The following is a 41804-nucleotide window of genomic DNA, read 5'->3' as shown; positions in this document are numbered from 1 at the left end:
CCCTTTGGTATCTTCCTGCGCACCAGTCGGTTCTGGTTTTCGTTGCTGCCACGCTCAAAGGAGCAGTATGGGTGGCAGTAGAACACGGTCACTCTCTTTTCGGACTCATCTGCTGCCGACTGCTGCATTCCCTCCCAGTCAGCGAACTCCGAGCCATTGTCCACGGTTATGGTCTTGAACACCTGCCCGAATCGCTCTCCCCATTCCGCTTCTAACTGATCCAGTCGCTTGCAGACCTGCTCAGTCGTGTGCTCATATAAAAGGTATATGAGTTCGTTCCTGGTCTTTCTCTCTGTCAGTACCAGAAGGCTGTGTTTACTTTCCCCTCTCTTGCCTACCACTGTGTCCATCTCCCAGTGTCCGAATTCCTCTCTGGTGTCGATGTCCTCTGGCCGCTTCTCTATGCTTGTACCTGCGTTGGCTCTCGCCTGCCTGCGGACTTTCTTATTCTTCTTTTTCCGTCTGCCTTTTACTGGGAGTTCCTTATTTGTGATTGTGAGGAATATCCCCTTGTCGATGTAACTGTAAAGGGTCGGCTTGCTAATCTCTGTTTCAAACTCCAACCCCTTGGCTTTAATTTCTCCGAGGACTGCTCCGGGCGAGTATCCGTCCTCTGCTATCTTTGTTTCTATGTACTCTGCCAGTCTGTGGTCTTTGCCTATCTTAAGGTCTGGACCCTTATCTCGCAGGTTCTGTTGATACTTATCCTCTGCGATGTCTGGGGAGTACCGTTCTTCCTCTGTCAGATCTGAATTGGTATGTGTGTATGTTCCTCTCTTTATCTCACGGTATATGGTGCTGACATGGACTCCTATCTGGTCAGCGATTTCCTGTTTGCCGTGTCCTGCTTTCAGCAGTGCTTCTAATTTCAGCCTGTCGGCTCTGGATAACTGTTTAAATCTGCGCATGGCAGCACCTCCTTGTCTCTTTCTACTATTATCGGTGTTAAAGTTATAAATTTCAATAACAAAACACTTATAAATAAGGATAAGATACCAACAAAGAAGTGGTGCTTTTATGGTTATATTTTTGTTGAATTTATGGGTTATAAAAGACTTGAATACCTCCGCAACCCAAGGTAATATACAGACAACCTAAAGGAAAGGAGGTGCATCCGATGAATTTGGATGATTTGGTTTCTAAAATAAATAAGCTGAGTAAAGTTGTTCGAGCCCTTACTCAGCTTGCATTGGAAATCGGAACGCTCGTAGCGGTTATCCGATTCATCATCTTATGATGATGGCTTGGGGGAGGGGTCCACCTCTCTCCCTTGCTTCTCAAAATATACCACACGATTGGAGGTCTTGTCAATGAAACGGTTATGTGTTTCAGTTTCGGTTCTGGCTTTTCGGATAGCGGAGTTGCTTATCGTGGTTTCTGGTCTGCTTCTCCTGCTTTCCAGAATGTAGCCGGTCCGTCCGGGGCAGTGCATCTGCTCCGGCTCTAACCCACCGATGTCTGGTCCCAAGTCCAGAAGGCGGAAGCGTGAGGGGAGCAAAGGACAATGCCATGTCTGAGTGATGTCTGACAAGTTTGCCTGGTTTTTAATGTGAAAGCCTTAAAGGTAGGAGGAGTTATTGGTTTTTACCGATTGCCTATCGCAACTCGTTGATTTTGTTTCCTGCGTTGCAGAGAAAGGGTTAGGTGATGTGTAGCCGAGCACGAGGTCTTATCTGGTGTACCGTAACACTGGACGCTCTCTCCAGTCGGGCGAGACCGATGGGCGACATGGCTTATTGTTCCTTTTTGAAAAACGGCGATAAATTTCCGGCGGTAAAACTCCGGCGATAAAATCTGAAAGGATCTGATAAAATGATTTATATTGATAAGTGCCGCACCGACTTCGGTGTTACCGTGGACGAGTGGGCGGTTGATGATAGATGTCGGTTCTCTGATTCCGGCAAGGTCGGCATAGGGACTGGTGTTCGTGTGCTCGATATTACTGACAAGTTTGGCGATGTTCTGGTTCGCCTTGTGATTTCGGATTCCTGCTCTGACAATGTCAGCAGGTTCTCCTGCAGGGAGGTGTTGTCTCATGAATAAAGAACTGCTTGAGCCGATCATGCGTGCTCACGGAGATAAAAACAAGGACTTGGCTGCGGCCATTGGTATGTCCGTTCCGAACTTCTCCACCATCTGGAATGGTCGTGGCGAGTTTGCTCTGAAGTATATCCGTCTCATTGCCCGGAGATATTCTCTTACCCCGGAGCAGGTCTATAAAATCTTTATCTTTCCGCAGGGGTAATCATTGCCCCTGCTTTTTCTTTGGCTTTCAAATCTGCCCCATTTAGGCAATAAAAAAGACCCAGTGGGTGTTTGTTCCACTGGGTTGCTTTTCGTCTTATTCTGGCTGTCACGGTGCGCCACGCTCTGGGTTCTGCGTTGCGGTGTTCCCGACATTTATGTCGGTCACATCGTCCGGGTGCTTACCCCCTTTAGAACCCCCTCTGCGGCACATCATACCTCCACTCTTTTTATAAGTCAATCGCCAATTACAGAAGTTCATTGACCTTCTTCTGCACGGCTGCGTAGTCGTATCCGGCTGCCTTCAGCTTCTGCTTTCTGGTTTCGCCGTTGCCCCACTTGCCTGCGATCACTTCCTTGGCTACCTCAGTAACGCTTTTCTGCGGTTTTACTCCAAGCTGTGCATTGACCTCTTTCTGGACTGTATCGTAGTCATATCCTGCTGCCTTGATGCGGTTCTTTCTGTCATCGCCATTTCCCCACTGTCCTGCAATGACTTCCTTGGCGATTTCTGCCACGCTCTTTTTCGGTGCGGAGGTTGCTCCTGCAAGGCGGTTCACTTCTGCCTGCACCGTTGCGTAGTCATATCCGGCAGCAGCCAGTCTATTCTTGCGGTCATCTCCGTTTCCCCAGTCTCCTGCGAGCACTTCCTTTGCCACCTCAGTGACGGATTTCTTCTCGCCCTGGTTCTCTTTGATTTCCTCTCCGTAGTAGTAATCCATATCTACCTTGCCATCGATGCCGCTTACTGTTCCGGAACTGGTGTACTGGTGGAATGCGCAGTCATAGTCCGGAGATCCTGTGTAATCTGCGAGCCAGTACACATACTTGGAGAGCACTTCGTCCGAATACATATTTCTGTGGTAGTCGATGTTGGAATAAACACCTGCCTTGTATCCATGGCTTTCCACATACTCGCAGAATGCCTTTGTAAATGCGATGCACTCATTCTTTCCGAGGGTTACTCCCTTTGCCTTGGCTTTCTTTACAGTGTCGTACTCAAAATCGTAGAATACAATCACATCTTTTCCGAGACCTGCCTGCTCCATCTGCTTGATGCAGAATGCCGCCTCCTGCGCTGCCTGCTCTGCGTTGATCGCATAACTGAAATGATATACTCCCTTGATTTCGATGCCGTTCTTTCTGCAGCCTTCCACATACTGGCGGAACTTTGCGTCTACCGTCTGTGCGTATCCTTCACGAAGGATTGCGAACTTGATGCCGTCTGCTGCTACTCTGGCAAAGTCTACATTGCCCTGCCAATATGAAATGTCCATACCTTTGATTGTCATATCTGTTTCCTCACTTTCTGTAATAAAATAGGGCAGCCTACTGGCCGCCCCGCTGCGTATGTTTCCTGTTACTGTTCCTCGGCATCATCCGAAGCACCGATGTTGGCGGAGTCGGTCAAGCCTTCCCCGATGATGTAAGCCACCACGGACGCTCCTGCCATGATGAGTGCAGTTACCTGCGTTGCCGTGTTGTCTGTTCCGCCTGTGGCGAGGATCATCATTGAGACGAATGATGCCACTGCCGTCCACAGTTTTCTGCTTGTGAGTTTTCTTACCCAGTCGATTTTCTTCATTGCTTTGTCCTCCTGTTATACAATTTGTTTTAGTGCCTGTTCGTTCAGAAAGTCCTTCTGTTCATGTTTGACCTTCTGAGCGTAGTCGAGTGCTGCGTGCATATCCCCATTGCAGTGTGCGTCTGGGATTCTCTGCACCGCTCTGGCTGTCGCTTCTCCGAGTGCCAGGGAAGCATTGACGCAGTTGATGATGCAGAGTTCATTCTTCTCTCGGATCTGCTCTCTGGCATCTACTTCCTTCTGCCGTTCTTCCCGCTCTGCTTTTTCCTTGTCGGCACGCTTCTGTATGCTCTGCTCGATGAGCCAGAAAAAGAAGCCAGTCAGTGCCGATGGGATACTCGCTGCCACGATGATTGCTGTCACATCCATGCGCTGCACCTCCTCTCTAAAAAGACCGCCTTGTCCAGACGGTCCTTAATTCTGATTTGATTTCTCACACCACTTGCATGGGTACTGCGTCATCGGTATGTGGTAATTTGTGCAGTGGGCACAGGTGCCGCTTTCCTTGCAGTCGAGGTCACATTCTTTCATGTGCTTATGGCAGTACCTGCTCCCATGTGCGTGGGTACATTGGAAGTTATTTTGCCTTGGTTTCTGCCTTGTACTTCTCGCCTGTGATTTCCTCGTACTCTGCTTCATCAATAGTTCCCTTCTCCACTCTGACCGCGATCTGTTCCTTTGTCAGCCTGCCTGCGGCATAAAGTCTTTTCAGACTGTCGATTAATACTCTCATTATAACAATCCCTCCTCGATAAGCTGTGCGGTGTAATCATCAATCGCCTTGTCGGTATTGATCTGCTTAATGGATTCCAACATCTGGTATTCCGATACAGTGATTTCCCTGCTATCGCACTCCCAGTCGGTGTAGGCTTCCATGCCCTCGGTTGCTTCGTGCTGCACTTTCTTGATGTTCTTTCTCTGGATGTAGATGCCGTCAGCCACAAGCTGCAGCTCCTGCGGCTCCTCGGAGCATCTTTCCTTGGTCCATTCCTTCATGGTTCTGCCTCCTTTTGATTTTTGATATTATTTTCTTAAGCCGGCCCACATGGATATAAGGTTTTATCCTGCTCTGGTAACAGTCGTATGTGTCCGTGCAGGTAAACCATCCCATGTACGACAGCATGGCTTCGATGTGTCTGTGAAAGTATCCACGGTTTGCTTCCTTTGACCTCTCCATCTTCTTTGCCAACCGTGTTGCGGATAGCATGATGTTCTTTCTGATCAGCGTCTTGTTTCTGTAAAATATAAAACCCATGAAGTCCAGTGCCCTACCTATCTTCCGCTTGCCCTTCTCGTAGTAGAATTTGCATACCTGGTAGTTGTGCTTCAGCTTTAATCTGAAACGCTGACCGAGCATCTTCCTTATCTCCACGATGGCTCTCTGGAGGACTTTCTTGCTGCTTGCGAATATGACGATATCGTCCATGTACCTTTGCAGCTTTGGCAGACCGAGCACCTCTGTGATCAGTCGGTCGAGTGGTTCTAAGAGGTAATTTGCCAACCACTGGCTGATGTAAAACCCGAGAGGGATTCCTTTATTAAATCCCTGTAGGCATAATCCGATGATGTATAAAAACCAGTCATCCTTGATTCGGATTGCCAGTTCCCTCATCAGAATTTTCAGCCGGATACTATCATAAAAGTGCCGGATATCCATCTTTGCGAAGCACCGTGTTCCCTTCGGGTCATGCAAAAGCCACCGCTCTATCTGTCTCTTTCCGTAGTGTGCTCCACGCTTTGGGAACGAACCGCAGGAGTATGGATAGGCTGTGGCTGTGATGATCGGCTCTAATACCAGAACGATGATGTGGTGCAGCCATTGTTCATGGATTTCCGGCATATAAATTTTTCGTCTTTTCCCATGTTCGAAGATGATCTTCGGGGTTCTTTTCTTTGGTTTGTATGCCAGTTCCGGGTGTGGGACGTCCACTCCCTCCGGCTTTGTGTTTAGGATCATGTCGTATATTTTCTGCACCTCATCATCGAGGTGTGCGTCTATGTACTGGATCTCTTTTCTCTTGGTTTTTCCTTTGCGTAATTTCTTATATGCTTTCCGAATGACATCATCCTTCAGCATTTGTTGATACAGATATTTGTACTCTTTGTGACCGTGTTTCGGTTCATTACGCAGATGGATTTCTGTGTGTGTTTTTCGCATTCTGCTGAGTACTCCTATAAGATATTTTTTTCTTCTATCTCCTACGCACGGCAGGTGCGACCGCTTTACCGTGCGTCCTGTGTCGGACTCATTTCCACTCATCTTCCCAGTAATGGTGAGTAAACCTTGTTTCAAAGGTCAGCGGTGTAGGAAGCAGGACTGCTTTGGGTTGTTATTCCGTTTAAGATAGAATAAGGCGGCCCCGATGTTCCAGTTGGCATTCCCGGCAGTGTTGTTCACATTCAAGTAGCGCAAACCATCATTCGTACCGTTGTTGCAATTACCGAACCGAAGGGCGACCGCCCGAGGTGACGCAGTCCTGCGCCCCTGTTATTCTTCCTTACGCTATTAAAATCCGATTTTGTTCCACTGGGGGAATTCTGCTGACGCAGACCCCCAGACCCCCTATCACGGTGTCTTGCTTACGCTGCGACCCCGACAGGTGGTAAAAGAAGGACGGCGGCCCCGAGGTACCAGTTGGCATCCCCGGCAGGGTTGTCCACACCCAAGCAGCGCAAACCATCAGGCGTACCGTCGGAGCAACTACCGAACCGACGGGCGACCGCCACAATCTCGACATTCTGCCATAATCCGTCACAGCCGCCAGTGGATGTGCTTCCCTTGCACGGATGAACCGGAACTGCTCCGAAGCCGGGAACGGTCTGGTACTTATGCGGATAGAAAATACCGTATTTCTGTGTGCTTCCATCACTCTCGAACATCTTCGGAAGGCTGATGCCTGTATCCTGGTATTTTGCTCCGGTCACATCGTAGGTGTAGTTCTTGCTGACCTTGTATCTGCCATTCACGAGCAATGTGTACGGGTCACGCATCCACTGCTGATATGTTCCAAGGACGATGGAGTGGAAGATCTTGTTGAGTGACTTCGCATCCTTTGTTCCGTAGAACTGTCCGCCACCTACGACTGCGTTCTGCTTCACTCCGTTGGTCGGCGCAAGGCTCGCATCGTATCCGCTTGAATTTCCATAGCCGTATGCTTCCTGTGAGTTCGTGCTCTTTGCGAACATGATCAGAAGGTCAGTGATTGTCTGAACAATTCCGCCACCGAGGAATGCTGCACGGCTTGAGAAGTTTGCGATTGCGGTATGCTCTTTGTCCGTGGTGTTATTGTAGCAAGGCTGCAATCCTGCCAGAGACACCATCTTTGGTGTGGAGGTATCTGCTCCGAGGATTGAACCGTAAAACATCGGAATCCATACACCCTCCAGTACATTGTTGCTCGGGTCTTTAAATCCGACAGGCTCGAATCCGTCTCTTTCCCTCATGGAGAATTTAACGACACGGTCATTGCCGAGCATATACTCCTGCTTGTAAATCTTGGCAAGCCACGAGAACGCTCCGCCGTTGTAGCTTGTGTTGGAAACATCCGAAGCAGTGCCGTCCTCTTTCTTGGTGTAGTCGTTCTCATCCAGTCTGTAGTCCGGTGTTCCGTCTGCCCTTACCATCCACGGCTTATTTGCCACGATGATCGGGAAGTCTGCCCAACTGTTGAGTGTCATTGTTCCGGTGTCCTTGTTGAGTGAAATCGGAGTGAAGTCTTTGTTCTGTCCGATGTATTCGATTCGTGCTGTCGGACTTAAAACATCCATGTGCTCAATAAAGCCATAGATTCCGTCTGCGGATAAAATCGCATAGCACTTGTCGAGGGTTTCCTTGTCTGCGATGTATGTCTTTCCCATTATTCCTCTACCTCCTCGTAGTATAAAAGTCCTTTATCCACACCAAGCACATACTTATCCCCAGTGGTCTGGTCGTAAAGGTACATACTGTTTGGTGTTACGATAGTTACATCTGTTGCGTTGGCGACCTCGGTTAAGAAGTCCATGGTAATCGTGGACGGGAGGAGGTCGTTGTAAGCGGGCATATAATCCCACTGGTTTGCGACTCCGACTGCCAGTGCGTAGAGGATTTCCCCCTCGTCCGGGTCCTGTGCATAAATGCCGACCTCTTTCACGTAATAGCCATTCTTAAGGTTTCCGGTGTCCTGCTTGTTTGTGATGATAAATTTCACATATACATTGGACTGGTTCTGGGTCGTCACTGTAATCAGTGCGAACTCCTGCTTCTTGGATTTGAGAGCAGTTCTGTTTGTGAGTGCTTCGCCATCTGAATATGATCCGTCTCCGGTTGCGGCCTTGGTCAGTTTGATTGTGCATCTTCCTGCCTGTGCCTTGGCGAGCAGGGCGATTCCTTTGGCTGTCAGCACTGCTTCTTTGAATACTCCTGCCATCGTTGTTCCTCCTTTATGTTGTTATTTTGGAATGTGATGCCATTCCCACTGCCATCCTCGGCACAGTGCCGTGTACGCTTGCCTGTGTTCGCTGTGCTCCGTTTAGAATTGTGGTCTTGGTGTTTCTTACCACTATCGCTGCAAAACCGCTCACACCGCCAGACAGCGTGCCTGTGCGTGGGTTGACATTATTCCCGATAGTCTCATGCGGGGAACTTACTGCACCTGCTGCAGCGTTCCCTTCCATGCCGATATCTCCGGTGCGTCCTTCCGGGTGGTTTGTTACCGTTCTGGACGGTGCGGAGGTTACGGCTGATGCAGCCGTCTCCTGCATGGTGTAATCGTTTGTGGTCTGGTGGTGGTTCAGCACCTGTTCTTTCGGACTGCTGACCACCCCGGATGCCACTGTCTCATGCATCTCCATTTCTCGCTCCACCAGTATCCTGCGGATATGGGAGCGGGTGTTCTTTACTCTCTGAATGATGGAGAGGAAGTAATTTGCCATTTCCTCTGTCATTCTGGCATTGGTTATGATGTCGAATGTTCCGGGGGTGTATGGACCCTCGGTGTAATCGAACCATTCCTCTGTCCTGCCTTCCCCGAATACAATCTCTATCAGTTCTGATACCGCACTCGGAGTTCCTGCCTTGGTGTGCCACAGGAGCGTCCTCTTTATGATGTTGCGTTTGGTTTCCAGATTCATGCTCTCCTGGTAGTATGGTGTCCTTAATTCCACCGCCAGTACATCCAGTATCCGCTCCGGCAGTTCATCAATGACTGCCATAGTTCTGGTATGCGCTGCCAGCCGGAGCATCCTCTGGTGTTCCTGCTGCACTGCGTAGGATATGCAGCGCACCTCAGTGCTCTGTGCTATCTTCCATGGCAGGAGGTCTGTGATCTGTCCGTCATATAAACTAATCATTCTCAACACCTCCGTATGTCACGGTCTGCGTTCCTATCCTTGCGACACTGGTATCCGGCACGGTCGTAAATACCGGAGAGGTTATCTCCGCCCTCTTTGCTCCGGCTGCCACGATCCGTTTCATGAGTTCTGAAGGGTTGATATCTCTGCCGATGGTTCTGGTCTGCCATTCGATGTAGTCAGCCACCGCCTGTGCCACCTCCGCCTGTATAGTTCCTGCCTTGGACTGGTCACTCAAATTTACATAGTATGTGAATGCAATGTTGAATTTGACCGTCTCCGGTGCGAGCACGGTTACCTTGTCGGTAAGCGGGCGGATGTTTTCATCCTGCAGGTATGCTGCCACTCCGTCTATGACAGTCTTTGTCGGGAGTTCTCCGTTCGTCATAATGAAACGGATTTCTACCTCTACCGGGTTCGGACTGGTTACCTTTACATCTCCGATGGTCTGGCTGTAGGTCTTTGTCCAGTATTTGTATGCATCGTCCGGTCCTGCGACACTGTATCCGCTTGGTGCGAGGAATATCCTCTCTGCAAGGCTCTCGTCTGATTCGAGGTCTGCTCCACCGCTTGTCTTGGTCGTGTTGCTTACGCTCTCCACATACGGTATCAAATCAACCAGTACATTGACCTGCCCCGGCAGCAGTTCATTTCCGTCCACTCCGTTCTCGGTGCAGAGTGCTCTCACATCTACATAGGTTTCCCCTGCGGGGATTTCCTCGTATCCTACTGTGGCGAAGTAGTTGAGGTTGCCGTCCGTGACCTTTGTTCCTTCCGGTATGCCTACGGTTGCAGGCCGCTTCTCTGAAAGAGTGAACCTCAGTGTTGTTTCCGCAGGGGCCGGCTGCTTTCTGGTTACTCCCCTGCCTGCTCCGAGGTTGTCGAGGAATTCGCCGTAGGAGTATTTGATTAAGTCCTGCTTTCCGGCTCTGTCTATGTACTGTTCGTCCTGGTATAATTCCAGTGCGATGGCATATAGCATGATGCGGTTCGGATCTGAAGGAGAGAGTGTTATCTCCTGTCCTGTGATGCGCTTCCATTCGCTCTCAAAGTTTGCCACCATTCTTGTTTTCATTGCTTCCAGTGTGTCATTGTCAATGAACGACACCTCTGGGAGGTCTTTTACGCTTTGGATTGTGTCAGACATTTGTTATTACCACCTCCGCCTGCAACTGCCCATCCTCATTGAATGAGAAGTTGATATCTTTTACTGTTGCCCTTGGCTCGTACCGGTCCGTCTTGTCGATGATCTCCACTGCGAACTGGCTCTTTGCCACATCTATCGGCATCCCTACGAAGTCCGTGTTCAGACCGAATTCCCGGTCAAGTGGGCACGTTCCCTCTGCCGTCTGGTATAAGCATTCCAGACATCTTTTAATATCTGCGATGTCCCCGCTTGCGTAGTCAAAGGCTACGGTTATGTGTTTTAAGTCTATTGTCATTCCGCTGCCCTCCCTACAGATATTCTTCCAATGAAAGATTGACATCCATCTTCTGGATTTCCCCAGTACCCATAACAACAAGGTTTGACTGGGTAGCCTGTGTGATCTTCCACCTGTTCGACCCTACGGCATGGTTTCCGATGACCAGTTTCTCCACTCTTCCCTGTTGCACTGCTTTTGTGATTTCGTGGAATGTTTTCCATGGCTTCACTCCATGCTGTGCGTTCAGTACGACCTTGAATTGTACGGTCATCAGTTCTGGGTTGAGGAATTCTGACTGCGGCTTTTTCCCGATGCGCTCATGCTTCGCCCAGTTTGCTGATATGGTTCTCTGGTAGTCTGTGAAGTTGAGGATTCTGCTGTCGCTCGTTTCAAAGACGATCAGTTTTCCAAAGTTTCCTATTCTTCCCATCCCATCAACCTCCCAGTGCCTTTACTCTTTTTTCCAATGCGTCCAACTGTGCCTGCAGGGACGGCTTTCCTTTTGTCTTGGCTGTGTCATCCTGCAGGTTGGATATCCCGGTCTTGTTATCATCAATGTCCGAGAACGCATCGTTTATCTGTTCCAGTGTCACATACGGCTTGTCCTCGTATCCGTACCCTTCGAATTCTATCTTCGGGGCACGCAGGATTATTGTCTGCTTCTTTTCTGAATAGGACATGACTGCTTCATTCACATTGTTGCTCATCTCCTGCCGGAAGATGCCTGCGCCACCCTCATGTGGTGTGTTCGCTGAATTATACACCGGTCCGAGTATGACCCCGGACACCGTGCCGTTGGAAAAGCAAGCCACGACCACGAGGTCGTCTACCTTTGGTATGTTGTACTGCAGGGCGAGGAATGGAAGCTCGCTTGTCACGGAGTCGTCTCTGTCCTCATACACCACTCTGGCTTTCCCTGCTGTGTAATTGATTGAGGATATCTTCCCCAGTCTGATTGTCGCTGCTGCCATGCTCTCCACCTCCTTAGTTTGGGTTTATCCATGACCCCGGCACTCCTGCCTTGGTCGTTAGATTCAGCATACCCTGTGAAATGTTGAATATCGTATATGTTCCAGGTCGTCTTGTACCTGTCGGGTGTCCTCCAGTTACCTTGCCTGCCAGTGCTTCGGCTGCGGTGTAGTAACCCTTTTTCGTAGTGGTCAGTGTGTACTTTCCGCCCTTTACTGGTGTCTGCGTTCCTGTGGACTTCGTTGCCGTGGTAGTCGCTGTGGAGGACTTTGTCTCCGTCTTTGACTTCTTTGCCACAGCCTTGGTCGATGATTTGGCATCCGTGAAGCGATCCGCCACTCTCCGAAGGTCGAGTTTCTGCTTACATCCGCTTCCGATATCCCATGTGACCTTTTCCACATAGTACTTGCCGTCCAATTTTCCGAAGCCTTTTATGGTCACGCAGGAGGTCGCTATGATCTTCCTGTTGGCTCTGGTCATTGTTACCGACATGGTTGTGTCGCCCTTGTTGGCTTCATTGATTTTTGCCAGTGTAATGCGCTCTGCTTCCGATGCGTTGCTCGCTGCATCCGTGACCTTCAGTATCCTGTTTCCGCCACCGACCTCGACCTTTATCGTCTGGTTCTTATCATTGTTGGTGTACTCATATTTCGCCCCGGTGTAGGTTCTGCACAATTTTGTGTTCCATGACCAGTTCGGTTCTATGTTCTGTTCCGTCAGCGTTGCCACTGATTTCTTTTTCTCATAGGTGGCTTCGTTAAACACCACGATTTTGTTTTTATATATCTTCATGGCGAAGCCGTAGAGTTTTACCAACTCGTTATAGAATGAGCAGTCATCCTTCTCGCTCTGCTCCACCTTTTCTATTGGTATCCTTGGTGCTTCATAGTACAGTTTGATGCCCGCCCGCTTTGCGACTTCCTGTCCGATATTCTCCAAGGTTGTTTTCTCATATGTTTTTGTTCTCTGTGTTTCCTTGAAGCTGCTGTCTGCCGGAAGTGCCAACGCTTCCAGTTTCAGCTTGACTGGTGTTCCAGAAAAACTGAAATCATCAATCACAAAAGACCCGCAGCTTAATTTCTGCGTATCTCCCTCTTTGCTCCAGTTTTTCATAATAATCGTGGCCGCCATAGTGTCTCCCTTGCTTGGAAACCATGACTTGATCCACTTCCTGTCTCTGTCATTGATGTTGAGGGAGAGGCTGTCGCTCTCTCCCGATGCAACATCTGTGTAACTGAATGACTGGAGGTACTCTGCGAGTTTGGTATCGATCCGCTTTCCGTTATATGAAACGGAGGCGGTTGCTTTCCTTGGGTCCATGCTTAATCCCTCCATATTGGCAGATCTTCATCTACCTCGTCTGTCAGTTCCGGTGTGGCGAGAGCGACCCCGCCTGGGAATACCAGGTATTCCAGTAGCAGGCGGTTGTTCTCCATGAGGTATCCTGCATACTTCTCGTCTCCGTAGACCTGGTATGCTATCTTATCCCATGTGTCGCCCTGCACCGTTTCGTATGTGCCTGTCATTCTCTCGCCTCCTTAGAACCTCTTTCTGTCGTTGTCACGCTGCCACTGCTCCATCATTTCATTGAATTCCGCCTGTGACATACGCTCTGCTTCCACCAGATCATCCTTCGTAGGTGCTGCGCCGTTGAAGTTATATACTGGTGCGTAGTTTATTGGTGCTCCGTTTGCTGTTGCAGGTTGCGGTTCGTTTCCACCGCCACTCAGTCTGTCGAGCAGACCGGATATTGGTGTCTGCGTGCTTCCCTGCATTGCTGCCCCGACCTTATCCACCAGTGCCGACAGTGCATTGCCTGCGCCACCGTTCTGGCTCTCTGCGATCACGCTCTTGATGATTGAGGTCATCTTTTCCCATAACTGGGTAAGAGGCACGATTGCTTCCGCTCCGGCTTCCCCTCCTACCATGGTGTTTCCGGTATTCGGGTTAAATCCGAACGCAGTCGGGTTTGTCATAATACCACCGTCTTTATACCAGTCAATTCCAAATGACGGCACGCTTGGTGGGTTCAGGCTGAATTTTCCACTGATTGAGAAATGCGGCAGCTTCAGCTTTGGCAGACTCCATGAGAAATTGAAGAAGCCTTTTATCTTCTCTATCGCTCCGGATACCACATTCTTTGCTGCTTCCAGTTTCTCGCTGAACGCTGACTTGATGCTGTCCAGAATACCTGTGACCGTGCTCTTGGCTGCATTCAGTTTGTTCGTGAATGAATTCTGAATTGCTGACAGTTTTCCGCCTGTCAGACTGTCCACGGTGCTCATGACACCGGAGAAGGTGCTCTGCACACCTGCCATCGCTCCTGCGACTACTCCCTTAATGCCTCCGCCTGCGCTGTCATACGCAGATTTCATGGCATCGAGTTTCTCGCCCACGTTTGCTCTGGCTATTTCCATGAGGTTTCCGGCTGTGTCCTTGACATTGTTGAATGCCTCCGAGACATTCGCTTTGACCTCTCCCATCTTGGATGTGAATTTTTCCTTGATGGCTGACAACTTTCCGCCTGTGAGATTGTCCACGAATGTGAGTCCAGATGTGTAGTAACCCTTGACTCCTTCCATGGCTGCTGCAGCAACACCCTTGATGCCACCGCCATTTTCCTCGTAGGCCGCTTTCATATTGCCGAGTTTCTCGCTGACTGTGTCCTTGGCTGCCTGCATAACTGTTCCGGCAGTATCTTTGACATTGTTCCATGTCTCCACTGCCTTATCCCTTATAGCAGACAGTTTTCCACCTGTCGCTTCATCCATGGCATTGAACGCATTCGCAGCCGCTGTCTTTGCTGCTTCTGCTTTTTCTTTGACGGTATTCTTCACTGTCTCCCAGGCATTGGAAGCCGTATCTTTGATCGTGCTCCATGCTGTTCCCAGTGCGTCCTTTATTCCGTCTGCAATATTGGACACCGTCTCTTTGGCTGCGGTCAGCTTATCTGAAATAAATCCCTTCACGGCATCGAGTGCCCCGGACACAACGCTCTTGATTTTGTCCCAGGCTGCGATAAGGACGTCCTTGCAGTTCTCCCAGATGAAACGGAACGGGAGGGTTATAATTTGAATTCCTGCGCTGATGATCTGCCCGATCAGCATAATCCCGACCGTGACAATATTCTTTATGGTTTCCCACGCTGCGCTTGCTTTCTCCTTTATGCCATCCCAGACTGCGCCGATTTTTTCCTTTATCTCCGTGAATTTTTCGCCAACCGCTTTTACGATATTTCCGATGGTCTGACCGATCTTGGTAAACGCACCCTTCACGGCATCCCACAGGGCATTGACCGCATTTCGGAATGTCTCTGATTTGTTGTAAAGTGCAATAAATCCCGCCACCAGTGCTGCGATGGCTATTACAACGATTCCTATTGGGTTGGCTGACATTGCTGCATTTAAGAGCCACTGTCCGGCTGCTGCTGCCTTTGTTGCCACGTTTTGTGCGATTGTGGCTGCTGTGCTCGCCCCTTTTGCTATTGCGTCTTTCGCATACAGGGCATTCAGATAAATTGTTTCCGCCTTATCCTTTATCTTGGCTACCCGAAGCAGTGTCATTGCCTTGGTAACCTTTGCGATTTCTATCGCTGTTTTCGCAAGTTTAAATCCTGCGATGGCTGTCGCCAGTGTGGTCACGGTAGGTATAAAACCTTTCCATTCCACGAATTTGTCGAGTACATTTGCCGCTGCGCCCAGTACATCCAAGAGTGCCCCGACCAGTGCCGGAAGTCCTCCGCTTACCAGACTGCTTGCATCATCACTTGCGCCCCCGAAGGCTTCCGAGAATTTCTGCTGCACATCTGATAACAAATCCATGATTGCCTGTAGCTGTGGCTCATGCTCTGCGATTGTATCTTTTAATCCGCCCAGTGTTGCTTCAGCGGTGCTTCCTATCCATCCAATGAATGACTGGAAATCATCCCACAGGTTTTGGATCACTCCAAGGAATGTCTGTACACTTCCGGGCAGTTCTACACCGAAATCTTCCGACAGTGTTGACGAGAATGCTTCGGAGAAACTCTGACCGTCCACTATCTTTCCGACAAAATCCAGAACACCGCCTGCCATCTGACCGACTCCGTTCATGAATTCTTGGATTGGTAGTTTCTGAATGAGTTCGCTGAACCCTGCCGTAATATCCGGGATTTTCAATGCCACCGCATCTATGATCTGCATCGCATACGGTCCGAAGTCCTCTACCATGCTTATCTTTAGGTCGCTGATTGCCGACTGGAATCGTGCCAGTGCGCCTTGTAATGTTCCGGTCGCTGTTGCATCCATTGCATCCAGTGCGCCAGTTGAATTGTCGATTGCTCCGGCGAGTTCATCCCATGCTGATGCAGAGCCGTTTACTCCCTCTTTTACTCCGTCCAGTAAGTAACCAAACTGTGAGTAGTAGTTCGTTCCGGCAATTGCTGACATATAGGAGTTTTTCTGCTCCTGCGTCATTCCTGCCATTGCACCGTTTAGGTCCACGAGGATATCCCTCATGTTCCTCATTTCCCCGGAACTGTCGTAAACTGCGACACCTAAATCCTTGAATGCCTTTTGTGCTACGTCCTTGGTGCTGATTCGTACAAGCATTGAGTTCAACGCTGTACCTGCTTCACTGCCCTTGATACCGTTGTTCGCCAAGATTCCGAGTGCTGTGGAGGTTTCCTTGTAGTTCATACCTGCGGCTCTGGCTGCACCACCGCATCCGATGAATGCATCCATAAGGTCTGCCGCCGTGGTATTCGCCTTGTTGTTGGTTGTTACGATAACATCGAGGTATCCCTGTAAGTCATCTATTCCAACTCCCATGGCACTCATAGAATCTGTTACCTGGTCACTGGTGGTAGCAAGGTCTGCCTGCGTTGCTTCTGCGAGTTTAAGCACTGGTGTTAAGGCTGCGGTACTTTCTTCCACATTCCATCCCGCCAGTGCCATATATCCCAAGGCATCGGCCGCCTCCGAAGCCGTGAAGGTTGTCGCTTTACCTGCTTCTCTGGCCGCAGCAGACAGTTTCGCATAATCGTCCGCAGATGCCCCTGCGATAGCAGAGGTGTTTGCCATTGCCTGTTCAAATTCCGCATACTCATCAACCGCACCGGATATGAAGTCTCCGACCTTAACGGCTGCGAATGCTGCGGCTGCCACTGCTGCGGCTTTCTTAGCAACGCTCGCTATTTTGTTTAATCCGTCCTCGGTTACTCCGAGACTTTGCTTGAAAGAGTTTTCGACCTTGCCTGCGATTTTAATGGCGAGTTCCTGCTCTTTGCTGCTGCTTGCCAATGTCTGCCACCTCCTCGGCTATTTCCCGCAATTCAAAAACGGACAGAGATAGAAAGAAATCTATCCCGGTCCGTAACGTCATTGATAACTGTATTGCGAGTTTCCGGAGGTTTGCACCGTCAGTTGGACTTATTCCGCTCCGTAGAAAAAAGCTGTCACACGGTTCTTGACCTTGACTGCTTCCTTCGGGTGTAATCCCTTGAAAAATTCCACCGGAAGTTTGGTTGCCTTGGCAGCGATGATGCACGCATACTCCAAGGACATTTCCGGGAGGAATGTGAATGATCCGGTTCTGTCCAGAATCTTATTTGCTGCGATCATGTCCGCTGCTGTCAGATTGTCCAGTCCGCTCAGATCGATTTTGTCATAGGTTTCGCCCTCGAATGTGTACGGCTTATTAAAAACTACCGTATACTCGTTCTCGATCACTTCTCCGTCTTTGTCCAATACCTCTACTGCTACCTCTGTTTTCTTTGTCTCTTTTTCCATCTTGCTCGTCCTCCTTGATTAACACTGCTTTCTGATTTTTGCCAGTAAATCCACACCATTGACCTTGTAAACGTTGTTGATCTTGTCAAGTTCGATTCTCTGCTTTCCGTCCAACTCAATCATGATATATGTGATCTCCACTGTCACTGCTGCGTCCATCGCTCCGCCCTGCTTCACGGTGCCGCCTGTGAGTTTCTTCTGTCGTCCACGTACAACTACTCTCATTCCCTTATAGTCAATACCACCTGTGCTCTTGACTGTGAACTGCTCACTGGCTCTGAGTGTCAGATTCAGCGAAGTTGCCGGGGACATGAGTTTGAATGCGTCCTCATCGAGGATGCGGAACGGAATCTCCAGTTCCATGCTTCCGAACTGTCCGATGATTACTTCCTCGATTTCTCCAAGGATACCGGGACCGCTCAGTGTCTCGGTCATTCCCTCGAAGTCCGGCAGGGAAATTTCCCCTGTCAGACCCACGAGTGCTGTTCCGTTGTTGTAAAGGTTGAAGTTATTAATAACTCCGGGAATACCTAATGCGCCCATTCTTATTCACCTCCGTTTAATGCTGCGGATAACATATCCGGGTCAAATTCCAAAATGTTGAGGATATCCTCTGCAGGTACATACGGTGCGAGGTACTGGTGGAACTGGATCTTGCCGTTGAGGATGTCCGTTACCGGGTTTTCGTCCTCGCTGAATTCAATTCTCGCCCCTGCACACTTGCCCTGTGATACATAGGAGTTTCCTCTGATGTTCTCGCTGTCTACGATGGACTCGATGAGACGGTAGTTGCCCGGTTCATCGACCTTCTGCTTGTAGGTCAGAATGAAGCTGTTGCCCCACCATGAGAAAAATCTACGGCAGCAGAACCATCTGTCTTTCGGGTCTGTATTCGCCGGATAGCACGCTGTGTTGTTGCCCCATGACTTCCATCCGGAATCATTGATTGCGGTAATGATTCCCTGTCCGTTTAAGAGGTTCGCCTGCGGCTGATCCAGTGTTACCTCTGTTCCATCTTCCAGACAGAGACCAGTAATTCCGATCAGCTTATTGGAAGGGGAGAGGTTCGGCACATCATCGTTGCTTGCGTCTGTGTACGCTGTCAATGCTCCGAAGATAGCGGAATATGCATACTGCTTCGTTCCGACCTTTACCTGCGGCCAGAGAAGTGCTGCGTGCTTGTTGGTGTATCCGTTCTTATTCTTCCAGTCATTGCAGTCTGTGTACTTGGTTGCTTCTGCGGTGTCGATATCGAGGATGCATTCGCAAGTGAATACTCCGTTGATTTCCTCGCACTTTGCTGCAAGGGCGATACCTACATTCGGCTTCTGCGTCCATCCTGGTGCTAAGAGCAGACCCGGTGTCATGCTGAATTTCGGATAGATGTGGCGGATTAACTCCATACCAGTCTCTGCTCCGGTGCTTGCATTGTATCCACCGATGATGTCGCTCTCTGTTACGGCAGTCGGGTCGATGCTTGTGCTATTGACTGTGAGGGTCTTGGCTGATGCACCCTTGCCTCCTGCGGTTAATGTGATCACAAGGTATCCGTCATCATCGAATGTCGTGATGTAGTCCGTTCCGGCTGTGAGTGTGGCTTCGTTTGCCTTTACCTCTACGGTATCTGCGAGGATGCCTGCCACCTTTACTGTTGCCTGCATCTTCTCCACATTCACGGTCTGTTCCTCGTTTGCTTTCTTGTGTTTCTTCGGGTCGAGCACATTGATTAAGATAATCGGTGCGACATTGAGAACACGGAAGCAAGCGTCCATGCTCTGGCAGAGCGTGTAATTCTTGAAATCGTCACTGTATCCAACCTGCTCCACGGCTTCACTGAAACTGTAGGCGATCATCGGTACATTGGTTGCCTTGTACGGGTCGGCTGCGAGGTTCACAGGTGCTGTTCCGATGATTACCTGCAGTCCGGCTGTTCCTGTAACGGGTGCGACCAGGCTCGTTGCCTGCTCTTTTACCCTTACTCCATGATTGTAAGCCATTGCTTTTCTCTCCTTCCTTAAGCCTTATACTCGGCTGCTTTTTTATAAAATACATAAGCGGCACCGCTCTGTGATGCGATGTCTGCGTTCACGGCCGCCAGATTGCTGATCGGCACGACCAGATTGTAAATCGCAGGTTCTTTCTCCATTGCGGTTTTCAATCCGTCCGGCAGTCCGTTGTTGAAGAACTGATTGTGTGTTGCCACTCCCAGAATTGTCGGGCCGGCATACACCATCGTTTCCTGTGTCTTGGCTACCGTCTTTGCTTCCTGCTTGGCTTCCGCCTGCACTGCTTTTGTCTTTGCTTCGCTCATGCGAATCTATCCTCCTTCCTTATTGCTGCTGTTGCAAATGTCATGCTCGCTGCTCCGAAGAAGTAAGGGAATGATTCTTCGTCCTGCAGTGCCCAGTCGAATGGGTGCTGCTCATCATTCATAAAATAGAATTGCTTTGCGAGCATTGGTTCTTTCATGAACCGTTCCTGTATCTTCTGGATGATTCCAAGGACACCCTTGTGTCCGTTGTTTCCTGCGTCATCGTCAAAATATCCGATCAGCAGTGTGACGAACACTTCCTGCGGTTCTACACCGCCCTTGGCTTGCCCTGTTTCCACTCGGACGATCACATACGGAATCGGGTCCGGTGCATCTTCGTCCTGTCTGATGGGGAGGTTCTGCTCATAGACATTCATCTTGATGTACTCCCCTGCGGAATCCTTGAAGAGGTCATCCCTAAAAATAACCCCTATTTCCTTTACAAGTTCTTCCTGTAAAATCTGCGCCGTCATTTACTTGCCTCCCAGTATTTTGTCGATCTGCTTCTGGATGTTCTTCTGCAGGTTCTTTTCTATGTTAGGCTTTACGATGCCATATACCTTGGCTTCGTTTCCTACCATGGTAGGAATGGACGGACTGAGTAATTTCTTAAGTGGCAGCCTTGATGTTCCTTTTCTCTGAACTACAGAAACATGACCACTTCCGAATTTGGTAATAAAAGCCTTGAGGTTACCCTTTTGCAGACTTTTCAGTCCACTTGCTTTCAGTACCTTACCTCTGGCCGCATCTGTTGAAGTATTGTCTTTGTACTTGAAGTCCGCCAACTCATTCACTGCCCCTGTAATTTTCAGAGTGGCTGTCGGATTGGATGCCGTTGCGTTCTTCTGGGCGATAGCTTTCTTAAACCTTGGACTCTTTACCGCATAGGTTTCCTTGGCTTTGTCAGCCAGATCCTTTTTGGCATCTCTGGCGGTAGCATTCACGGCATTCTTCAATGCCTGCGGTGCTTTCGCTTTCATGTCCTTCAGTTTCAGTTCTATCCTCTGGAGTTGAGTCTGGTCGACTTCAAACTCTATCATTCCGCTCTGCAATCCCATTACTTCGTCCTGTTAGCCTCCATGGTTATTGTGTATACTCCGCCCTCGTCTGTGGAATCGGTTACCATGTACCTCTTTCCATCAAAGACAATCTGCCGACCGATGGCAGGCAGTGATCCGAAGTCATCCGCCTTGACATAGATTAGTTTCTGCTTCACATACACACCGTCCATGTTGGATTTCATCTTCTTTTCTCTTTCGATGATTTCATTGTCATCTACGAGAACCGGGATTTCTTTTCCGTCCACGGTGTGCATATCTGCGAATTCATCCACATTCATGAAGGTGTTATTCACATCGTCCTTCATGACTTCTTTGAATGATTTTCTAACCATTCTTTTTCGCCCCTTTACTTCGGGTCGGTGTCTTTGGCACTCTGCCGACTGCATTCTCCGGGGTTTCTCCGTTCTTGGATTCCCCTGCCAGTCCTGCTGTGGCGGTGGCAGGAGTCGCTTTCGCTTTCTCCTGCTTGCCTTCGCTCCACACGGCTGTTCCTGCGTCAAGCCATGCCTGCACCATTGATTCATCGTCTGCCGGGAGGCTGTCTCCGACTTCATACTGGTGTGATCTGTAAAGGATAGGGTATGTTGCTACCAGTTCCATGGCTGCACCTCCTTATCCAATTTTTACAAGTACCTTTGCGTCTCCTGCGGCCGCTGCCTTGGCTGCGAAACCTGCAGGTGTGTATGCGACCTTGCTTCCGCTAGTCTCTCCGTTGTTCGCTGCGTCTGTGATGCCTGTCTTGTCGAAATAAACAGGCTGTCCGAATGCGATCTCGTTCGTTCCAGTCTTATCGAACTCAAAAACACCGCACACATGAAGGTCGCCTTCTGCTCCGGGTGCGATGTCAGTTCCTGCGATACCCACTCTGCCAGTAAGTTCTACGACTGTATTGGCTTCGATGGTGGATGATCCAGTATTTTTATAATCGAGGGTTTCCCCTCTCTGCCAGTAACTTGCTTTGCTCATGGCTGCATCCTCCTTCTGTTATGCTAACTCAATCGGGTTCTTTACTTCGATACCAGGGTTCTTGATTGCTCCACGGTAATCCATGACGCTGATACCCCAGTCGAGGTAGATATCCCATACGAATCCCAATGTGCCCGGAGTCTCCATTCTTCTGATTGTCGGGATCTCCTGTCCGTTCAGATAGTCAACCTCGATGAAGTCTGTGTCGTCCTTTGCTCCAAGTAACCACCAAGGCATTACATTTCCAAAACCACCGCAGAGTGCGTTGATTGTAGGATCTTCCACTACCGTGATGCTGTCCTTGTATCTGTAGAGCGGGTTCACTGCCTGTGTGTTGCCGGATGTGCTGATTGTCGGGCTGTAGAACAGCGTGTACATATCGAACATATATCCGCTCGGCACGATAATGATTGCAGGTCTGATGATAGTTGCTTCTCCGAACTGGTCTGTCTGGTTCTGGAGTGCGAGGATCATTCCCTGCACGGCTTCCTTCGTGATTCCTGTACCCTTTGCCAGTAAGTTGGAGTGTGCGCTGCTGAATAATGCAGTACCGTCATAAATCGCCGGGTTGTTTACGAGGATCTGGTAACACTGCTTATTCTGGGTCTTTCTTGCGCTCGCTGCGTACTTGGCAGGAATTCTGGTTACAAGATCGATATCATCGTTGATGAATGCCTGTCTTGTAAGCGTGAACTGGCGGCCGTATGTTTTCAGCTTTCTGGTCGGGAGTTTCTCATCTCCGAACACATCATGCTTTAACTCTCCACCCTCCGGCACTTCGAGGAACTCGCCTACCGGTCCTGCTAAGTAGTTGTTGTCGTGGGTCTTGAAGTCCTTAAGAGTTCCCTTCTTTGTCCACTGGTCGAATGTTACGGCTACAGTCTTGTGTCCTTCCACATATGCCTTGTTGATGGCATTGTCGAGGATAGCAGGGAACGCTGCTGTCGGATTGTAGAACTGTCTCTGTAACATACCGTAGAGTTCATCAGAGGATCTTCTGTTGAGTCCGGACTGTCCTTCATTGGTCAGACACTCAATGGCTAAGTCACGGAGCGTCATTCCCATCATCTGTCTTGCACCGTCTGCCGGGTTCTGGAGTTCCATCCCGCTTCTCATCACGATAGCGTCTGCTGCTGCCGCTCTGAACTTGTCCTCGGCACTTTCTGTGATACTCACTCTACCGTTTGCCGGAATCGGTGCACCGTGCTGTCTTACGTGCTCCAGTGCTGCTTCTCTTACGGAGTCCAGTGTCGCACCGCTCTCGATATAGCTTCTGGCTTCCATTCCGAACTCTCCGCAGAGTTCTGTGATGGAGCGGATTCTGGCTCTTTCTTCCTGGATTGCTCTCTGGGTGTCTGCTTCCGGGTTTGCCGGATTCTGCGGAGGTGCGTTTGCAGGCGGATTCATACCTCTCTGCTGCTGTTCCTCTGCTTCAATCTCTCCGTTCAGTCTCTCGATTTCTCTCTGAAGGGAGTCGAACTCTGTCTGCTCCTCCGCAGTAAGATCTCTGCCTGCTTCTTTGGCGGCATTTACGATTTCCTGCTGACGGAGCATTTTCTGCTGTCTCTGCTGCTTTTTGTTCATCGTCTGTTACCTCCTTGGTTGATGATATTTTTATTTATTTGAAGTTGCCTTTCGAACCAGTCTGTAGAGCGGCTCTGCGTTCCCTGCTCGGTTTCTTCCTCCAGTTCCCTGCCTACACCGACCGTTGGGTCCGCAGGCACGCTCACGATACTAATTTCGTAAGGTGTCCACTTTCTTGCGATGTCTGCCGGTCCTGTGAACCTGCCATCTGCTGACTGTTTGTTTGGCATTACTTCCTCCCATGAGTCTATCTGATAGCCTACGGACGTTGTTTTCAGCGTTCCGCTTTTGACTTTCTGATAGATGAGGTCTGCATCTTCATCGCTGTCGAATTCAACCTCTGCCATTCCACGCAAGTCCTCAATCCATGCCCGGTTTACTTTTCCAATGACACGGTTGCGGTCGTGGTTAAAGAGCAGCACACCAATTTCATTTAATCGTGTAAGGTCTACTGCTCCATCTGAGTGGTCGAGGATTTCTGTTCCCCACCATCTCTCGTATGGTTCTTCAGAGGAAAAGGAAAGAATGAACTTTCGCTCATTCCCCTCTCCTTCCATGGCTCTGATAGAATTAACTGTCAGTTCCCTAGTCGTCTGTTTTTCCTTCTTCCTCTGCTCCATCGCCTTCTTCTGATTCCTGCCCTGTTTCTTCTCCGGTTTGGTTTCCGTCTGTCTGCTGAGGATTGTCGGCAGGTGTTTCCTCATCCTCGTAGAGTTCTGCTGCTGTCTGGTCAAAAATCACACCTCCTAAGTCGATACCCTTATCCTTTGCGTATTCGAGTACCTCTGCCATTTCATCTATCTGCTCTTTCCAGTCACGGCCCTGTTCTGCAGCAATCTGCTTGAATGTCTTTTGTCCTGTGTTCAGAGCAATCTTGTTTGCATTTGCTTCCTTCTGAGGGTCAATCCATTTCTTCGGTGCTGTGATCCATGCGTGCTCGAAGTATTTATCCTTGTTATCCCAGAAGTCCTTTGCGTCCAGTACCCCTGCGAGCCACAGCGAAATAATAAAGGTTTCATATATTTCGTCCATGACTTCCATCAGCATCTCTTTTTCCTCTGCGTAGGTCATGTCATCTTCGATGATGCCCTGTCTGGTTGAGGAGTAGTTGCTCTCTGACATATCACGGCTTGTGGCTTCGTAACTGATGCCCTGTCCTGCTCCGACAAGTCTCTGCTGCAGCTTGATGTAACTCGCTGCATCCGTTGCCTGTCCGGTCGGGTTTACGACCTGTATCTCATCTCCGGCATTGAGTTCCTTAATCATACCGGGGGCGATGGATTTGCCCTGGTAGTCCTGATGCGGTCCCGGTACGCTGCCGTTCTGACGACCGATTCCGGTTGTCGGTAACTGCTTTTTGATGAATACCGAAAGACAGGCCGCTATTCGCTCTTTGACCGATACGGCTATCATAAATTCGTTAGCGTCTCGGATTCTTGTGATTGTCGGACTCATATCGGACATCTCACGCACCTGCGATGGGCGGTGTTTTGTGTATAAAAAAATGACATCTTTCGCATCCACATATACGGGATTCGAGAGTGCCATTCCGTCCACGGAATACTGTCTGATCCAGTACCCCATCGGCTTGTTATACTCATTCATTTCAATACCACCGACTACCTTGTTCCCCTTTTTCTTCGGGAGCATCTGCGAGTTGTCCAGTTCGTCCACCTCGAATGTCTGAAGCTTGAATGGGAGGTATCCGTCCTTGGTGTATCTCTTTACGATAAGGATTCCGCCATCGACCTTCTTTCGCTTCACGCACATTCTCATCATCTGCGTGAAGGACTGCGTTCCGGTCACATCGCAGTTCTGTTTCTTGCACCATTTCTTCCATGCTGTCTGGATGATCTCGTTGGTCTTGTCGCTTCCTGTTTTTGCCTGCAGTGCGTATCCGCCACCGATAACATTTCGCTTGTACGCTCCGATGACTGAATTCATCATGTCCGAGTTTCGCTCCAAGTCTCTGGCTCTGGCTCTGACATTGTCTCGACTGTACCGGTCCGTAAATTCCGCCGACTGGTTGAGTACCCTCCAGTTTGCATTGCCCCTGTCATAGTTGCCTGCATCGTAGTTTCTCATCTCAGTCAGACTCTGCCGCCATGCTTCCCTGCGTGCTCCCCACTCCGGTGATATAAAACCTATAATTCCGTCTAACCAGTTCATGTCCTACCTCCCATCAAATACTGCGACATAGGTATCATCCAGTAAACTGGTTGAACCCCCTGCTGCGATCTGTGCTGTGAGGTCGTTCCTTAACTTGTAGAGCAGGCTAAGGTCGGCACGGGTGAGCTGTCTCGTACCAATCTTGTAAGACTGGCCGCCTACGAGCACTGCGTAAATGGCATTATTTACTTCGGTCAGCATTTCCGAAGCATTGTAATTGGATTCTACTGCTGCCATGCTCTGCCTCCTTTATACCCATGACCCTTCGTTTTGACTGATCCAGTGTTCCTCCGGGGTGTACTGGGTTGTTTCCTGTTTCTTTGGTTGCTCATTTTCCTGTATCTCATTCAGATGCAGGGTTCGTACTCCGAGGATGTCTGCCGCTGCTGTTGCGTATACCTCGCAGTCCAAGTAGTGGTTGTCTGCGTGGGAGGTTTTCTGCTGCCATTCCTGTTTGACCTTGCCGTTTCCCATTTTGACATTCACTTTATGTTCCGCAGTTACCTGCTCTGCGTACTCTCTGTCGCATCCCTGGTAAACCATCCATGATCCGCTACCGTTCTTTTTCTGCATTCGTCCGGCGATCATGTCCTTATATTTTCCGGTGTCTACCAGTACCAGATTCATGCCGTATGCCTTGCTGTCGCTCTTATTTACCTTGGACAGTTTGTAGTGCGACAGCATCGGGTTTGATGAACCCTTGCTTGGCAGTGCCCATTCTGAATTGTTGGCGCAGAAATCGTACACCGTATCTGCGTCATTACCGGAGTCGATCAGTGCCAGTGCTACGACCAGTGGTGTGCTATCCGGCATCTGGTATTCGAGGTTCATGATTCTCTCGACTTCCTGGAATGAGAAAGCCTGCCCATGTGCTATGTTCTGGCTTGTGAGGTAATTGCCCCACGCTCTGATGCTCCAGTATAGGCAATTCTCCTGTACATCGACTCCTGCCGTGAGCAGTTTTGCCCACTCCGGCACTACCAGTTCCTCGTACTCGGTCTGTCTTTCCATGACGAGGTCTGCGTTAGTCTTTAACTTGGTATCCTCCCACGGCTCTGCGAGCCATGAGTTGACAAAGTTCTGCAGCTTCTCCGGGTCATCCTTGCTGTCCAGAAATTCCTTTACAATCTCCGAAAAGCGAACAAATGGAGAGTATAGGGTGTTCATCCAGAATGCTACCTTGCGGACGAACTTGGTGTTTTCCTTGACCGTCCGCCACTCTCCCTTGCGGAGCATCTCCGGCTTGTCCTGGTCTGTGATTACGCATCCGCACTCCTGGCATACATAGGTTGCGAATTCTGCACGGTCTGCGTAACTCATCCCTTCCTCTTTGGGGAAGTGTATCTGCTTCCACTTGAGTTCGATGTATTCCCCGCAGTGCGGACATGGAACGAAGTAGTGCTTCTCTATGTCTGCATCTTCCTTGGCTTTCCAGATATGCCCTGTTTTCAGTGTCGGTGTGCTTGTGATGAATATCTTCCTGTTGTGGAATGTCTTGGTTCGTTCCCTTGCCAGACTGACCGGGTCGGCTTCCTTTTTGGATGCCCCCGGATATTTATCCACCTCATCGAGAAACAGGAAGCGGATTGCCTTACTCGCAAGGCTTGATGGGGAGTTCGAGCCTGCCAGTGTCAGATACATTCCATCAAACTGCAATTCCTGCAACTGCGAGTTCTCATCAAACCTCTTTCGGAGTTCCGGTGCCGCTTTGAACATCGGCTGCAGTCTGTTCTCCGATATGGATTTTGCGAGCGTATCTGTCGGATATACGATCATGGTCGGCGCAGGGTCCTGCTGGACGATGTAACCTACCATGTTCTGGAGGCACTCTGTTCCACCTACCTGCGTAGGCTTCACGTAGACGATTTCCTCTGTCTCATAATTGTTGAACTCATCCATGATGCCTTTAAGGTATGGGGTGTGTTCTGTCCGCCATGGTCCCGGCATTGCAGAGGTCTTGGCATCCAGTACCCTGTACTTGTCTGCCCACTCCGATACCGTGATGTCCTCTGGTGGCTGTAGGAACTTTAAGGCTTCCTTCTGGTATTCTGTGACCTCGTATCTACGATACGGATTTCTTGCCACGCTTTTTCTTTTCCATTTCTTCCGGTGTGCAGCCTGCCACCACAAAGCTGTTTAATAACCGGATGATTTCTGCGTTCAGATCCTTTTCTATCGAGCGAATCTCCATCGGGTCGCAGTGACCGCTGATTCTGCCGGATAGTCGACTCGGCAGGGATAATGCAAACTTTTTGAATGAAACAAAAAATCGGCTATAGTCCATCTTCACTTCCTCGATGTCGATGTACTTACCCGATGCGATCTCTGTCTTTAATCTATGCATTTCTCCCTGGGATTCCTTGAGGGCGATCTCTGCCTGCAGTTTCTGTTCCCTCAGTTCGGCTTCCTTTTCGGACTTGCTTTTTCCGTATGCCTTGTCTGAAAGGTATTTGACATACCTCTGAATGGTAGGTGCTAATTCATACCGATTCCCCTCTTTGGTCTTGGTTGTTGATATGATGCCCTCTTGAGTAAGCTGCTGCACCCTTCGCACCGTTACTCCGAACAGAGAAGCGATGACCTCTACACGGTAGAAGCCGCCCTGCTGTTCCTCTGCCATTCTACTTTACATCCTCTGCCGGGATTCGGACTGCCTGCTGCCCGGTGTAATCTTCCCACCGCTTCACGATCACATCACAGAATCTCTCATCCAGTTCCATGATGAATGCCGTCCTTCCCAGTTGCTCTGCGGCCATGAGGGTGCTGCCGCTTCCACCGAACAGATCCAGTACATTCCATCCGGATTTACTGGAATTGGTTATGAATTTTCCGACCAGTGCGATTGGCTTCATGGTCGGGTGTATGTCATTCCTTGTCGGTTTGTTTTCGTAAATAACAGAGGTCTGATCTCTGTTTTTCCTGCGGAGTTCTTCCAGATATGCCACAAGTTCGTTTTTCTTCATGGCACTGAAATCTATATCATCTTCCAGAATGACGGTATCCTGTGTCCTGTCATTGATGAAGTAATGCGCCGCACCCTCTTTCCATCCATACAGACACGGTTCGTGTCTCCACTGGTAGTCCTGTCTGCCAAGGACGAATGCGTTCTTTTCCCAGATTAAGCACTGGGCGAGTTTCAGTCCTGCGTCAAGGAATGCCTGTCTGAATATGTGCCCGGTACTCTCTGCGTGGAATACATAGATTGCTGCCCCGGCTCTCATAAATTCGTAGGCACTCTGGTAGGTTGCCAGTAAGAACGAATAGAAACTCTGGTTGTCCATATTATCGTTCTTGATGTGATTGATGTTGCGGTGTCCTTTGGCAGGGAGGTACTCATCGAGCATCTCTGCCTTGTCTCCGTAGTTGACATTGTATGGCGGATCAGTGACGACAAGGTCTGCGATTTCTCCATTCATCAGAACCGCCATGTCATCCTGCGATGTACTGTCTCCGCACATGAGCCTGTGTCTGCCCAGTAGCCACACATCTCCGAGTTTGGTTACTGGTTCGGCTTCCGCCTGCTCCAGTGCTTCGTCCTCATTGAAGTCATCGTCCACTGCTTCCGGCTCGATAGCGAGTTTGTCCACCAGTTCCGTGAGGTCGTTCTGCTCGAAGCCTGTCAGTGATATGTCGTAATCTCCGAGGTCGAGGTCAAGCAGGAGGTCTTTCAACTTCACTTCATCCCATTCGCCTGTAATCTTATTCAGTGCGATGTTCAGAGCCTTCTCTCTCTGCTTGTCCAGAGCCACCACGACCACGTCCACTTCCTGGTATCCGAGGTCTTTGAGGACGGTTGCCCTCTGATGGCCGCCTATGATAGTTCCATCCTCGTTTATGATGATGGGGTCAACGTATCCGAATTCTTCAATGCTCCGCCTTATTTTCTGGTATTCCGCATCGTCCGGGGTCAGTGCTTTTCTTGGATTGTATTCTGCTGCCTTTAAGTCAGCCAGTTTCCTGCGTTCAGTTCTCAGTTTCTGGTCCATTTCCAAGCCTCCTTCCCGCTTTGCGTAACGAAATGGTTAAAAATTTTTTTATTTTATCGGCAAAAAAGCCGCGCCTTCCTCGCCCCGCATTGCATTTTGGGTCTGGGTAGTACCTACGGCGATGCCGTGCCCCGCCTGCACGCAAAAGAGGACACAGCGCAGGCTCTGATGCCTTGTGCCATGTCCTCTCTGAGGGGAGCAAGTGGAGTGGTTGGGTGTGACCGTGTGGTCTGTCCCCTTGTGCTCCACGCTACTACTATAGCACACCTCGATGTACTCTTGTGTACTCTCTTGTGCTTTCTTCTGTGTGCTGTGCTTCTGTGTGGTGCTGTGCCCCTGTCCTGTGGTGTGCCCTGTGCCTTGCCTGCCCTGCCTGTGGTGTGGCCGCGTGGTGCTGTGTCTGTGGTGTGCGGGTGCGTCCTAACCCTGCTCTCCCTACCCCTGTGGGTGTGTGCTACGGTGTGCCCTGTACCCCCTGTGTCTTGCCTGCCTTATTTTCTTGGGGTAATACCTGCCCTATATATGGGGGTGCTATATGCGGGCCTTGTACACTCCCTATATACGTGCCCTATTTTTTTAGGCTTGCTATTTATGATCCGTTCTGTACATACAGTAAAAGCCGGCCCTTGGATTCCGAATGCGGATTTCCAAAAGTCGGCTTGAATTTTCGATGTTCTGTTTTTCTTTTTGCGGAATTTTCCCCGGTAAAATTTCCGGCTTGATATTCTGCAATATATTAGCCTTGAATTATTCCACCTTTTCCACATCTCCTGTGTTTTTATCCACATTGTATTCTGCGTACTTAGTGCCTGTGAATAAATTCTCCGCATACTGTTCTTCGTCTTTGATGTGCTCGTATATTCTAACATTGAGCGTATCTCCTACGCAGGTTATGCAGGCTGTGGTATTAAGCGTGAAATTGACGACTGCATGGACTTCATTATCCGCCTTGAAATATTGCTTATAATAATCCGCTGCGTATTCCTCTGCTGATTTATCCCCTGTAACTTTTGCCAGTCTCCAATTTCCTGTCTTGTCATTTCTTACTGTGTCAGAGAATATGATGTCTACTCCATCAATTTCTGCGGGTTCGTCTTTTTCCTCTGTTTTTGGTTCGGTAGTTTCCGAAGCCTGCTCCGTGACCTCAGTATTCTGCTGCTCTGTCTGCCTTGGATTGCTATCATCCTTTTTATCATCGCTTGGCGATGCAATTATTCCGATGATGCATAAAACAATGATTGCGATCAGTACAATGCCGACCTTTTTTCGCTTCTTCTCTTTCATAAGAGACCTCCTTTTGGGGTAGAATTTTGTTTGTGCTAAATTGGCTATAAATAAGCCTTTTTGCAACTACAATTCTACCCCCCCCCCTACTCCGAAGTCAAGCAATTTCAAGGCTTTGAGGGTTCTTGGGAGGAGGCGAATTCCTGTAAAATTGACTGTACTTTTTTGTATGTAAGCAGCTTGTCAATTCCTGCGTTGTAGTATTTGTTGCAAGGGGTCCTTGTCATGTTTGCTTCCTTGCACACCTGCTTCCAACTCAAACAGTCAATGTGTCTGTATTCCAGTATGCTTCGTTCCGTGGAGTCCGTTGGTAAAAAATCCATGATCTTCATCACATTCAGCATGGTCTTTGCCATCTCTGCTTTCTGTGATTCGATTCTATCCTCGATCTCCATTTCACGGATGACCTGCGTTGCCGGTCCGTCTCCTACGCTGTTGGTCTGGCTGCGTGGCACTGGGGAGTATTGCATCCCCTTTGTGCCGAGCATATTTTCTCTGAAAGTACGAAGTCTGGCTTCCAACTGCTTCTTTTTCATCTTGGCATAATAATATTGTCCGAGGTACTGTTTGAGAAGCAGTTTTTGTTCTTCTACCCCATTTGCCATGCTGTCTGGTGTCATAGTTTTCCTTCTTTCTAATCCCTGGGTTTGTCCTCCGCAAGGAAGTATGCTTTTCCGCCGAGTATCCTTACCTGCTTAAGTACCCGGTCTTTGTTCTCCCAGTCTCGTATCTCTACTCCACGCTCCTGCAGGATGTTTATCTGCATTTCAATGGACGAGAGCATTGCCGACACCGGAAGTTGTCTCATTACCTGCGTTGCGTCCGCCAGACTGGAATTCATCCCGAATGGCTTACGCTTTGGTTTACCTTTTGCCATTGTTTCCACCTCTTTTCCACCAGACTCCCCTTTTCATGCATTCACATCTCACGATGTAATACCAGAGGAAAAATCCGATGATTGTGTCCTCGTTACTCGGTCTGGTTGCTCCATAGAACCACAGTTCTAATCCTTGCCATAGCATACCGATCAGCAGCCACTTGAATGTTGCTTTCATGAGTGCGTACTCACGGATTTCGTTCTCGTTCATTTCTTGCCACCTGCCATTTCATGGATTATTGTGCGGACGACATGACCGATTACCTTCGGCTCATCCCAGTCGTCCGGTGCGCTTAATACGCACCCGCATATCTTATGCTCCCCGAACTTCTCCACATTGAATGGGCAACCATCGCATGAGGCGTGTGTATATTCATGATCCGTTCCCTTGCCTTCGATTACCTCATGCGTGTACTTCCTGCAGATGGCCGCTGCTTCTGTCATAAACTTTGCCCAGTAGAATGCCCACTTTGCATTGATTGCCTTTTTGAATATCTTACTCTGCCTGCTGATTTTCTTTTTCAGTCTCATCCTCTGCCTCCTTTAATTTCTGCCCACACCACGGACAGTGCGGATATAATTCCCTGTCTTTTCTGTATGGATTGATTTTTCTGTATGGATTGATAACGGCTGCGTTTTCGCAGTTTGGGCATACCATCACAATATCTCCGAATGCTGCTTTCTGTATGAGTGGTTTCGGGATGTCTTTCTCGCTGATCGTTCTGTAGCATCTCAGCCTTCTCTTGATGATATTATGATTAAATTCCACACCGCAGCCATTGCCATCCCCGTACCATACTCCGTGCAAGAACGGAATTCCTGCCCATTGCCCGATTTTGTCGCACATCACAATTCCGTATGCTTCCTCATCCGGACACCACACTGGCTGTCCTGCCATCTGTCGCAGTTCCTCGGTTGTTAATGGTTTTTCTCCCATTGCTACGCTCCCTTCTGAAGTTCCATGATCTTCGTTGCTAGTGACATTGGTTTATGGTCTTTCTTTGGATACTGCTGATATGTGGCATTGCATACGCTACTTTTCACATATTCTCTGTAGTATTTGTTCGCCAGTTCTACCGGAATATCCTTGTGTTTTCCGGTTATCGTCAATTTGCTTTTATCATCGTATTCTATGAAAATCTTCCACATGGTTTGCCTACCTCTTGCTTTCAAAATCTGGACATTCTTCTCCATCATCGTACTCCGTATCACATCCGTATGCGTCTGCCATGAAGTTATCGCAGTGCCATCCGCTCAGATGTCCTGTTTCCCATGATGGTCTGTGGTGCAGGCAGTTTCCGCAGCAACACTTTTCATCATCGTTCATCTTCCGCTCACTCCCTTCTTTAAAGCGCACATGGTGCAGAGTCCTTTTGCTCCCTGCGCCTTGGCTACTTCTGCCAGTGGCAGTTCCCAACACTGTGCACCGCACTCCGGGCACTTGGTCAGCTTCCAGTCCTTGCGTCCTGTCGGCACATTTACCTTCAGCGGCATACAGTAATATCCGCCACGGTCAGTTGCTTTTCTCGGTTCGATTGCTACTCTCATTCTGTTTGCTCCCTTGCTATTTCTGTGTCAGTTCCGGCAGCAGGATTTCTGCTACTTCCTTTTCCGAAGTGACTACCCATGCTCTGCCACCTGCTCTGCGGATCTGTTTTATCGTCTGCTCCTGTATTTTGCTTAGTACCCCAATGAATGGCCGCTTGACCTCAAATCCGTAATACCTGCCATTGATGATGCAGGTAATGTCCGGGATTCCCTGTCTGGAGTACGGGCCGGCTGCTTCTTTCCATGCGATGGCATTTGGTGCGTTGTCTTTTATCCAGTCAAGGATTTTCTTCTGGAAGTAGCTTTCCTTCGGCATCTTCTCCCGGATGAATTTGTCGGCCGCTTCTCTGGTGTTTATACCCTTGTTATGCTTTATGGTGTAGTCTTGCAGTTCCTCGTAGGTTCTGAAGGAGGTATAATCCAGTTTTCCGCCACGCATTACATGGCGGATTGCTTCCTCTGCTGTTGGGTCTGGATACCCTTCTGCGTTCTTTGCTGTCATCGTCTGCCTCCTTAAAATCTGGCGGACACTCTCCCTGTGATGTGGAGTTTTCCGTTTTTCTCTACTGCATTGAAGTATCGGTGTCCTTTTAGCACCTCTGCCGCCAGTTCGTCTGTGAGTGTGACGATTCTGCGGTAATTGCCGCCCTTGGTTGTGATAAGTGCTCTTTCTTTATCCCACACTGGCTGATTGTTTTCTCCCATGACGACTTTCTCTACTCCATTTTCCATTACCAGTTTCGGTACTGCTTCAATCTTGATGATCATGTCTCTCCATCTCCTTTTCGATTTCTTCTTTATGTTCCTCGTAAACCCTGCACTCAGTACAGGGTTTTTCCGGCTCTACGCATTTGTCCGAAAGAATGATACAAAACCACGGCAGGCTTCCTTTGCGCTGCTTCTTGGCTCTGGCTCGCTCTCTCATCTGGGACAGCAGTTCCATCATGCTCATACTGGTGTCGCCTCCTCAAATACCGGGGCGGTTGCCTCCTGCATGGTCGGCTGATCTGCGTATTCCGCTGATCCGTTGTCTGCGTATGCCAGCTTGTTCCCCTCATTGTTTTCCATGAAGTGACTTGCCTGTGTGTCTGCGGAATGCAGTGCCCAGATCATCGGGTATCTGTCGATTGCATTGTTGAATGATAAGGTGTCGGCTTCGGTGTATCCCATGTGCCATCTGATTGCATATCTTTCTACTGGCTGAAGCTTCATATATTCCTCGATCATCATTACAGACTTTTCTCCGTGACCGTATGGAATCTTGTCGTCTACTGCGAATGCTTCGTACTGCTCCCACTTTCCATTGACCTTGCGGTTTCTGATTTCCGTTGTGTAGAAGTAGGTCTTGCAGATGTCATGGAGCAGTGCCATGATGATCACATTTTCCTCTGTCACTCTGGCTGCCGGAACTCCTGCGACCTCGTATGAGTATGTGCCGTCATCGTTCTTTGTGAGGTTCGCCCTCAGTGCATCCAGTACATTGAGTGAGTGCTGTAGCAGTCCGCCTGTCACTGAAAGGTGGAATCTGGTACTTGCAGGTGCTGCGTACATATCACTCTTTCTGATAAATGCCATCAGCTTGTCCACTCCGTCTCTTGTTACCTTTGCCATCTCTGCTTCAAATCTGTTGATGTTTACCTGTCTGTTATCCATTGTCTTGCTCCTCCTGTTCTACTGTATCTGGTCCTTCGCCATATTCTTTGGCACATCTTTTACTGTCTGGGTGTAAAAACATACACGCTCCCTCTGTTATTTCACACTCCCATCCGTGGTACTCATCCGTTGGTATCGCTGCTTTGCATCCCATCTGCTTCCTCCTTATTTCTTAATCCCTCAGCCAGAATGTGGCACGCTCCGGCTGTGATGATCATTCTCTGTTCTGATTCCCACTCTGGTTTCTTCTCCCAGATGTTCTGTTCCTGGTCTACAAGGAACTCTTTTGTCAGATCGTTATAAATCTTCGGTGGCGGTCCGTCCTCATCGAAGCACTCCGGTGCTGCGTATAAGCAACAGTGTTGTTGCCAGTAAGGTATCCACAGATTCCAGACTGCTATTCTGATTTCTTCCACCACCTGTAGGAATTTCTCGACACTGTATTCCTTGTAGAGTGTCCTGCCGAGTTCCTTGCCTGTTCCGGCTCTCCGTTTTTCCTCAAGCATTTCCTGTATCTGCTTTATGAGAACCTGTCCGGCATCATCGTTTTTTATAACGATGTCCTGTCTGATTCTCCTGCCGGAGATCTGATCCGCTACTTCCTTGATGCTATCCTTTAGTTCCCGGTACGGTTTCTTGTACTTGGTCTTTAGGAGTTCCTCTGGCACATTCTCGTCATTCTTTTTCAGTGTCTCCAGTAGCGATTTCAGCTTTTCTTCATCCTTTTGGATGCTTTCATCTTCCATTCGCACCACCCTTTCTGTCTCCGAACACCTAATGCTCCATTTTTCTACCGCACACCTACGTGTTCATTTAGGTGTGCGGTGTGAAACCCTTGATTTTACTGGCTTTATCGGGGTTACTAAACACCTAACACCTAATTTTTGAAATACACCATGTTTTTTTAGTGATTTCTGTGACTAACCCTTTATGCAGTCACACAATTTTCCGTAAATACAATAAAAATAGTGATTTAGGTGTTTTAGGTGTTTAGATGTTATTAAAAGCCTTGATTTTACTGGGTTTTTTACTAAACACCTAACCGAACACCTAACTAAACACCTAATTTTAGGTGTGCGGTTTTTTAAGGTTTTTTATAACTTTTTAGCGATTTTGGTCACATAATTTCCAGTCACACAATTTTTTCTGCTCCATGGTTTTTGTGACTAAATCGCAAATTCTGTGACTAATTGAACGGAAGCTTATCTGCATCCTCATCGGGTATGGTCTGCCATCCGTCACCCATTCCCGGCAGATTCATCTGCTGCGGTTTCATCTGCTCTGCGATTTCTTCCTCCTCCAGTAATGGGTCCTTTTCCTCTGCGAGGTCGCCCAAGTGGAATTCCACAAATCTACAGTTTCGGTTGTTAAACCATTTTGTTACGGAGTTCTTGGTACTGCCGTCCTTAAGGACTGATACTCCGATCAGACCCTTATCTGCGAGGTATTTCAGTGTCTTTCTGGATGAGTACCCTGCTTTCGTGAGTGCCTGCGTCAGCATGGATGGGAAGATGTATGCGTTCTTGTTCTGGATCATGCCAAGGCACGTTCCGAAGGCTTTCTCCCCGAAGCTGTCCTTGTTTGACAGTATCCAGTCCACGATGTACTGCGTGGCATTCTCGTTTACATCTCCGGTGTCTGCGTTCATCTGCTCCTGCAGGATGTTCCTTGCCATCTCTTTGGCTCTTTCCCATGATTCCGGGTCGATTTGCAGGTTTTCCGTGTTTGTTTTGGCTGATTCCGTATCAAATTCTCCATTTTCGTACCGTTTCAGCCATTCTCCGTTATTAAATACCCATGTGTCGATGATTGCGTCTGCCAGTGCCACCGCTGCGATGCCCGCTATGTGTGATCCGCTCTTTCCTTTGCTGATCTGGTATACATACTGCATCATTTCATCGTATTTCTCCGTGATGCTTCTTTCGTCTGTGTGCAGGAGCATTCCGATGTAAGCCGGCCCTGCCCATCCGCAGTTCATTCCAGACTGCTGATGCATGACGGAGGCTTCCCTCTCATCGTCAAATGGTCCGCCGTATATTTCAAGCACACGGGTGCTTACACCTGTCTGCGATGTTTCTGTTGATAGTGGTTCTTCTCCGGTTGCCAGTGCCACGGTTCTCCATGTCTGTGTTGCCTGGATGCCACCGCTCTTTGCACCTCGTATCTTTCCTGTACCACTGGCGATCATGTACACGATTTTCTCCAGTGAGTTCTGGTTATTTCCTGCCAACTGTCGCTCATCAATTCCGAGCGGAAGGTCGCAGTAAAAGGATGCGGTTCTCTCCAAGCCTACCTGTGTTGCGTTAAAATTTACCATCAGTCTTTCCGGGTCGCCCCATACGGAGAGTGCTGCCTTAAGCGCTGCGGTCTTTCCGCCTTTTGAACCGCCCCAGTTGTACACGAAGAATATTCGCTGCTTTATGATCCGCAGGAGCGGTGCTGTGAAACTGGCCGCCAGTATGAACCGGAACTTGTCTCTGCTTCGGTGTGGCTTTATCATTTTGAGCCAGTCCGCCATTGTTCCGTTCTGGCAGTATGCCGCTGCCATGCCCCTCTGCGATGGGTCAATGTCCAGAACAATGTCCTTGTCATGCCCTGGCACGAACCGCTTTCCGGATTGCCATCCGAATGTACTTGTGGAGTCTGCTTTCTTTATGATGTCTATGTTCTCGGCTTCCAGTGCCGCCAAGAATTTTACGATGTGCTTTGCATTCTCCGATGTGACGGTGCATCCTAAGTCTGCCAGTGCTGTGATGGCTCTGGATGTGAAGATGGTGCTTCGTGGGTAGATTGCCTTGTGCCACTGCCCATCCCTCTTGAATGCTACCTCTATCTTTTCCTCTCCTGTTTCCATGCTCCGCAGTCGCTGCGTGATAATGATTGGGGTTCTGCATACCATGACTGGTGCATACTTCTTTTCATCGATCACGCTGATTCCCTTTTCTGAATAAATCCAACCTTCCGGCTGCCTTAAGTTCACAGGTGCTCCCTCGACCGCTTCCGGGATGTTATCTTCCTCGATGTCTATCTGCTCTGCGTTGCTGATTGCTTTTCGGATCTTCTCGGACGCTTCCTCTTTGCCATACTTCATATAAACTTCCGATGGGTCCTTGCATCCGAGTGTTCGACAGCTCCATTTGTATACTTCTCCTACGAACTTTCCTTCCCGGAGTGCCCTTGTGACTTTTGCGAGGAATGCTTCCCCACCCTTGTCCGGCTCTACATGGATGTAAAGTTTCAAATCCTGCAGGACTCCTGCCCAGTCTGCCCGCATCATGGACGCTCCCGGTATTCCGAGTGTGCTGATTCCCATGTACCACATGGACTGGGAATCGCTCTCGCCCTCGACCAGTGCTGCGTATCCGATATTCCTTATGGCTTCTATCTGCCATAATCCATACATACACAGCCTGTCTGTCTTTCCATATTCCCACCGGAACTGCTTTCCGCCGTATCTCTTACGGTGCAGTGCCAGATTTTTTTCTGCGTCAAAGTATGGTATGTATAAATACTGGACTCCGTTTCGGTCTTTCTTCGTCTGCAGGCAGCATTGCTCTTTCAGCCAGTCCTCTGGGAGACGCTTCTCGAATGAATACTGGGACACGGTGTAGTGATCCAGTCCTGGTTTCTTCTCTTTTGGTTTCTCCTGCGGCTCATTCAATGCTCCATACTTTTCCAGTATCTGCTTATAGGCTTCCTTGGTATCCAGTCCGTTCAGCTTTGCATAAAATGTGACGAAATTTCCGCCCTCATCCTCTGCGAAGCAGTGCCACATTCCGGTCTTTAAGTCTACCGAGAATGAATTGGCACGGTCGTCATGAAACGGACACAGACCTGTGAGGTTGTCGCCTGTGATCTTGTGCTTTTTGATAACGGAGCAGTATTCAGTTTTATAATCTACCAGACGGTCTAAATCGACCTCCGCTGCCTGCTGCATATTATCGCTCCAATCTACTAAGTATTACCTGTTCCAGTCCAAGTCTTGTGAAATTGATTGACTTGCCCTGCATCATGAGTTTGTTCGTCATGTAGTCGATTTCCTCATTCATTCCCTCGCTGATCACATTATCCACGGTCACTACGAGGAATTCCTTGCACTGCATCATCAGACGCTTGCCTGCTTCCATTCCGAAGTATCTTTCCTCGGCGATGGAGTCATCCATAAAACGTGGAAAGTAAAGGTGTGGTGCAATCGGTATCTTTCCTTCACTGACTACCTTATTTGCTGCCCACTTCGCCACTCTGATGTTTTCTTCCAGTTCCTCTCTGGTATCTGCCCTGTATCTGCTGCAGATATAGCACATCGGCATGAGTGCCGGATTTCTATTCTGTAACTCACCCGGATAGCACTGTCCTGCGTACTTCCATGGCGAGTATCTGTTCTCTTTGTATATGGTGCCATAGATTGGCAGATTGCCTACGATGTCTGCGACCTCGCTCATCTGGATCATAGTATCCGTCTGGTTTCCTGCGTTCTCTCTAAAGTTGTAAACCATAGCCGCTTCCACGATATCTCCCGGCATTAAGCATTCGTCATCGTATCTGCCGGTCCAGTTATCAAATAATATCTGCATACTGTGCCTCCTTTGGATAATGCCAGGAGCGTTTCCGCTCCTGGCTTGGTCTGCCTTAGTTGAACGGCAGATTTGCGTCTCCGTCTACATTCTGAAACTCTGACGCATCCACGGCGGCTCCGGCGTTGTAGTCTGCTTCGTCTACTTCCGGGATATTGCCTGCCATGGCTTTTACATTCTCCGCCATTGCCTTGGCTTCGGCTTTCTGTTTGTCCGTCAGCTTACTAACAAATGTGAAGGCCGCTCTGGAATATGTAATGCCGTCTGCTGACTTTTCTTTTTTCAGCGTGATCTTGGTTACCGCTTCGTAGCAGCGGAGTCCTTTGAGGAGGATTCGCTTGCCGATGTAATCTCTGATGTATTTCAGAGAGGTTGGCGGTAAAGCGAGGATAATCGGTACAGGGTTGCCTTCCTGCAGGATGTAACATCTGTGAATGTTCTTGCAGGCTTTTCCCGCTCCGGCACTTCCGAACTGGTTATGCGGGCACTTGCTGCAGTCGTGGATTTCTCCTGTCTCACGTTCCACTCCCTGCTTTCCGTCATAACTTGAGCAGTCCGGCTGCTCGTTTCCGCCACTGTACTGTTCTGCCCAGTATGCGTTTACCGGATGATGGTGGAGGATTACTCCTGTGAGTTCCGTGCTCATCACAGGCTCGTCCTCTGTCTCTCCCGGAAGTTCAAATGCCAGACCACCACCGCTCGGAATCTTTGCCCTCTCGAATGGGATACTTCCCAGTCCGTCCATTTCCTCTGCAATCGCCTCCGCCAGTTCTCCGGTCAGCGTGACCAGTTCAAACTTCTTATCTGTTGTTGCTACCTCATTCTTTGCCATGTCTTATTCCTCCATTTCCTCTACATCTTCTTTGTTATTGTCTGCTTCCTCGAAGCCATCGTCCTCTGACGCTCCTGCTTCCTGCTCGTCCATGTATTCTTCCATCGGTGTCGGCTTTCCGCTCTCTCCGTAGTAGAGGTCGTCCATGATCCTCTGTGCCTGCGCTGCCAGTTTGATGGACTCCACAGCTACCTCAACCGCTGAATTGTAAAGGCTGCCGATTACATTGAGGACATCGCCGTCTCCATTCGGCAGGAGTTTTAAGAGGTCATCCATATCTGTCTTGGTGGATTTCATCTTGCCCTGCAGGGACGCATATCCCTCTGCTGCGATGCCGTATCCCTCATGGCGGTTCTTTACCTTGGTCGGGTGCTGATACTCCATAATCTGCCCCAGTGCGAACTTGGCAGTCGCCTGCATATTCTCTTTAAGGTCACGGTCACTTTCCAGTGTGATGTCAATTTCCATCTGTTCGTAGTCCATCTTTATACCTCCTGTGCTTTCTTTGCTCTGTTCAGAGCCTTGGTGTTGGCTTTTCTCTTGGATACCTTAAGTTCCGAATAAACGGAGAGTACCTCTGCCATTTCTTCCGGCAGTTCTCCATCGTTCTCGGCCGCCAGATTGTTCATCGCAGAGTTGAGGGTTTGTGGATCTACTCTTTCCGTGATGAGGTGTCCGAATCCCTGCTCTCTCAAGACATCGAAGAATACCAGACCTTTTTCCATCAGCTTTTCTTCTGAAATCTTGGAGTATCTCGTTTTCTCCTGCAGGCTGTACTTGAAGCCATCCACCGTAGTATCCGGCTTTTCCTCATCCACCATCTGCTGTGCGATTTCCTGTTCGAGGTTTTTGAGTTCCTCATTGTTTGCCTTGGTCTGCTCTGCTAATTCATCTTTCTTGTCGAGCAGTACCTTGAAAGCTCTGACCTTGTCATCTAATGTTGTGACTGTTTCTATGTTGTTGCTCCTCCTTTGGTTTTATAATTCATTTCCCCACTGGTCCCAACCGTCACGCTCCGCCCTTGCGAAGAGTTCCAGTTTCTTTGCTTGTGGGAAAAATGTTTCTAACATCTGATAGGCACATTCCGGCTTCTGACTGTGATGCCGTTTGCTGTTCTCTCTGAGTACCGTGGAGAATGCTCCACGCTTGTCCTTGTCCGGGAGGATGATATTCCCCTTCTTGTAGAACCAGAGCAGGTACTCATGTGCGAAGCGCACCGTGTAGGCGGGTGCCGGTCCGTTGCCCTTATCCCATATCAGCCTTGCGTGGAGTTTATATCCAAGCAGGCTCATGATTTCCTCTGTCTGCGGCAGGTACTTGTCTATCGTCCACATGAATACATTGTGCTTTTCATTCATGAGTTCGTTTGTGACATAGCGGTGCAGTTCCATAATTCCGGGGACGTCCATTGTCTCGTATGGTACTGTTGTTCCGGTGCTGTTCGGTCTGGCCGCTTTCTTTCCGCCCCTGCCTTGCTGCCACGGTGGGTCCGTGTAGAGGATGTCATATTTGCTTTCCGGATTAAAAATATCAATCTTTGCCATTACGATACCTCTCGTCCTGCTGTTCCTGGTACTCTTTCATTGTTGGACGTTTTCCGTCTAAATCATCCCATGTATATAAGCAATGATTCTCGTC

At 49.2% G+C, this 41804-nt stretch carries 55 protein-coding genes (1 of these 55 only partly in view); 2 read left to right on the top strand and 53 right to left on the bottom strand.

The genetic code is table 11. From position 1 onward, the window contains the following. A protein-coding gene (locus LK436_RS04000; RefSeq protein ID WP_008396627.1) for an IS30 family transposase crosses the window boundary here: on the bottom strand, positions 1-908 show its 5' portion. It extends 133 nt beyond the left edge of the window; only the first 908 of its 1041 coding nucleotides appear in the window; it begins with the start codon at positions 906-908; its stop codon lies off the left edge, out of view. A 904-nt stretch (positions 909-1812) separates the two neighbouring features. Here LK436_RS04000 and LK436_RS03995 point away from each other — a divergent pair. Further along, on the top strand, positions 1813-2043 hold the full coding sequence (locus tag LK436_RS03995) for a hypothetical protein (protein WP_147594746.1): 231 nt from the start codon (positions 1813-1815) through the stop codon (positions 2041-2043). After that, positions 2036-2245 (top strand): helix-turn-helix domain-containing protein, encoded by a 210-nt coding sequence (locus LK436_RS03990; RefSeq protein ID WP_008396630.1) that lies wholly within the window; start codon positions 2036-2038, stop codon positions 2243-2245. The genes LK436_RS03995 and LK436_RS03990 overlap by 8 nt, the downstream gene beginning before the upstream one ends. Positions 2246-2492: 247 nt before the next feature. On the opposite strand, the gene LK436_RS03985 is transcribed toward LK436_RS03990, so the two are convergent. From LK436_RS03985 to LK436_RS03730, 52 genes are all read right to left on the bottom strand, one after another. Further along, on the bottom strand, positions 2493-3536 hold the full coding sequence (locus LK436_RS03985) for a GH25 family lysozyme (protein ID WP_008396633.1): 1044 nt from the start codon (positions 3534-3536) through the stop codon (positions 2493-2495). Positions 3537-3604: 68 nt separating this feature from the next. Continuing rightward, complete coding sequence (locus LK436_RS03980; protein ID WP_008396635.1) at positions 3605-3829, bottom strand: hypothetical protein; 225 nt, start codon at positions 3827-3829, stop codon at positions 3605-3607. A 15-nt stretch (positions 3830-3844) separates the two neighbouring features. Then, positions 3845-4198, bottom strand: coding sequence for a hypothetical protein (locus LK436_RS03975; RefSeq protein WP_008396637.1), 354 nt, complete (start codon positions 4196-4198; stop codon positions 3845-3847). Between the two features lie 208 nt (positions 4199-4406). Then, entirely contained in the window at positions 4407-4562 is a 156-nt protein-coding gene (locus LK436_RS03970; RefSeq protein ID WP_008396638.1) for an XkdX family protein, read from the bottom strand. Further along, positions 4562-4825, bottom strand: a complete 264-nt coding sequence (locus tag LK436_RS03965) for a hypothetical protein (RefSeq protein WP_044930848.1) — start codon at positions 4823-4825, stop codon at positions 4562-4564. The genes LK436_RS03970 and LK436_RS03965 overlap by 1 nt, the downstream gene beginning before the upstream one ends. Continuing rightward, the gene (locus LK436_RS03960) at positions 4764-5987 is read right to left on the bottom strand and encodes a reverse transcriptase domain-containing protein (RefSeq protein ID WP_008396642.1); all 1224 of its coding nucleotides are present in this window, start codon (positions 5985-5987) and stop codon (positions 4764-4766) included. The genes LK436_RS03965 and LK436_RS03960 overlap by 62 nt, the downstream gene beginning before the upstream one ends. 422 nt (positions 5988-6409) lie before the next feature. Next, on the bottom strand, positions 6410-7687 hold the full coding sequence (locus LK436_RS03955; RefSeq protein ID WP_008396644.1) for a hypothetical protein: 1278 nt from the start codon (positions 7685-7687) through the stop codon (positions 6410-6412). Continuing rightward, positions 7687-8238, bottom strand: coding sequence for a phage tail protein (locus tag LK436_RS03950; protein WP_008396646.1), 552 nt, complete (start codon positions 8236-8238; stop codon positions 7687-7689). The genes LK436_RS03955 and LK436_RS03950 overlap by 1 nt, the downstream gene beginning before the upstream one ends. 13 nt (positions 8239-8251) lie before the next feature. Next, positions 8252-9160, bottom strand: a complete 909-nt coding sequence (locus tag LK436_RS03945) for a phage tail protein (RefSeq protein ID WP_008396647.1) — start codon at positions 9158-9160, stop codon at positions 8252-8254. Then, on the bottom strand, positions 9153-10307 hold the full coding sequence (locus LK436_RS03940) for a baseplate assembly protein (RefSeq protein ID WP_008396649.1): 1155 nt from the start codon (positions 10305-10307) through the stop codon (positions 9153-9155). The genes LK436_RS03945 and LK436_RS03940 overlap by 8 nt, the downstream gene beginning before the upstream one ends. Then, the gene (locus LK436_RS03935) at positions 10300-10602 is read right to left on the bottom strand and encodes a hypothetical protein (protein ID WP_008396651.1); all 303 of its coding nucleotides are present in this window, start codon (positions 10600-10602) and stop codon (positions 10300-10302) included. Before LK436_RS03935 ends, LK436_RS03940 begins: the two co-directional genes overlap by 8 nt. Positions 10603-10615: 13 nt before the next feature. Next, positions 10616-11014, bottom strand: a complete 399-nt coding sequence (locus LK436_RS03930) for a phage tail protein (RefSeq protein ID WP_008396653.1) — start codon at positions 11012-11014, stop codon at positions 10616-10618. A 4-nt stretch (positions 11015-11018) separates the two neighbouring features. Beyond that, positions 11019-11555 carry a hypothetical protein gene (locus tag LK436_RS03925; RefSeq protein WP_008396655.1) on the bottom strand — a complete coding sequence of 179 codons (537 nt, stop codon included), beginning with the start codon at positions 11553-11555 and terminating at the stop codon, positions 11019-11021. A gap of 13 nt (positions 11556-11568) precedes the next feature. After that, positions 11569-12873, bottom strand: a complete 1305-nt coding sequence (locus LK436_RS03920) for a phage late control D family protein (protein ID WP_049932027.1) — start codon at positions 12871-12873, stop codon at positions 11569-11571. Between the two features lie 2 nt (positions 12874-12875). Further along, on the bottom strand, positions 12876-13079 hold the full coding sequence (locus LK436_RS03915) for a tail protein X (protein WP_008396658.1): 204 nt from the start codon (positions 13077-13079) through the stop codon (positions 12876-12878). Positions 13080-13091: 12 nt separating this feature from the next. Then, the gene (locus LK436_RS03910) at positions 13092-16832 is read right to left on the bottom strand and encodes a phage tail tape measure protein (protein WP_008396659.1); all 3741 of its coding nucleotides are present in this window, start codon (positions 16830-16832) and stop codon (positions 13092-13094) included. 129 nt (positions 16833-16961) lie between these two features. Continuing rightward, the gene (locus LK436_RS03905) at positions 16962-17321 is read right to left on the bottom strand and encodes a phage tail assembly protein (protein WP_008396661.1); all 360 of its coding nucleotides are present in this window, start codon (positions 17319-17321) and stop codon (positions 16962-16964) included. Between the two features lie 18 nt (positions 17322-17339). Further along, positions 17340-17864: a phage major tail tube protein gene (locus LK436_RS03900; RefSeq protein WP_008396663.1), complete on the bottom strand. Its 525-nt coding sequence runs from the start codon at positions 17862-17864 to the stop codon at positions 17340-17342. A 2-nt stretch (positions 17865-17866) separates the two neighbouring features. Further along, complete coding sequence (locus LK436_RS03895; RefSeq protein WP_008396664.1) at positions 17867-19318, bottom strand: phage tail sheath family protein; 1452 nt, start codon at positions 19316-19318, stop codon at positions 17867-17869. 17 nt (positions 19319-19335) lie between these two features. Beyond that, complete coding sequence (locus LK436_RS03890; protein ID WP_008396665.1) at positions 19336-19632, bottom strand: hypothetical protein; 297 nt, start codon at positions 19630-19632, stop codon at positions 19336-19338. Then, positions 19629-20105: a hypothetical protein gene (locus tag LK436_RS03885; RefSeq protein ID WP_008396667.1), complete on the bottom strand. Its 477-nt coding sequence runs from the start codon at positions 20103-20105 to the stop codon at positions 19629-19631. Before LK436_RS03885 ends, LK436_RS03890 begins: the two co-directional genes overlap by 4 nt. After that, the gene (locus LK436_RS03880; RefSeq protein WP_008396668.1) at positions 20106-20690 is read right to left on the bottom strand and encodes a phage tail protein; all 585 of its coding nucleotides are present in this window, start codon (positions 20688-20690) and stop codon (positions 20106-20108) included. Continuing rightward, entirely contained in the window at positions 20690-21025 is a 336-nt protein-coding gene (locus LK436_RS03875) for a hypothetical protein (RefSeq protein WP_008396669.1), read from the bottom strand. Before LK436_RS03875 ends, LK436_RS03880 begins: the two co-directional genes overlap by 1 nt. Further along, the gene (locus LK436_RS03870; protein ID WP_008396670.1) at positions 21018-21293 is read right to left on the bottom strand and encodes a hypothetical protein; all 276 of its coding nucleotides are present in this window, start codon (positions 21291-21293) and stop codon (positions 21018-21020) included. The genes LK436_RS03875 and LK436_RS03870 overlap by 8 nt, the downstream gene beginning before the upstream one ends. 12 nt (positions 21294-21305) lie before the next feature. Then, entirely contained in the window at positions 21306-21659 is a 354-nt protein-coding gene (locus tag LK436_RS03865) for a DUF2190 family protein (RefSeq protein ID WP_008396671.1), read from the bottom strand. Positions 21660-21677: 18 nt separating this feature from the next. Continuing rightward, positions 21678-23243, bottom strand: coding sequence for a hypothetical protein (locus LK436_RS03860; protein WP_008396672.1), 1566 nt, complete (start codon positions 23241-23243; stop codon positions 21678-21680). Beyond that, entirely contained in the window at positions 23240-23863 is a 624-nt protein-coding gene (locus LK436_RS03855; RefSeq protein WP_008396673.1) for an HK97 family phage prohead protease, read from the bottom strand. Before LK436_RS03855 ends, LK436_RS03860 begins: the two co-directional genes overlap by 4 nt. Next, positions 23829-25412 (bottom strand): phage portal protein, encoded by a 1584-nt coding sequence (locus LK436_RS03850; RefSeq protein ID WP_008396675.1) that lies wholly within the window; start codon positions 25410-25412, stop codon positions 23829-23831. The genes LK436_RS03855 and LK436_RS03850 overlap by 35 nt, the downstream gene beginning before the upstream one ends. Before the next feature lie 3 nt (positions 25413-25415). Then, positions 25416-25649, bottom strand: a complete 234-nt coding sequence (locus tag LK436_RS03845) for a hypothetical protein (RefSeq protein ID WP_008396677.1) — start codon at positions 25647-25649, stop codon at positions 25416-25418. A gap of 12 nt (positions 25650-25661) precedes the next feature. Next, positions 25662-27497, bottom strand: coding sequence for a phage terminase large subunit family protein (locus LK436_RS03840; RefSeq protein WP_008396678.1), 1836 nt, complete (start codon positions 27495-27497; stop codon positions 25662-25664). Next, a complete protein-coding gene (locus LK436_RS03835; RefSeq protein ID WP_008396679.1) occupies positions 27475-28032 on the bottom strand; it encodes a hypothetical protein in 558 nt (185 codons plus the stop codon). The genes LK436_RS03840 and LK436_RS03835 overlap by 23 nt, the downstream gene beginning before the upstream one ends. Before the next feature lies 1 nt (position 28033). Next, the gene (locus LK436_RS03830) at positions 28034-29398 is read right to left on the bottom strand and encodes a site-specific DNA-methyltransferase (protein WP_008396680.1); all 1365 of its coding nucleotides are present in this window, start codon (positions 29396-29398) and stop codon (positions 28034-28036) included. 747 nt (positions 29399-30145) lie between these two features. Further along, positions 30146-30682, bottom strand: a complete 537-nt coding sequence (locus tag LK436_RS03825) for a hypothetical protein (protein ID WP_008396684.1) — start codon at positions 30680-30682, stop codon at positions 30146-30148. A gap of 107 nt (positions 30683-30789) precedes the next feature. Next, positions 30790-31302, bottom strand: a complete 513-nt coding sequence (locus LK436_RS03820; RefSeq protein ID WP_008396685.1) for a hypothetical protein — start codon at positions 31300-31302, stop codon at positions 30790-30792. A gap of 14 nt (positions 31303-31316) precedes the next feature. Further along, positions 31317-31559 carry a hypothetical protein gene (locus LK436_RS03815; protein ID WP_008396686.1) on the bottom strand — a complete coding sequence of 81 codons (243 nt, stop codon included), beginning with the start codon at positions 31557-31559 and terminating at the stop codon, positions 31317-31319. After that, complete coding sequence (locus LK436_RS03810; protein WP_008396687.1) at positions 31546-31770, bottom strand: hypothetical protein; 225 nt, start codon at positions 31768-31770, stop codon at positions 31546-31548. The genes LK436_RS03815 and LK436_RS03810 overlap by 14 nt, the downstream gene beginning before the upstream one ends. Then, entirely contained in the window at positions 31767-32090 is a 324-nt protein-coding gene (locus LK436_RS03805) for a hypothetical protein (protein ID WP_008396688.1), read from the bottom strand. The genes LK436_RS03810 and LK436_RS03805 overlap by 4 nt, the downstream gene beginning before the upstream one ends. Continuing rightward, positions 32056-32496, bottom strand: a complete 441-nt coding sequence (locus LK436_RS03800) for a hypothetical protein (RefSeq protein WP_008396691.1) — start codon at positions 32494-32496, stop codon at positions 32056-32058. Before LK436_RS03800 ends, LK436_RS03805 begins: the two co-directional genes overlap by 35 nt. 2 nt (positions 32497-32498) lie before the next feature. Beyond that, positions 32499-32708, bottom strand: coding sequence for a hypothetical protein (locus tag LK436_RS03795; RefSeq protein ID WP_044930851.1), 210 nt, complete (start codon positions 32706-32708; stop codon positions 32499-32501). A gap of 7 nt (positions 32709-32715) precedes the next feature. Then, positions 32716-32886: a hypothetical protein gene (locus tag LK436_RS03790; protein WP_008396694.1), complete on the bottom strand. Its 171-nt coding sequence runs from the start codon at positions 32884-32886 to the stop codon at positions 32716-32718. Continuing rightward, on the bottom strand, positions 32883-33107 hold the full coding sequence (locus LK436_RS03785) for a hypothetical protein (RefSeq protein WP_008396696.1): 225 nt from the start codon (positions 33105-33107) through the stop codon (positions 32883-32885). The genes LK436_RS03790 and LK436_RS03785 overlap by 4 nt, the downstream gene beginning before the upstream one ends. A 16-nt stretch (positions 33108-33123) precedes the next feature. Continuing rightward, on the bottom strand, positions 33124-33609 hold the full coding sequence (locus LK436_RS03780; protein ID WP_008396697.1) for a VRR-NUC domain-containing protein: 486 nt from the start codon (positions 33607-33609) through the stop codon (positions 33124-33126). Between the two features lie 11 nt (positions 33610-33620). Next, entirely contained in the window at positions 33621-33875 is a 255-nt protein-coding gene (locus LK436_RS03775) for a hypothetical protein (RefSeq protein ID WP_008396699.1), read from the bottom strand. Further along, positions 33859-34059 carry a hypothetical protein gene (locus tag LK436_RS03770; protein ID WP_008396701.1) on the bottom strand — a complete coding sequence of 67 codons (201 nt, stop codon included), beginning with the start codon at positions 34057-34059 and terminating at the stop codon, positions 33859-33861. The genes LK436_RS03775 and LK436_RS03770 overlap by 17 nt, the downstream gene beginning before the upstream one ends. Then, positions 34056-34760 (bottom strand): HD domain-containing protein, encoded by a 705-nt coding sequence (locus LK436_RS03765; RefSeq protein ID WP_008396702.1) that lies wholly within the window; start codon positions 34758-34760, stop codon positions 34056-34058. The genes LK436_RS03770 and LK436_RS03765 overlap by 4 nt, the downstream gene beginning before the upstream one ends. A 122-nt stretch (positions 34761-34882) precedes the next feature. Next, a complete protein-coding gene (locus LK436_RS03760; protein WP_008396705.1) occupies positions 34883-35506 on the bottom strand; it encodes a hypothetical protein in 624 nt (207 codons plus the stop codon). A 440-nt stretch (positions 35507-35946) separates the two neighbouring features. Beyond that, positions 35947-38697, bottom strand: a complete 2751-nt coding sequence (locus tag LK436_RS03755) for a DUF927 domain-containing protein (protein WP_008396706.1) — start codon at positions 38695-38697, stop codon at positions 35947-35949. A gap of 1 nt (position 38698) precedes the next feature. After that, on the bottom strand, positions 38699-39334 hold the full coding sequence (locus tag LK436_RS03750) for a hypothetical protein (protein ID WP_008396708.1): 636 nt from the start codon (positions 39332-39334) through the stop codon (positions 38699-38701). Between the two features lie 55 nt (positions 39335-39389). Further along, the gene (locus LK436_RS03745; RefSeq protein ID WP_008396710.1) at positions 39390-40166 is read right to left on the bottom strand and encodes a hypothetical protein; all 777 of its coding nucleotides are present in this window, start codon (positions 40164-40166) and stop codon (positions 39390-39392) included. Positions 40167-40169: 3 nt separating this feature from the next. Beyond that, positions 40170-40649 carry a hypothetical protein gene (locus LK436_RS03740; protein ID WP_008396711.1) on the bottom strand — a complete coding sequence of 160 codons (480 nt, stop codon included), beginning with the start codon at positions 40647-40649 and terminating at the stop codon, positions 40170-40172. Positions 40650-40651: 2 nt separating this feature from the next. Beyond that, positions 40652-40987 carry a hypothetical protein gene (locus LK436_RS03735; protein WP_008396713.1) on the bottom strand — a complete coding sequence of 112 codons (336 nt, stop codon included), beginning with the start codon at positions 40985-40987 and terminating at the stop codon, positions 40652-40654. A gap of 156 nt (positions 40988-41143) precedes the next feature. Further along, positions 41144-41710 (bottom strand): MT-A70 family methyltransferase, encoded by a 567-nt coding sequence (locus LK436_RS03730; protein ID WP_008396714.1) that lies wholly within the window; start codon positions 41708-41710, stop codon positions 41144-41146. Between the last annotated feature and the right edge of the window lie 94 nt (positions 41711-41804).

Source organism: Clostridium sp. M62/1, from assembly GCF_020736365.1.
GTDB classification, from domain to species: Bacteria; Bacillota; Clostridia; order Lachnospirales; family Lachnospiraceae; genus Otoolea; species Otoolea saccharolyticum_A.
The sequence above is the reverse complement of the archived record's forward strand: the minus strand, read 5'-3'. Positions and strand labels throughout refer to the sequence as shown.

Bases quoted from the DNA above. Each gene is read 5' to 3' on its own strand.
- LK436_RS03930 (WP_008396653.1), bottom strand. From the start codon at position 11,014: ATGGGAAGAATAGGAAACTTTGGAAAACTGATCGTCTTTGAAACGAGC.
- LK436_RS03835 (WP_008396679.1), bottom strand. From the start codon at position 28,032: ATGGCAGAGGAACAGCAGGGCGGCTTCTACCGTGTAGAGGTCATCGCT.
- LK436_RS03775 (WP_008396699.1), bottom strand. From the start codon at position 33,875: ATGATCATCAAGATTGAAGCAGTACCGAAACTGGTAATGGAAAATGGA.
- LK436_RS03730 (WP_008396714.1), bottom strand. From the start codon at position 41,710: ATGGCAAAGATTGATATTTTTAATCCGGAAAGCAAATATGACATCCTC.
- LK436_RS03945 (WP_008396647.1), bottom strand. From the start codon at position 9,160: ATGATTAGTTTATATGACGGACAGATCACAGACCTCCTGCCATGGAAG.
- LK436_RS03995 (WP_147594746.1), top strand. From the start codon at position 1,813: ATGATTTATATTGATAAGTGCCGCACCGACTTCGGTGTTACCGTGGAC.
- LK436_RS03965 (WP_044930848.1), bottom strand. From the start codon at position 4,825: ATGAAGGAATGGACCAAGGAAAGATGCTCCGAGGAGCCGCAGGAGCTG.
- LK436_RS03880 (WP_008396668.1), bottom strand. From the start codon at position 20,690: ATGGGATTGCAGAGCGGAATGATAGAGTTTGAAGTCGACCAGACTCAA.
- LK436_RS03755 (WP_008396706.1), bottom strand. From the start codon at position 38,697: ATGCAGCAGGCAGCGGAGGTCGATTTAGACCGTCTGGTAGATTATAAA.
- LK436_RS03765 (WP_008396702.1), bottom strand. From the start codon at position 34,760: ATGGATAACAGACAGGTAAACATCAACAGATTTGAAGCAGAGATGGCA.
- LK436_RS03935 (WP_008396651.1), bottom strand. From the start codon at position 10,602: ATGACAATAGACTTAAAACACATAACCGTAGCCTTTGACTACGCAAGC.
- LK436_RS03750 (WP_008396708.1), bottom strand. From the start codon at position 39,334: ATGCAGATATTATTTGATAACTGGACCGGCAGATACGATGACGAATGC.
- LK436_RS03850 (WP_008396675.1), bottom strand. From the start codon at position 25,412: ATGAACTGGTTAGACGGAATTATAGGTTTTATATCACCGGAGTGGGGA.
- LK436_RS03890 (WP_008396665.1), bottom strand. From the start codon at position 19,632: ATGAGCGAAGCAAAGACAAAAGCAGTGCAGGCGGAAGCCAAGCAGGAA.
- LK436_RS03925 (WP_008396655.1), bottom strand. From the start codon at position 11,555: ATGGCAGCAGCGACAATCAGACTGGGGAAGATATCCTCAATCAATTAC.
- LK436_RS03760 (WP_008396705.1), bottom strand. From the start codon at position 35,506: ATGGAAGATGAAAGCATCCAAAAGGATGAAGAAAAGCTGAAATCGCTA.
- LK436_RS03955 (WP_008396644.1), bottom strand. From the start codon at position 7,687: ATGGGAAAGACATACATCGCAGACAAGGAAACCCTCGACAAGTGCTAT.
- LK436_RS03865 (WP_008396671.1), bottom strand. From the start codon at position 21,659: ATGAGCAAAGCAAGTTACTGGCAGAGAGGGGAAACCCTCGATTATAAA.
- LK436_RS03790 (WP_008396694.1), bottom strand. From the start codon at position 32,886: ATGAACGATGATGAAAAGTGTTGCTGCGGAAACTGCCTGCACCACAGA.
- LK436_RS03990 (WP_008396630.1), top strand. From the start codon at position 2,036: ATGAATAAAGAACTGCTTGAGCCGATCATGCGTGCTCACGGAGATAAA.
- LK436_RS03960 (WP_008396642.1), bottom strand. From the start codon at position 5,987: ATGCGAAAAACACACACAGAAATCCATCTGCGTAATGAACCGAAACAC.
- LK436_RS03870 (WP_008396670.1), bottom strand. From the start codon at position 21,293: ATGGAACTGGTAGCAACATACCCTATCCTTTACAGATCACACCAGTAT.
- LK436_RS03980 (WP_008396635.1), bottom strand. From the start codon at position 3,829: ATGAAGAAAATCGACTGGGTAAGAAAACTCACAAGCAGAAAACTGTGG.
- LK436_RS03735 (WP_008396713.1), bottom strand. From the start codon at position 40,987: ATGGTGGATGAGGAAAAGCCGGATACTACGGTGGATGGCTTCAAGTAC.
- LK436_RS03860 (WP_008396672.1), bottom strand. From the start codon at position 23,243: ATGAACAAAAAGCAGCAGAGACAGCAGAAAATGCTCCGTCAGCAGGAA.
- LK436_RS03770 (WP_008396701.1), bottom strand. From the start codon at position 34,059: ATGAGCATGATGGAACTGCTGTCCCAGATGAGAGAGCGAGCCAGAGCC.
- LK436_RS03745 (WP_008396710.1), bottom strand. From the start codon at position 40,166: ATGGCAAAGAATGAGGTAGCAACAACAGATAAGAAGTTTGAACTGGTC.
- LK436_RS03900 (WP_008396663.1), bottom strand. From the start codon at position 17,864: ATGGGCGCATTAGGTATTCCCGGAGTTATTAATAACTTCAACCTTTAC.
- LK436_RS03780 (WP_008396697.1), bottom strand. From the start codon at position 33,609: ATGACAGCAAAGAACGCAGAAGGGTATCCAGACCCAACAGCAGAGGAA.
- LK436_RS03845 (WP_008396677.1), bottom strand. From the start codon at position 25,649: ATGGCAGCAGTAGAATCCAATTACAATGCTTCGGAAATGCTGACCGAA.
- LK436_RS03875 (WP_008396669.1), bottom strand. From the start codon at position 21,025: ATGGTTAGAAAATCATTCAAAGAAGTCATGAAGGACGATGTGAATAAC.
- LK436_RS03905 (WP_008396661.1), bottom strand. From the start codon at position 17,321: ATGGAAAAAGAGACAAAGAAAACAGAGGTAGCAGTAGAGGTATTGGAC.
- LK436_RS03785 (WP_008396696.1), bottom strand. From the start codon at position 33,107: ATGAGAGTAGCAATCGAACCGAGAAAAGCAACTGACCGTGGCGGATAT.
- LK436_RS03740 (WP_008396711.1), bottom strand. From the start codon at position 40,649: ATGGACTACGAACAGATGGAAATTGACATCACACTGGAAAGTGACCGT.
- LK436_RS03970 (WP_008396638.1), bottom strand. From the start codon at position 4,562: ATGAGAGTATTAATCGACAGTCTGAAAAGACTTTATGCCGCAGGCAGG.
- LK436_RS03975 (WP_008396637.1), bottom strand. From the start codon at position 4,198: ATGGATGTGACAGCAATCATCGTGGCAGCGAGTATCCCATCGGCACTG.
- LK436_RS03915 (WP_008396658.1), bottom strand. From the start codon at position 13,079: ATGACAGGCACATACGAAACGGTGCAGGGCGACACATGGGATAAGATA.
- LK436_RS03920 (WP_049932027.1), bottom strand. From the start codon at position 12,873: ATGGACCCAAGGAAAGCAACCGCCTCCGTTTCATATAACGGAAAGCGG.
- LK436_RS03895 (WP_008396664.1), bottom strand. From the start codon at position 19,318: ATGGCTTACAATCATGGAGTAAGGGTAAAAGAGCAGGCAACGAGCCTG.
- LK436_RS03855 (WP_008396673.1), bottom strand. From the start codon at position 23,863: ATGGAGCAGAGGAAGAAGGAAAAACAGACGACTAGGGAACTGACAGTT.
- LK436_RS03820 (WP_008396685.1), bottom strand. From the start codon at position 31,302: ATGACACCAGACAGCATGGCAAATGGGGTAGAAGAACAAAAACTGCTT.
- LK436_RS03825 (WP_008396684.1), bottom strand. From the start codon at position 30,682: ATGAAAGAGAAGAAGCGAAAAAAGGTCGGCATTGTACTGATCGCAATC.
- LK436_RS03940 (WP_008396649.1), bottom strand. From the start codon at position 10,307: ATGTCTGACACAATCCAAAGCGTAAAAGACCTCCCAGAGGTGTCGTTC.
- LK436_RS03885 (WP_008396667.1), bottom strand. From the start codon at position 20,105: ATGACGGCGCAGATTTTACAGGAAGAACTTGTAAAGGAAATAGGGGTT.
- LK436_RS03805 (WP_008396688.1), bottom strand. From the start codon at position 32,090: ATGAGACTGAAAAAGAAAATCAGCAGGCAGAGTAAGATATTCAAAAAG.
- LK436_RS03985 (WP_008396633.1), bottom strand. From the start codon at position 3,536: ATGACAATCAAAGGTATGGACATTTCATATTGGCAGGGCAATGTAGAC.
- LK436_RS03810 (WP_008396687.1), bottom strand. From the start codon at position 31,770: ATGAACGAGAACGAAATCCGTGAGTACGCACTCATGAAAGCAACATTC.
- LK436_RS03950 (WP_008396646.1), bottom strand. From the start codon at position 8,238: ATGGCAGGAGTATTCAAAGAAGCAGTGCTGACAGCCAAAGGAATCGCC.
- LK436_RS03800 (WP_008396691.1), bottom strand. From the start codon at position 32,496: ATGGGAGAAAAACCATTAACAACCGAGGAACTGCGACAGATGGCAGGA.
- LK436_RS03795 (WP_044930851.1), bottom strand. From the start codon at position 32,708: ATGTGGAAGATTTTCATAGAATACGATGATAAAAGCAAATTGACGATA.
- LK436_RS03830 (WP_008396680.1), bottom strand. From the start codon at position 29,398: ATGGACCAGAAACTGAGAACTGAACGCAGGAAACTGGCTGACTTAAAG.
- LK436_RS03815 (WP_008396686.1), bottom strand. From the start codon at position 31,559: ATGGCAAAAGGTAAACCAAAGCGTAAGCCATTCGGGATGAATTCCAGT.